The sequence below is a fragment of the Candidatus Methanoperedens sp. BLZ2 genome (assembly GCF_002487355.1).
GTDB lineage: Archaea > Halobacteriota > Methanosarcinia > Methanosarcinales > Methanoperedenaceae > Methanoperedens.
The window spans coordinates 1-57,111 of record NZ_NTMG01000070.1 but is presented as its reverse complement, the minus strand read 5'-3'; the positions used below and the strand labels follow the sequence as shown (position 1 = coordinate 57,111).

The 57,111-nt window shown below is 40.8% G+C and carries 61 protein-coding genes, 1 tRNA gene and 1 pseudogene (1 of these 63 only partly in view); 36 read left to right on the top strand and 27 right to left on the bottom strand.

What is annotated here, in order from left to right; all coding sequences use genetic code 11:
- The 3 genes in view from CL181_RS14965 to CL181_RS14955 are tightly spaced (at most 39 nt apart) and all read right to left on the bottom strand, a layout consistent with a single transcriptional unit that may run on beyond the window.
- Positions 1-126 carry the 5' portion of a type II toxin-antitoxin system RelE/ParE family toxin gene (locus CL181_RS14965; protein ID WP_097300119.1) on the bottom strand. It extends 105 nt beyond the left edge of the window, so the window shows 126 of its 231 coding nt (coding positions 1-126); the start codon lies at positions 124-126; its stop codon lies off the left edge, out of view.
- A gap of 39 nt (positions 127-165) precedes the next feature.
- Positions 166-855 (bottom strand): heme exporter protein CcmB, encoded by a 690-nt coding sequence (locus CL181_RS14960; protein WP_097300118.1) that lies wholly within the window; start codon positions 853-855, stop codon positions 166-168.
- Positions 852-1,517 carry an ABC transporter ATP-binding protein gene (locus CL181_RS14955; RefSeq protein WP_097300117.1) on the bottom strand — a complete coding sequence of 222 codons (666 nt, stop codon included), beginning with the start codon at positions 1,515-1,517 and terminating at the stop codon, positions 852-854. The genes CL181_RS14960 and CL181_RS14955 overlap by 4 nt, the downstream gene beginning before the upstream one ends.
- 167 nt (positions 1,518-1,684) lie before the next feature.
- On the opposite strand from CL181_RS14955, the gene hxlA reads away from it, so the two are divergent.
- The 5 genes from hxlA to CL181_RS20550 all read left to right on the top strand — a co-directional run bounded on the left by hxlA (position 1,685) and on the right by CL181_RS20550 (position 6,734).
- Positions 1,685-2,968, top strand: a complete 1,284-nt coding sequence (gene hxlA / locus CL181_RS14950) for a 3-hexulose-6-phosphate synthase (protein ID WP_320410185.1) — start codon at positions 1,685-1,687, stop codon at positions 2,966-2,968.
- Entirely contained in the window at positions 2,965-3,624 is a 660-nt protein-coding gene (locus CL181_RS14945; protein WP_097300116.1) for a MarC family protein, read from the top strand. Before hxlA ends, CL181_RS14945 begins: the two co-directional genes overlap by 4 nt.
- Positions 3,625-3,631: 7 nt before the next feature.
- Entirely contained in the window at positions 3,632-5,128 is a 1,497-nt protein-coding gene (locus CL181_RS14940) for a dihydropteroate synthase-like protein (RefSeq protein WP_320410184.1), read from the top strand.
- On the top strand, positions 5,115-6,272 hold the full coding sequence (mqnC, locus tag CL181_RS14935; RefSeq protein WP_217993189.1) for a cyclic dehypoxanthinyl futalosine synthase: 1,158 nt from the start codon (positions 5,115-5,117) through the stop codon (positions 6,270-6,272). Before CL181_RS14940 ends, mqnC begins: the two co-directional genes overlap by 14 nt.
- 300 nt (positions 6,273-6,572) lie before the next feature.
- Positions 6,573-6,734 carry a hypothetical protein gene (locus tag CL181_RS20550; RefSeq protein ID WP_176505249.1) on the top strand — a complete coding sequence of 54 codons (162 nt, stop codon included), beginning with the start codon at positions 6,573-6,575 and terminating at the stop codon, positions 6,732-6,734.
- On the opposite strand, the gene CL181_RS14930 is transcribed toward CL181_RS20550, so the two are convergent.
- The 4 genes from CL181_RS14930 to CL181_RS14915 all read right to left on the bottom strand — a co-directional run bounded on the left by CL181_RS14930 (position 6,702) and on the right by CL181_RS14915 (position 11,119).
- A complete protein-coding gene (locus CL181_RS14930) occupies positions 6,702-7,721 on the bottom strand; it encodes an ADP-ribosylglycohydrolase family protein (protein ID WP_097300114.1) in 1,020 nt (339 codons plus the stop codon). The two genes, CL181_RS20550 and CL181_RS14930, sit on opposite strands and share 33 nt — an antisense overlap.
- Positions 7,722-7,830: 109 nt before the next feature.
- The gene (locus CL181_RS14925) at positions 7,831-8,577 is read right to left on the bottom strand and encodes a hypothetical protein (protein ID WP_255251593.1); all 747 of its coding nucleotides are present in this window, start codon (positions 8,575-8,577) and stop codon (positions 7,831-7,833) included.
- The gene (locus tag CL181_RS14920; RefSeq protein ID WP_097300113.1) at positions 8,564-9,574 is read right to left on the bottom strand and encodes a hypothetical protein; all 1,011 of its coding nucleotides are present in this window, start codon (positions 9,572-9,574) and stop codon (positions 8,564-8,566) included. Before CL181_RS14920 ends, CL181_RS14925 begins: the two co-directional genes overlap by 14 nt.
- Positions 9,575-9,763: 189 nt before the next feature.
- The gene (locus tag CL181_RS14915) at positions 9,764-11,119 is read right to left on the bottom strand and encodes a nicotinate phosphoribosyltransferase (RefSeq protein WP_097300112.1); all 1,356 of its coding nucleotides are present in this window, start codon (positions 11,117-11,119) and stop codon (positions 9,764-9,766) included.
- 159 nt (positions 11,120-11,278) lie between these two features.
- On the opposite strand from CL181_RS14915, the gene CL181_RS20545 reads away from it, so the two are divergent.
- From CL181_RS20545 to hdrB, 6 genes are all read left to right on the top strand, one after another.
- Positions 11,279-12,103, top strand: a complete 825-nt coding sequence (locus CL181_RS20545) for a PepSY domain-containing protein (protein ID WP_176505248.1) — start codon at positions 11,279-11,281, stop codon at positions 12,101-12,103.
- Positions 12,104-12,185: 82 nt separating this feature from the next.
- Positions 12,186-12,479 carry a metalloregulator ArsR/SmtB family transcription factor gene (locus tag CL181_RS14905; protein ID WP_217993188.1) on the top strand — a complete coding sequence of 98 codons (294 nt, stop codon included), beginning with the start codon at positions 12,186-12,188 and terminating at the stop codon, positions 12,477-12,479.
- A gap of 4 nt (positions 12,480-12,483) precedes the next feature.
- Positions 12,484-12,663 (top strand): hypothetical protein, encoded by a 180-nt coding sequence (locus tag CL181_RS14900; protein ID WP_097300111.1) that lies wholly within the window; start codon positions 12,484-12,486, stop codon positions 12,661-12,663.
- 4 nt (positions 12,664-12,667) lie between these two features.
- Complete coding sequence (gene pdo / locus CL181_RS14895) at positions 12,668-13,330, top strand: protein disulfide oxidoreductase (RefSeq protein ID WP_097300110.1); 663 nt, start codon at positions 12,668-12,670, stop codon at positions 13,328-13,330.
- A 340-nt stretch (positions 13,331-13,670) separates the two neighbouring features.
- Complete coding sequence (hdrC, locus tag CL181_RS14890; protein WP_097300109.1) at positions 13,671-14,114, top strand: CoB--CoM heterodisulfide reductase subunit C; 444 nt, start codon at positions 13,671-13,673, stop codon at positions 14,112-14,114.
- A complete protein-coding gene (gene hdrB / locus CL181_RS14885) occupies positions 14,111-15,019 on the top strand; it encodes a CoB--CoM heterodisulfide reductase subunit B (RefSeq protein ID WP_097300108.1) in 909 nt (302 codons plus the stop codon). Before hdrC ends, hdrB begins: the two co-directional genes overlap by 4 nt.
- 3 nt (positions 15,020-15,022) lie before the next feature.
- Here the strand turns inward: hdrB and CL181_RS20930 are convergent, their stop codons facing one another.
- Entirely contained in the window at positions 15,023-15,586 is a 564-nt protein-coding gene (locus tag CL181_RS20930) for a DUF6932 family protein (RefSeq protein WP_217993187.1), read from the bottom strand.
- Positions 15,587-15,999: 413 nt separating this feature from the next.
- On the opposite strand from CL181_RS20930, the gene CL181_RS14870 reads away from it, so the two are divergent.
- Both CL181_RS14870 and CL181_RS14865 read left to right on the top strand, forming a co-directional pair.
- A complete protein-coding gene (locus CL181_RS14870) occupies positions 16,000-16,218 on the top strand; it encodes a hypothetical protein (protein WP_097300107.1) in 219 nt (72 codons plus the stop codon).
- 74 nt (positions 16,219-16,292) lie between these two features.
- Entirely contained in the window at positions 16,293-17,501 is a 1,209-nt protein-coding gene (locus CL181_RS14865; RefSeq protein WP_097300106.1) for a radical SAM protein, read from the top strand.
- A 305-nt stretch (positions 17,502-17,806) separates the two neighbouring features.
- On the opposite strand, the gene porB is transcribed toward CL181_RS14865, so the two are convergent.
- Genes porB through CL181_RS14845 form a run of 4 tightly spaced genes read right to left on the bottom strand, consistent with a single transcriptional unit; the run spans position 17,807 to position 20,662 of the window.
- Positions 17,807-18,679 carry a pyruvate synthase subunit PorB gene (gene porB, locus CL181_RS14860; RefSeq protein WP_097300105.1) on the bottom strand — a complete coding sequence of 291 codons (873 nt, stop codon included), beginning with the start codon at positions 18,677-18,679 and terminating at the stop codon, positions 17,807-17,809.
- Complete coding sequence (gene porA / locus CL181_RS14855; RefSeq protein WP_097300104.1) at positions 18,676-19,863, bottom strand: pyruvate synthase subunit PorA; 1,188 nt, start codon at positions 19,861-19,863, stop codon at positions 18,676-18,678. Before porA ends, porB begins: the two co-directional genes overlap by 4 nt.
- Positions 19,860-20,120 (bottom strand): 4Fe-4S binding protein, encoded by a 261-nt coding sequence (locus CL181_RS14850; protein WP_097300103.1) that lies wholly within the window; start codon positions 20,118-20,120, stop codon positions 19,860-19,862. The genes porA and CL181_RS14850 overlap by 4 nt, the downstream gene beginning before the upstream one ends.
- Entirely contained in the window at positions 20,117-20,662 is a 546-nt protein-coding gene (locus CL181_RS14845) for a pyruvate ferredoxin oxidoreductase subunit gamma (protein ID WP_097300102.1), read from the bottom strand. The genes CL181_RS14850 and CL181_RS14845 overlap by 4 nt, the downstream gene beginning before the upstream one ends.
- Before the next feature lie 201 nt (positions 20,663-20,863).
- On the opposite strand from CL181_RS14845, the gene CL181_RS14840 reads away from it, so the two are divergent.
- Together CL181_RS14840 and CL181_RS14835 are read left to right on the top strand one after the other, a co-directional pair.
- Positions 20,864-22,135 carry an ATP-binding protein gene (locus CL181_RS14840; protein WP_097300101.1) on the top strand — a complete coding sequence of 424 codons (1,272 nt, stop codon included), beginning with the start codon at positions 20,864-20,866 and terminating at the stop codon, positions 22,133-22,135.
- Entirely contained in the window at positions 22,132-22,872 is a 741-nt protein-coding gene (locus CL181_RS14835) for an MBL fold metallo-hydrolase (RefSeq protein WP_097300100.1), read from the top strand. Before CL181_RS14840 ends, CL181_RS14835 begins: the two co-directional genes overlap by 4 nt.
- A 241-nt stretch (positions 22,873-23,113) precedes the next feature.
- On the opposite strand, the gene hyfB is transcribed toward CL181_RS14835, so the two are convergent.
- The gene (gene hyfB / locus CL181_RS14830) at positions 23,114-25,138 is read right to left on the bottom strand and encodes a hydrogenase 4 subunit B (RefSeq protein WP_097300099.1); all 2,025 of its coding nucleotides are present in this window, start codon (positions 25,136-25,138) and stop codon (positions 23,114-23,116) included.
- A 110-nt stretch (positions 25,139-25,248) separates the two neighbouring features.
- On the bottom strand, positions 25,249-25,971 hold the full coding sequence (gene hisA, locus CL181_RS14825; RefSeq protein ID WP_097300098.1) for a 1-(5-phosphoribosyl)-5-[(5-phosphoribosylamino)methylideneamino]imidazole-4-carboxamide isomerase: 723 nt from the start codon (positions 25,969-25,971) through the stop codon (positions 25,249-25,251).
- A 123-nt stretch (positions 25,972-26,094) separates the two neighbouring features.
- On the opposite strand from hisA, the gene CL181_RS14820 reads away from it, so the two are divergent.
- The 10 genes and pseudogenes from CL181_RS14820 (at position 26,095) to CL181_RS14785 (ending at position 31,955) form a co-directional block, all read left to right on the top strand.
- Positions 26,095-26,811 (top strand): 30S ribosomal protein S13, encoded by a 717-nt coding sequence (locus CL181_RS14820; protein WP_097300097.1) that lies wholly within the window; start codon positions 26,095-26,097, stop codon positions 26,809-26,811.
- Positions 26,811-27,413, top strand: a complete 603-nt coding sequence (locus tag CL181_RS14815; protein WP_097300096.1) for a 30S ribosomal protein S4 — start codon at positions 26,811-26,813, stop codon at positions 27,411-27,413. The genes CL181_RS14820 and CL181_RS14815 overlap by 1 nt, the downstream gene beginning before the upstream one ends.
- A complete protein-coding gene (locus tag CL181_RS14810) occupies positions 27,413-27,793 on the top strand; it encodes a 30S ribosomal protein S11 (protein WP_097300095.1) in 381 nt (126 codons plus the stop codon). The genes CL181_RS14815 and CL181_RS14810 overlap by 1 nt, the downstream gene beginning before the upstream one ends.
- Positions 27,794-28,579, top strand: coding sequence for a DNA-directed RNA polymerase subunit D (locus CL181_RS14805; RefSeq protein WP_097300094.1), 786 nt, complete (start codon positions 27,794-27,796; stop codon positions 28,577-28,579).
- Between the two features lie 74 nt (positions 28,580-28,653).
- Positions 28,654-28,738, top strand: a tRNA-Leu gene (locus tag CL181_RS14800).
- 351 nt (positions 28,739-29,089) lie between these two features.
- Positions 29,090-29,254 (top strand): hypothetical protein, encoded by a 165-nt coding sequence (locus CL181_RS20540; protein WP_176505247.1) that lies wholly within the window; start codon positions 29,090-29,092, stop codon positions 29,252-29,254.
- A gap of 28 nt (positions 29,255-29,282) precedes the next feature.
- Positions 29,283-30,137 (top strand): DUF1638 domain-containing protein, encoded by an 855-nt coding sequence (locus tag CL181_RS14795; RefSeq protein WP_097300093.1) that lies wholly within the window; start codon positions 29,283-29,285, stop codon positions 30,135-30,137.
- Positions 30,138-30,162: 25 nt separating this feature from the next.
- Positions 30,163-30,492: pseudogene (locus CL181_RS21575) on the top strand (DUF2119 family protein); the annotation flags it as partial.
- 92 nt (positions 30,493-30,584) lie between these two features.
- On the top strand, positions 30,585-30,893 hold the full coding sequence (locus tag CL181_RS14790) for a VOC family protein (protein WP_217993186.1): 309 nt from the start codon (positions 30,585-30,587) through the stop codon (positions 30,891-30,893).
- A gap of 120 nt (positions 30,894-31,013) precedes the next feature.
- Positions 31,014-31,955 (top strand): NADP-dependent oxidoreductase, encoded by a 942-nt coding sequence (locus CL181_RS14785; RefSeq protein WP_097300092.1) that lies wholly within the window; start codon positions 31,014-31,016, stop codon positions 31,953-31,955.
- 30 nt (positions 31,956-31,985) lie between these two features.
- On the opposite strand, the gene CL181_RS14780 is transcribed toward CL181_RS14785, so the two are convergent.
- The 6 genes from CL181_RS14780 to CL181_RS14755 form a co-directional block, all read right to left on the bottom strand.
- Entirely contained in the window at positions 31,986-32,267 is a 282-nt protein-coding gene (locus CL181_RS14780; protein WP_217993185.1) for a chorismate mutase, read from the bottom strand.
- A 12-nt stretch (positions 32,268-32,279) separates the two neighbouring features.
- Positions 32,280-32,960 (bottom strand): class I SAM-dependent methyltransferase, encoded by a 681-nt coding sequence (locus CL181_RS14775; protein WP_217993184.1) that lies wholly within the window; start codon positions 32,958-32,960, stop codon positions 32,280-32,282.
- A gap of 29 nt (positions 32,961-32,989) precedes the next feature.
- Positions 32,990-33,676: a hypothetical protein gene (locus CL181_RS14770; protein WP_097300089.1), complete on the bottom strand. Its 687-nt coding sequence runs from the start codon at positions 33,674-33,676 to the stop codon at positions 32,990-32,992.
- A 32-nt stretch (positions 33,677-33,708) separates the two neighbouring features.
- The gene (gene ilvD / locus CL181_RS14765) at positions 33,709-35,373 is read right to left on the bottom strand and encodes a dihydroxy-acid dehydratase (protein WP_097300088.1); all 1,665 of its coding nucleotides are present in this window, start codon (positions 35,371-35,373) and stop codon (positions 33,709-33,711) included.
- A 218-nt stretch (positions 35,374-35,591) separates the two neighbouring features.
- Positions 35,592-36,746 (bottom strand): cell division protein FtsZ, encoded by a 1,155-nt coding sequence (gene ftsZ / locus CL181_RS14760; protein WP_097300087.1) that lies wholly within the window; start codon positions 36,744-36,746, stop codon positions 35,592-35,594.
- A gap of 10 nt (positions 36,747-36,756) precedes the next feature.
- Complete coding sequence (locus CL181_RS14755) at positions 36,757-37,005, bottom strand: type II toxin-antitoxin system ParD family antitoxin (protein WP_097300086.1); 249 nt, start codon at positions 37,003-37,005, stop codon at positions 36,757-36,759.
- Between the two features lie 341 nt (positions 37,006-37,346).
- Here CL181_RS14755 and CL181_RS14750 point away from each other — a divergent pair, with 341 nt between their 5' ends.
- From CL181_RS14750 to thiC, 5 genes are all read left to right on the top strand, one after another.
- The gene (locus CL181_RS14750; RefSeq protein WP_097300085.1) at positions 37,347-38,177 is read left to right on the top strand and encodes a Bro-N domain-containing protein; all 831 of its coding nucleotides are present in this window, start codon (positions 37,347-37,349) and stop codon (positions 38,175-38,177) included.
- Positions 38,178-38,635: 458 nt separating this feature from the next.
- On the top strand, positions 38,636-39,856 hold the full coding sequence (folP, locus tag CL181_RS14745; RefSeq protein WP_255251592.1) for a dihydropteroate synthase: 1,221 nt from the start codon (positions 38,636-38,638) through the stop codon (positions 39,854-39,856).
- Between the two features lie 2 nt (positions 39,857-39,858).
- Complete coding sequence (locus CL181_RS14740; RefSeq protein WP_097300084.1) at positions 39,859-40,485, top strand: methylenetetrahydrofolate reductase C-terminal domain-containing protein; 627 nt, start codon at positions 39,859-39,861, stop codon at positions 40,483-40,485.
- Positions 40,482-41,357 (top strand): methylenetetrahydrofolate reductase, encoded by an 876-nt coding sequence (locus CL181_RS14735; protein ID WP_097300083.1) that lies wholly within the window; start codon positions 40,482-40,484, stop codon positions 41,355-41,357. Before CL181_RS14740 ends, CL181_RS14735 begins: the two co-directional genes overlap by 4 nt.
- 5 nt (positions 41,358-41,362) lie before the next feature.
- Complete coding sequence (gene thiC / locus CL181_RS14730; protein WP_097300157.1) at positions 41,363-42,625, top strand: phosphomethylpyrimidine synthase ThiC; 1,263 nt, start codon at positions 41,363-41,365, stop codon at positions 42,623-42,625.
- Between the two features lie 5 nt (positions 42,626-42,630).
- Here the strand turns inward: thiC and CL181_RS14725 are convergent, their stop codons facing one another.
- Positions 42,631-43,644 carry a type II glyceraldehyde-3-phosphate dehydrogenase gene (locus tag CL181_RS14725; protein WP_097300082.1) on the bottom strand — a complete coding sequence of 338 codons (1,014 nt, stop codon included), beginning with the start codon at positions 43,642-43,644 and terminating at the stop codon, positions 42,631-42,633.
- 189 nt (positions 43,645-43,833) lie between these two features.
- Between CL181_RS14725 and CL181_RS14720 the strand changes: the two genes are divergently transcribed.
- Positions 43,834-45,852, top strand: a complete 2,019-nt coding sequence (locus CL181_RS14720; RefSeq protein WP_097300081.1) for a hypothetical protein — start codon at positions 43,834-43,836, stop codon at positions 45,850-45,852.
- Between the two features lie 16 nt (positions 45,853-45,868).
- On the opposite strand, the gene CL181_RS14715 is transcribed toward CL181_RS14720, so the two are convergent.
- Together CL181_RS14715 and CL181_RS14710 are read right to left on the bottom strand one after the other, a co-directional pair.
- Positions 45,869-47,212 (bottom strand): AIR synthase-related protein, encoded by a 1,344-nt coding sequence (locus CL181_RS14715; protein ID WP_097300080.1) that lies wholly within the window; start codon positions 47,210-47,212, stop codon positions 45,869-45,871.
- Between the two features lie 49 nt (positions 47,213-47,261).
- Positions 47,262-47,435, bottom strand: coding sequence for a CooT family nickel-binding protein (locus CL181_RS14710; RefSeq protein ID WP_097300079.1), 174 nt, complete (start codon positions 47,433-47,435; stop codon positions 47,262-47,264).
- A gap of 75 nt (positions 47,436-47,510) precedes the next feature.
- On the opposite strand from CL181_RS14710, the gene CL181_RS14705 reads away from it, so the two are divergent.
- The 4 genes from CL181_RS14705 to hisG all read left to right on the top strand — a co-directional run bounded on the left by CL181_RS14705 (position 47,511) and on the right by hisG (position 52,349).
- Positions 47,511-48,401, top strand: coding sequence for an acyltransferase (locus tag CL181_RS14705; RefSeq protein ID WP_097300078.1), 891 nt, complete (start codon positions 47,511-47,513; stop codon positions 48,399-48,401).
- Between the two features lie 115 nt (positions 48,402-48,516).
- A complete protein-coding gene (locus tag CL181_RS14700) occupies positions 48,517-50,985 on the top strand; it encodes a CDC48 family AAA ATPase (protein ID WP_097300077.1) in 2,469 nt (822 codons plus the stop codon).
- Positions 50,986-50,995: 10 nt separating this feature from the next.
- Positions 50,996-51,433, top strand: a complete 438-nt coding sequence (locus CL181_RS14695; protein ID WP_097300076.1) for a hypothetical protein — start codon at positions 50,996-50,998, stop codon at positions 51,431-51,433.
- Between the two features lie 43 nt (positions 51,434-51,476).
- Positions 51,477-52,349 (top strand): ATP phosphoribosyltransferase, encoded by an 873-nt coding sequence (gene hisG / locus CL181_RS14690; RefSeq protein ID WP_097300075.1) that lies wholly within the window; start codon positions 51,477-51,479, stop codon positions 52,347-52,349.
- A gap of 30 nt (positions 52,350-52,379) precedes the next feature.
- On the opposite strand, the gene CL181_RS14685 is transcribed toward hisG, so the two are convergent.
- From CL181_RS14685 to CL181_RS14670, 4 genes are all read right to left on the bottom strand, one after another.
- On the bottom strand, positions 52,380-53,570 hold the full coding sequence (locus tag CL181_RS14685; RefSeq protein ID WP_097300074.1) for a flavodoxin domain-containing protein: 1,191 nt from the start codon (positions 53,568-53,570) through the stop codon (positions 52,380-52,382).
- A 158-nt stretch (positions 53,571-53,728) separates the two neighbouring features.
- Positions 53,729-54,796 carry a branched-chain amino acid aminotransferase gene (locus CL181_RS14680; protein WP_097300073.1) on the bottom strand — a complete coding sequence of 356 codons (1,068 nt, stop codon included), beginning with the start codon at positions 54,794-54,796 and terminating at the stop codon, positions 53,729-53,731.
- Positions 54,797-54,819: 23 nt separating this feature from the next.
- A complete protein-coding gene (locus tag CL181_RS14675; protein ID WP_097300072.1) occupies positions 54,820-55,545 on the bottom strand; it encodes a bifunctional 2-polyprenyl-6-hydroxyphenol methylase/3-demethylubiquinol 3-O-methyltransferase UbiG in 726 nt (241 codons plus the stop codon).
- A 40-nt stretch (positions 55,546-55,585) separates the two neighbouring features.
- Positions 55,586-55,942, bottom strand: coding sequence for a helix-turn-helix transcriptional regulator (locus CL181_RS14670; RefSeq protein WP_176505246.1), 357 nt, complete (start codon positions 55,940-55,942; stop codon positions 55,586-55,588).
- Between the two features lie 109 nt (positions 55,943-56,051).
- Between CL181_RS14670 and CL181_RS14665 the strand changes: the two genes are divergently transcribed.
- Positions 56,052-56,519 carry a hypothetical protein gene (locus CL181_RS14665; protein ID WP_097300070.1) on the top strand — a complete coding sequence of 156 codons (468 nt, stop codon included), beginning with the start codon at positions 56,052-56,054 and terminating at the stop codon, positions 56,517-56,519.
- Positions 56,520-57,111 lie beyond the last annotated feature (592 nt).

Genomic DNA, 57,111 nt, shown 5'->3' with positions numbered 1-57,111 from the left:
TTTTACATAAGAATATGGATCGATTTTAATACTATTTATTGACAGGATTATGCTCTGCGTAATATCTAAGGGTAGCTTTTTGAGATCTTTTCTTGCTTTTGAGGTATATTCAACCTGATAGCTCATTTCAGGCCAAACTCTTTCATAAAATCGATCATTCGGTTTTCAATCTTCGATCGTATATTCAAATACCATTTGTGCTACTACAAAAAAAATGATGTCATATACTACAAGTATCTGCATCTCTCCTGAAACATCAGAAAAATCCCCATTTGCAAGCATCGTTCCTGTCGCAGTTACTGCGGATAGTATCACAGGGATAAGAACCGGAAATAAAATAACCGGAAGAAGGATCTCGCGGGTTCGTGTGTTTACGGTGAGCGCCGAGAGAAGAGTTCCTACAAAAATGAATCCTAAAGTACCCAGGATTATCACAACAATCAGGCCCGGAAGGTTTTTAATATCATAAGTGAAAAGCACAACAAAGATCGGTAACGTTGCCATCTCCATAAGGAACATCAAAACCGCATTGGACAGGACTTTCCCATTATATATTGCGCTCCTGTCGGCCGGGCAAAGTTTCAGTCCTTCAAGGCATCCCTCTTCTTTTTCTCCTGCAAATGATCGTGACAGCCCGAGCATTCCTGCAAACGTGAACGCTATCCAGAGCATACCAGGGGCAAGCAGGTCAACTATCTTTTTATTAAGATTTGACACAAATATTGTGGCTTCATTCCCGAATGCAAAGCTAAAGATCACAATCACAAGAAGCGCAAAGATCACCATGGAATTCAGCATCTGCTTGGTGCGAAACTCTGCTTTCAGGTCTTTTTTTGCGATCTGGAGGAATTTCATTTTCGCTCCTCCACGTGCTTTTCATAAATCGCCCTGCACTGGAGCAAGTCGCTGATCTCGTTCCCGGTCATCTCATGGGCAATATGCCCGCCTGTGAGAATTATTGCCCTGTCACATAATGAAATGCCATGCTCAATATCATGCGAAATAAGGACTCTTGTTTTATCCATAGCATTCATGCCTCCGAGTATTCTGTCAAATGTTGCTATGGCATGCTGGTCCAGTCCGGTATAGGGTTCATCAAGAAAAAGAATCGGAGGATCATGTATAAGTGCTCTTGCTATCGAGAGACGCTGTTTCATCCCGCGGGAAAAAGTCCTGACGCGGTCATTTTTCCTGTAGGTCAGGCCCACCTGCTTTATTAGTTCATCGATTCTTTCTTCAAGCCCGGGTGTGTCATACATCTTCCCGAAGAACCTGAGATTTTCAGCTGCTGTCAATTCGGTGTAAAGATAGGTTTCATGCGAGATGACACCGATTTTCTTCCTGATCTCAATCGGATTCTCCTTGATGTCAAGACCTTCGATAAGCACTTTCCCGGAAGTAGGAGTGACGAGTGTTGCCATTATCTTGATGAGCGTTGTTTTTCCTGCGCCGTTTGGGCCAAATATTGTGAGGAACTCACCTTTTTCTATCTTAAGATCGATATTTCGAAGGACAATATTAGTGCCGAATACTTTTGAAAGCTTTTCAATTGAGATTATATTGATTTCTCCTGTTCGATACTAGATAATCTCATACAGGCTTTATATTTTCTCCTGGTGTATTAAAGAATTAATCTTCCAGCAGACCATTAAATCTTTATTCACATACGCTAACTTATGAAAAGGTGATTTATATCAAACCGGTACTACAGGTGGCCCTTGATGTTTTAGAGACTGAACGTGCCATTCAGATCGCCAGAGAAGCGATAACTGGCGGCGCTGACTGGGTAGAAGCAGGAACCCCATTGATCAAAAGCGAAGGCATGGATGCTTTAAGGAAACTAAAAGCAGCATTCCCTGACCGGGTTATCCTGGCTGATATGAAAACGGTAGACACGGGGGCAATGGAAGTGGAAATGGCAGCCAAAGCCGGTGCTGATATCGTTATTCTTCTCGGGAGCGCTGATGATTCCACGATACAGGACGCTATAAGATCAGCGCGCAAATATGGCGTGAAAATAATGGCCGACCTGATTTCTGCGAAAAGCCCGGTAAAAAGAGCTAAAGAACTTGCAGAACTCGGTATCGATTATATAAATATTCATGTTGGGATCGACCAGCAGATGATGGGCGAAGATCCTCTTTCGATCCTCAAGTCGCTTAAGATAAATGTACCCATTGCGGTCGCAGGTGGGATTGACGCAAAGAGCGCAGCAGCAGCAGTATTATCCGGTGCAAGTATCATCATCGTCGGCGGAAATATTGTCCGGTCATCCAATGTTACAGCATCTGCAAGAGCGATCCGCGAAAGTCTGGATATGCCGCAGTTATCAATTGAACCGGAAAAATCGATCGATGAGAAAATCATCGAACTTCTAAAACAGGTCTCCACCCCCAATATCTCGGATGCCATGCACAGGAAAGGCGCTATGAAAGATATCCATTCGATTTGTAAAGGGACAAAAGCAGTGGGTAAAGCAGTCACAGTACAGACATTTCCCGGAGATTGGGCAAAACCCGTAGAAGCAATAAATGCTGCGCTTCCTGGTGATATTATCGTTATCAATAACAACAGCACTCATGTCGCCCCCTGGGGAGAACTTGCAACGTTGAGCAGCATCAATAAAGGCGTGGCAGGCGTTGTAATAGATGGCGCGGTAAGAGATGTTGATGATATCAGGCGGCTTAATTTTCCTGTTTTTGCGACATCAATTGTCCCGAATGCAGGCGAGCCGAAAGGTTTCGGGGAGATAAATACCGAAATACAGTGCGGGGGGCAGACCGTAAAACCAGGGGATTTCATCGTTGGAGATGATAATGGTGTTGTCGTAATACCACGGGAACGGGCATATGAGATAGCAAGGCGGGCTGTGGAGGTTGAAAAGAATGAGAGGCGAATACGTGATGAAATAACAAGGGGAAAAACGCTTTCTGAAGTATTATATCTTGAGAAATGGGAGAAGAAATGACCTCTGAGATCACATTCTTTATTTCTGTTTTCACTGCATTATTTTCGATCATAAACCCTGTCAGCGGAGTGATGGCATTTATTTCCATGACGTCCAATATGAAAGAAGAGGATAAGAATTATGTGGCACAGCGTTCTGCAGTTATTGGTTGTATTATTGCGATAATATTTACGATATCAGGGAATTATATAATGGAATTTTTCGGAATTACTGTGGATTCCCTGAGAGTAGCAGGTGGAATTTTACTTTTCCTTGTTGCCATGGATATGCTTTTTGCAAGGACCTCAAGAGAAAGTATTACATCCGAAGAATTATCTGATGCTGTACACAGGGAAAATATCTCAATTTTTCCAATGGCCATGCCCATGCTGACAGGACCAGGGGCCATAACTACAATAATCCTGTATTTAACGAAAGGGATTGAGGATTATTCTCTCAATCTGCGAACAGTGATATTAATTGAAGTTGGTGCAATACTACTTATATTTATTATTACGTTCCTCATTTTCAGATATTCGGATTATTTTAGAAAGGTCGTAGGAATGACAGGCATGCTTGTGATGACACGGCTTATGGGTCTTTTCCTCGGGGCAATAGCAGTCGGATTTATCGCAGATGGGATATGGAATATTTATACGTTTAAACTGGCGGGTTAAAGGCTAAATGAGAAAAATGAATATTCTGGTAGTTACAGGAAAGCTTGCAAGCAATACAGTAAAAGCTTCTGTTAATGGTGGGGCTGATGTCCTTGTTCTTGATATCGAGGTCGCGGCATTTACAACCCCGGCTCTGCTGAGGCGTTCCCTCCCTCCAAAAAAATATGACCTTATACTTATTCCCGGCCTGGCAAACGGTGATTTTCCAGGACTTGAAAAGGAGGTTGGTATCCCGATAAGACTTGGACCAAAGCATGCGGTGGATCTTGGTTTTGTACTCTCGTTTTCAGAAGGGCTGGATTTTTCATCAAGTATACCTGCATGCGAGCTATTGACCGAAAAAAAGCGTTCCAGCGCATTCCAGAAAGTGTTTGAACTGGAACAAACAGCAGATTCATCTTTATCGTTAAAATCGGTGAAGATCGGGGGGAATTCCCGCATGAAGGTGATGGCTGAAATTGTGGATGCCGGTTCAATGAATAAGAACGAGCTTACTAAAAAAATAATTTATTTTGTAGAACGCGGGGCGGATATTATTGACCTCGGGATTTCATTGGACACATCGATCGGTATGGTCAGGACTGCTGTTGAAACTGCAAGATCCGTAACTGATATTCCCCTCTCCATCGATACGCTTGATCCCGATTCAATAAATGAAGCGGTTGATGCAGGGATAGACATTGTTCTGAGCCTTAATTCAAAAAATATTGATGAAGTAAAGGATAAAATAATCCGGCATCACACCGCTTCGGTCTTAATTCCTGATCAAACAGGTGATATTGAAAGTCTTTTCCAGAACATACGATCAGCGCAGGATTCCGGGATCAGGAATATTATCGCTGACCCCGTGCTTGAACCTGCAGGTCATGGTCTTACACAGTCGATCAACAGGTATTATGAATTCAGGAAACGCGACAGGTCTACGCCTTTATTCTTCGGTCTGGGTAATATGACTGAGCTTGTTGATGCAGATTCTATAGGGATACATGCAATTCTTTCAAGCATTGCAATGGAGCTTGATGCAAATATCTTATTTACACCGGAATTCAGCCATAAGGCACATGACAGTGTCAATGAATTAAAGACTGCTTCAATGATGATGATGCTTTCCAGGGACAGGAAAAGTGCGCCAAAGGATCTTGGAGTTGACATGCTGGTAATAAAGGAAAAGCGCAGGAGGGAATTTGGGTTGATGCCCGGATCTATTATAGAAGCAAAAGGCAGTGAAAAATGGCAGCTTGACCCGGCTGGATGTTTTAAGATAGAGTTGACAGATGATATGATCCATAACAATAAGGTAATACCTGGAAAAATAATCGTGCGAAATGTTATTGACAAAGATAATCCAATAGCCGGATCGGCCGCAAAGGAAATACTGGATACTATTATCGAACGCGGACTTATTTCACGTCTTGACCATGCTGCTTATCTGGGGAGAGAACTTATGAAAGCTGAAATTGCATTGAAATTCAAGAGGAGCTATTCCCAGGATGACAAATTTTGATATAATAAAACAATTATCCGATGACACTGAAATTACAGAAATTCTTGATCGTGCAGTGAATCATGGATCACTTGATATAAATAATAATAATATGCAAAATAATATATATGATAGTATTGATCCAATTGATATAGGTGATGGAAAAAAACTGCTTGAATGTAATGATCTTAATCTTTTAGGGGCAGCCGCAGATGCTTTGCGAAAAAAAAGTACAGGGGATCTTGTCACATTTGTTATTGACCGCAACATAAATTATACGAATATCTGCACGTCTAAATGCAAATTCTGTGCTTTTTACCGTGAACCCGATGCAAAAGACGCCTATGTGCTAAGCATTGAGAAGATACTTGAAAAGGTTGACGAAGCTGTCAGGTTGGGAGCGACCCAGATACTCATACAGGGTGGATTGAATCCTGATATTCCCATTGAATATTATGAAAAAATGTTAAAAGAGGTTAAGAAAAAGTTCGATGTCCAGATGCATGCATTCTCCCCTCCTGAGATCGTGCATATATCAAAGTTATATGGAGCCGGGATAAAAGAAACGATCTCGCGCCTGCATGAGGCGGGACTTGATTCAATACCAGGTGGTGGAGCAGAGATACTTGATGACAGGGTAAGGGATTCTGTTTCGCCAAAAAAGATCGGGTGGAAGAAATGGCAGGAAGTAATGCTGGCAGCGCACTCACTGGGTATCCCGACAACTGCTACAATGGTCTTCGGGCATGAGGAAACACTTGAAGAAAGGATAAAACACATAATCAGGGTGCGGGATATGCAGAAAAAGTACCATGGTTTTACGGCATTCATACCCTGGACTTTCCAATCCGAGAATACAGGATTGATCGGGACTTCAACCGGGATAGATTACCTCAAAATGGTTGCTGTATCAAGAATTCTTCTTGATGGTCATATTCGGAACATCCAGGCTTCCTGGGTGACCCAGGGCATCGATGTTGCACAAATGGCATTGGATTTTGGCGCAAATGACCTTGGCGGGACAATGATCGAGGAAAATGTTGTTCGCGCTGCAGGTGTGCCTTTTCACAGTAAGAGCATTGACGAATTTATCCATGCTGCCAGGAAATTAGGGCGTCCTGTGGCAAAAAGAGATACATTGTATAATATAATTGAACGATATTGAAACAATTTTCTTTATTTATGGACAATAAGCTTTATTACTATGTCAAAACAGACTTAGTATGAGGTTGGGGTTAGTGGCAAAAGACCTATCCTATCCAAAATTTGTTTTTTTACCCAACCTCTAAATTTTCTCTTTAGAGATTGCTGGATTGTTCAAATTATATCGAAATATTTATCTTTAAGCATAGTATTGTAATATATAACAAAAACAGGCAAAAGGTTGGCAAAATAAGGGTGTGTGAAGTCAAGCTTTGTAGCATACGGTTAGTTAGCATTCTTAGAGAATTGGGAGTGAGTCAATATGCTTGAAACTCGTAAAGAAAGAGTAGAATTATTAAAAGCTGGTATTATTGGAAAGAAAATTGAAGATCTTTATATTTCAGGTAACCATATCAAAATTCTGAAGCATCCGGTTCTTTTTGAGTTAGAATCACCTGAAACGGGAAAATATCTTAAAAAGTGAGATAGCGATATTCTCCACCAGGTCCTTATTTTCAAGGCTATTGATCCATTTTTTAGAAAAACACTCAATACCATGAAAAGCTCCGCACAAAGCGCCTGTTATACATCCAATAGAATCCGCATCCCCACCAGCGTTCACAGCTTCGATTATCGCCATTTCAGGTTCTTCAAAATACCTGAAAAAACAATAAAAGGCGCAAGGGACGGTATCGTACACGTAATATGATGTTCCAAGTCTTGCAAAAACAATATCCGGTAATTCGTTTCGCGATTCATAAGCCAGTCCTATCTTCGCTGCAAGGCCAATGTCATGGTTTGATGCTCTTTCACAGGTTTTTCTAATGATTTCAGAGCGATCATCTCCCTCAATTGCAGATCGGACGGCTACCGCAACTGCTACTGCGCCTGCAATTGCGCCTTTACTTTTATGCGTCGGTATTGAGGAAAGGACTGCATTGGATTCCACGTTTTCCAGGCGATCATAAAAAAGCCCGATCGGGGCAACTCTCATTGCACTACCGCAGGATGGTATATCACTCCCTGATTCTTTCCAGGAAATACCTGAATTTAATTTCTCAATAGCATAAGAACTTGAAGGCCCGATAAATGGACTTCTTGCAGGATCATTTCGGACTTCCTCTCCCCATTTTGCTATCCTGCTGGCAAAATCAGCAGCATCAAAACCATTGCAAGCGATCAAAGATTGAGCAAGGACAAGCATTTGTTCAGTATCATCCGTATATTGTCCTGCCCTTAATTTCTCCCCAGGGCTCCCTTTTGGCGCCCTCCCGTGATCTTTTATGTACCCCATTTTGAGGATTTCTTCTCTTCGTACTCCTTCATTTTGTTTACCCAGGGCATCACCTATTGCAGCCCCAAGCATACAGCCAGTGTATTTGTTTTTTAATTTATCAGTGATCAAAAATTTGGAATTTCCCCTATCTTTATTAGTATGTAATTCCTGCTTATAAAATATTTTGGCTATCATTCTATGTTCTTCATAAATGGCTTTCTTCAGCCGGTTTTTTATGTATCATATGAGAAACCATTTCCAATACCTGAAATTCTTTATTCTGACTAACTCAGTGCTATCCCTCTTATTCAGTTAATTGTAATAATCGTTCAATTGTCTCTCTTACCGCTCTTTGATCCATTCGTCCATATTTTCCTATAGCGTCAAGATTTTCTGGGATTATCCTTAAACATCCTCTGAGAAAATCGAATTCAGTAAGCTTTTCTCCGAGAAAATCAAAATCAAGCTCCCTTCCTCCATGCATGGGGTCAATAAGTGCAATAATATCAGCATAATCTTTAATGAGTTTTCCATGTTCCCATTCTGGATCAGTACTTGTTTCCGAGTTTAGCCTGTACGCTCTATCCCAAGAAGCCTTTAATTTGAATAACATCAGTAAAGATCGAGTTGGGACCGCTGCAAAGATCTGGTTCCTTACATTTTGAATTATCGTTTGTCCATTAGGGATATCAAAATTTAATTCTTCAACTCTTCCTTCAAATGGATAATGTTCATCCCTACTGGCAAAATCGATGATTATCGGGCCGTAATCCGTTTGTTTATAGACTGTATGAACTCCTATGCGGTAGTGATCGTATTCGCGCTCATCATGCAAAATATGCATAAGGCTATGTTTTGTTCTATTGTTTGTTACCAGATCGATATCTATAGAGCCATACCACGGATTATAGGCATCTATAGCCCACCCACCTATAAGAACAGTTGTTGGATTATTTGCTGTATCCTCTCGCTGCTTGATCCAGTTTAAAATATATTCAAGTTCTTCAAGAGACTTTTCAATTATCTGCTGATTTGGTTCATATGGAGGCATATTTCTCTACCATCGCTTTTGTGATATCTCGTCCACTATACCCTAAACCAGCAAGATCCAGTAATGTCTGAGACGGGGAAACGACCCGAACTCCCTCTTTTTCTCTAATATTATTGAAGACATCTCTATCTGGAATATATATTCGTACCTTGATGCCTTGCTTTTCCTCCTCTTTGAATGTATTTATGAAGAAATTTAGTTCATTTTTTTCTAAATATAAATATACAGTATCATGCCGGATAGCATATCCGGTATATAATCCTCCAGATGTATAGCTGGTAAAAGCAAACTTGACCCCTTTGTTTTTTAATATATTGGATAGTTCCTGGGCAGCTTCAAAGGCATCATTATATTCGATGGTGATTTCACTCGCATATAGATTTTCAAAGGGTCTCTCCCATGCAACACCATTCAGCAATTTATTGGTATCAGAGACCCTGACATAATTTCCTTTTTTTGTCACAATTCCATGGTTTATCAGGCTTTTTACTGTCGCATGTGCCCATCCATAAGAGACCTTCTCTATGATCGATAATTGCCGGATGGATGTCATTTTCTCTTTCAAGAGCCTGGAAATTACTTTCCATGATTTTTCTGAGGTGACTTTGATATTATCTGGAATATTATCATATTTCTGTGTTGGATGCTCAATATTACGAGGTATTGTCACTAATTTTATATTTGTCTGGTATGCGATTTTTTCTACGTCTGGTGGAAAGACTTTACCTGCAATTACAAAAAAGATGTTGGACAAATCTGCAACTTGATTTCTAAAAAGTTCTTTTAATAGAACTAATCTTGCGATCGTATCAATACTCGCTTTGGATTTTACTTCAACAAAAAATCTTTTATTGCCATCTTCAATTACCAGATCGACTCTTATATTGCTCAGTGCATCGTTAAAAACAAATTCTTCTTTAACAATGGCGCTGTTGCTCAAGTTCAATTTTGCGCATAATATTTCAAACAGTTCTGAGTTATTTTTTAATATAGCCATATATAGGTATCAGTAATTACTGATAAGTATATATATTTATCAGTGATACATATCATCAAATTATGGTATGTATATAAATGTATCAGTGATATATCGTTTTTCAGATTGCGCATCTGAGTTTTTCATACCAGAACGCAAAGACGTGAAAATCGTACCAGCATGTAATATAACAATCACATTTTATTATCATTACTGCCTTATCTCTTCCCGTTTTATCCTCTCAACACTATCAGCTCGAAGCTGTATCAATCCCCTGCTGAACTCAACCGGATACGCAGGCGCTCCTTCAAGTTTTTTATAAATATCAGGTAACTTTGAGAAATTCATGGCCGCATTTTGCCGTATCTCAGTCAATGATGGCCTGTCACATACAATTTTTCCTTTCCTCACAACAGTTTCCAATAAAGGCGCCCCCTCATTAACGATCTCATTCTCAAGCGTTATGACATCTTTTTTAAACTTACCATTTTCCATTATGCGCCAGACTATTTTTTTTCCGGGAAGAGTTGTTTTTACGATCTCTTCAGAGAGTTTCATCTTGGGAACATGCTTCCCGTTCTCTACAATATCCGAAAGTTTGTATATTCCATCAAGCGCGGGATTGGGACGTCCAGTTATAAGTTCTGTTCCAACCCCGAATATATCGATCCTGGCGCCATTATTCATAAGCTCGTCAATTTTCCACTCATTGAGGTCCCCGCTTGCAACTATTTTTGCATATTCAAGGCCGCCATCGTCCAGGATTTTGCGGACGTGCTTTGAAAGCTCGCACAGATTTCCGCTGTCGAGCCTTACACCAAGAAGCTTCTCACCTCTTTTTTCAAGCTCCCTTCCTACAATCACGGCTTTTTTTGCGCCTTCAATGGTATTATAGGTGTCAATGAGCAGGAAACATCGTTTAGGGAAGGCATCGGCATAGGCGCGGTAAGAGTCGATCTCATGGTCAAAACTCGTCACAAATGAATGTGCCATTGTTCCTGATACCGGGATGCCGAGTTCTTTTCCTGCAAGCACATTGGATGTGGAAGCACAGCCTCCGATGTACGTTGCGCGGGTTGCTTCAAGATGCCCGTCCCCCTGGGCGCGGCGCAATCCGAACTCTGCTATCGCTCTTCCTTTTGCAGCATAGGCCACACGCGAGGCTTTAGTGGCGATCAGTGTTGAGAAGTTCATTTTATTGAGCAGGAACGTTTCCACAAGCTGGGCCTCGATTATGGGAGCTGTTACTCTTATTATCGGTTCGATCGCAAATGCAATGCTTCCTTCTGGCATTGCAAGTATGTCACCTGTGAATTTAAAATCCTGCAAGGTCTTGAGGAACTCTTCATCAAAGTCCTGGGTCCTCAAATATTCGATCTCATCATTCTCAAAATGCAGATTTTCAATGTAATCAAGAAGATAGCTTAATCCCGCGGTTATCAGATAAGAGCCTGAGGGAATTTTACGTACAAAATAATCAAATGTAGATTCCGGATTATGCCCGGATTTCCAGTATGCCTGCATCATGGTCAACTGGTACAGGTCGGTTCTCAAGGCATCGCTCATAATGATCAGATTGGGACGATGATGAATTAAAAGTTTCTAAAAGACAGGATTTTCAAAATTTAAACGGCGAAATCTTTATATCATAGTAATTTAAATTATAGTATGTAAGAAAAACTTACACATGAAATAAATAATAAAATATCAAAAGGTGACAAAAATATGAACACTAAAATGATCCTGGTTATAGCAGCAATCATTGTAGTCCTGGGAGCAGGTTATGCCGTGGCAAGACCTGGTAATTTCTGGAATGGCATGATGGGCTATGGAACTGGTAATGGCATGATGGGCGGAAATGGAATCGGCATGATGGGCGGCGGCATGATGAGTGGTTACGGACCTGGTATTGGCATGATGGGAGGAGGCATGATGAACGGTTCCGGAACGGCCAATGGCATGATGGGCAGAAATGGAATCGGCATGATGGGCGGCAGTGGAATGATGACCGGTGATGGATCCGTTTATGGAAATCACTGCGGCGCAAATGCCGCGACCTATGGGGAAAATTCAACCCCCATAAACATCGATGAAGCAAAAGCATCAGTGGAGCAATATCTTACAAAGACTGGAAATAATGACCTTAAGATCGCTGAGATACTGCAATTCGAAAACAACTTCTATGCAGGGATAAAAGAGAAGAGCACAGGCAAATATGCTTTTGAACTCCTCATTAACAAATATACAGGTGCAGTAGTTCCTGAAATGGGGCCGAATATGATGTGGAATTCAAAATATGGATATATGAACACACAAGAAACAGAAACGAAAGTGACAGAAGAACAGGCCCTGAAGAATGCACAGGAATATCTTGACAGTACCCTGCCAGGAACGAAAGTGAACGGTGCGGATGATTTCTATGGTTACTACACAATGGAAGTAACAAAAGACGGAAATATTTACGGCATGCTCAGCGTTAACAGCTACACAGGCGCTGTCTGGTATCACGGCTGGCATGGTACATTTGAAAAAGTGCTGGAAGTAGAATAATCTTCCAGTATATTTACTTTCAAAAATAATAAATTACTTTATTTTAAATATGTTAAGATTCTTTTAGTTAATCGGTGAAAAGGTGGATAAGAAATCCCTTGCGGAAATGCTAAATGCGCTTGGTAACGAGCATAGCTTAAAGATCCTGGCAACACTTGCCGAATGTGAATGTTATGTATCTGAGCTTGCCAAGGAAGTGGGAATTTCACGTCCGCTCCTGTATCTTCACCTTAAGAAACTTGAAAATGCCGGTCTTGTGGAAAATGAGATAAGGCATTTTGAAGAGCCTCCATATACAAAGAAATACTATAAAGCAAAGAATTTTGAATTAGTACTTTCATTAAGTAGAATCAAGGAGATAGTAAAAAAGGAGTAAAATCATGTCGATGATGGATACAATGTTCGGTTCAACCTCTCAAGTGTCTATAAACACACTTATAATAGTTGTCATTATTTTTGGTCTTATATTGATTTATTTAGCTTATATGATATTAACGGAACTCAAGGAATCAAAAAAATCCCTTGAGAGAATGGAAAAACTCTTAAAATCGGTAGAGTGATCTTATGGTGCTCCAGGAGAGCGATAAGCAAACTATCCAGAGAAAATTTGTGGACCTTGCAGACGATGTGGAACTTATTGTTTTTTCACAGGAGTCTGAGTGCCAGTTCTGCAAGGAAACAAGAGAGTGGGTGCTTGAATTGGGGACATTATCAGAAAAAATAAAAGTAAAAGTATATGACTTTGTATTGAATGGCGATGAAGCCATGAATTATAAGATTAAAAATATCCCTGCCATAGCGATTGTGGGGAAAACTGATTATGGCGTCAGGTATTATGGCGTACCTGCGGGATATGAACTGGCGTCTTTGATCGATACGATAGTTGATGTTTCCAGGGGAAAAACATCATTATCCGATGCATTAAAGACAAAACTTTCAGAAATAAAAAAACCCGTGCATTTGCAGGTATTTGTTTCACCAACGTGCCCTTATTGCCCTAAAGCTGCAAGGATAGCGCACCAGTTTGCAATTGAAAATGAAAATATTCGTTCTGATGTAATAGAAATGATTGAGTTCCCTTACCTTGCCCAGAGGTACAGAGTTATGAGCGTTCCTCACATTGTGATCAACAATGATACCTCATTCTTAGGTGCACAACCTCCGGAAGTATTTATTGAACAGATATTACTGGCGCTACGCTCTGCCTACAATCCAATGTACTCTTAACTTTGCTTTTGCTTTTTTGCCAGTTTACAAAAAACACAAACGGGCGGTCAGAGGTATGGGGGTGGTAGGTTATTAAAAAAATCCGACCGCTCGTTATACATAACTATAATACGTATCATATTTAACCTTTTTCCTCACACGTGATGATAATATGATCATACCGGTCTGATATTTTGGGGAAAATATTGAAAAACATTGACGAGCGGACGGGGAGTGGGAGTGGTGGGTTATTTAAAAAAATCCGACCGCTCGTCATATATAATAATGATCATTATGATATTTATACTTTATTATCTTTTCTCTTAAAGTCTTAAATACAAGCATTCACATAATTCCCGCAATGAAAAATTCCGAGATTCTCTCCTGTTTCCAGTGCGGTACATGTACGGGAAGCTGCCCCTCTGGAAAGTACACAAGCCTGAATGTGAGACGGATCGTTAAAGATTCCATAAAAAAAGACATCTCAGATCAGCCGGACCTCTGGATGTGTACGACCTGCTATAACTGCCAGGAAAGATGCCCGCGCGGAATAAAAGTCACAGATGCCATCCTTTCCCTTCGTGCCGAAGCTGTGAGAAAAGGCAGGATACTGCCTGCCCACAGGGCTGTATGCAAATTTCTTATTGAGGTGGGGCATGCAGTCCCAATTGATGATATTCATATAGCAATCAGGGAAAGAATCGGGCTTTCGCAGCCTGAGACAGTAAGTAAATACCCGAAAGCGCTAAATGATGTAAAAATACTTCTTGAATCATGCGGTTTTAATGAGCTGGTAAAAGAATGAAGGACTTATCTCTTTTCCTGGGATGCGTGATCCCTAACCGTTATCCTGGCATCGAAAAGGCCACAAGGTTAATCCTTGACAGGCTGGGGTTAAAATGGAGTGAGCTAAAGGAAGCTTCATGCTGTCCCGCGCCCGGGATATTCCGTTCGTTTGATAAAGTAACATGGCTCACGATCGCTTCAAGGAACATAGTGCTGGCCGAAGAAAATAACCGGGATTTGCTGACGGTCTGCAATGGCTGCTTCAGTTCCCTCCTGGATGCCAATAATATCTTAAAGAACGATGCAGCCCTTCGAGATAAAGTGAATTTACATCTTAAAAAGATCAATAAGGAGTATAAAGGTACTATCGAGGTCAGGCATATAATTGAATTCCTCAGTAAAGAAATCGGTGCAAAAAACCTGAATAAATTAATTGAAAGACCCCTTGAACTGAGAGTTGCTGTGCATTATGGCTGTCATCTACTGAAACCAACAAAAGAAAGAAAACTCGGGGGCGCAGAATGCCCTGTGTTTTTTGATGAACTTGTTGAAGCAACAGGCGCTGTAAGTGTCCCGTATGAAGGAAAAACAAGCTGCTGCGGCGCTGGTGGGGGTGTCCGTTCAGCAATGCTTGAGACTTCATTTAAGATGACAGAATATAAACTTGACCGGATCAAAAAAGCTGGCGTTGACTGCATTGTAGAAGCATGTCCGTTTTGTCATCTGCAGTACGATGGCGGGCAGGCAGAACTTGCAAAATCAGGAAAAACCTACAATATCCCGGTTGTTCATTACAGCCAGCTGCTCGGCCTTGCATTCGGCTATACGCCCGAAGAAGTCGGGCTGCACCTCAATGCTGTCAGGAGCCATGAATTTGAAGATAAGATCGCCAGAATACAGAAAAAAGATACATCAGTTAAATGATCTCTAAATCTTTACCATTCCGATTTTCTTTTCAACCAGATCAATAACTTCATTGCATATCGAAAGTGCCCTTTGTGCATCCTCTTTTAGATATGCTTCCGATGGTATGCCACCGGGGAGGCCATCGGGATAACGCGTCGGGATATAATAAATATCAAGCGTTGCAGCGCGTTTTTTAATGTTTCTAAAATCGCTGTCTTTCAGGGATGCCATCTCACAGAGCTCAGCGATTGAATCGTTCGCCTTCTGAAGAAAAATTTGCATCATCAAGATCATGTTTTGCCTGGAGAAGCCATCATCTCGCAATTCCAAAGGTGTATAAACAAGAAGATCAAGGGCATATCGAGGGTTAATTACCTCATAAAGTTCCGAAAGCCTATCCATGAACCTTTTTTTAGTTTCCTGCACCACAAGCAAATCAATATCACTTTCTGGACCGATATCGTCCTTGGCAAGTGATCCGAATAATATGATCCTCTCGACTCCGGCTTTCTTCAGCTCATTAACCACTCTTTTAAGTTCACTCTTAAGCGCTCTTCGGCGAGATGATATATCACTTTTCTGCATATTATCAGATCAACTCATCATGTTCTGTATCTGCATATAAGTTTGCAATGGCATCGATCGAGCGGTTGAAGGATTTCCGATCGAGACTATGCCGTGGGGGCTTGTAGAGAACTTTGTTGAAGCTCGCCCGGATACAGAAAAAAGATACATCTGGCAGATGATCGTTAAATATTTACTTTTCAGATTTTCTTTTCAATGTGAGTTATTAGATCACATTCATAACTTAAATCAAAATCTATTGACACTTTATTTATATGATCATGAATAACTACCGAAAAGATTATATATACTTAAAAGCAATACTCAATTAGCGGGAAAGCGGTTAATAACTGATGATGCGGGGTTAATAATTACATCCGTAATCTGCAACTCTGAATCTCAGGTTAATAACAAAATAATTAGGAGGTAAAAATATGGGAGAGATGACACCAGAAGATATCAGGAATATAACAGATGCAGTTGCGAAAAAGATGGGTGAGGCACTGATGGCCGGATCTGCTGAATCCCGGCTTTTAGCAAGAGGTTGCTTCAGATGTGGTTTTATGGGCTCTTACTCTTGTGATCAAGACCCATTCGAGTGCACAACCACATTCAGATGCGGAGGCGGCTTCACCAGGGTGATATTAGAATAGATCTAGATAGCAAGAAAATAAGTTGTAAATTGTAAAGCCTTTAGTGAATCGAGCAAAATCCACAAAATATATAAATGCAGGACAATTTAGTTGAGGAGATTAGCACAGCTCTCTTATTAGAGCCTGTTAATCTTCATCAACTTTGCAAGCGCCTGGAAAAAGAGCTTAATTTATCTTCAGGCGAAGCACATAACCTTATTTATCAAATTGTAGCACAATTGAATGCAAAGTTCTTCCCTCCTGTGGCCTTCATGGAGCTGATCTTAACTGAGGGATGCAATCTGAAATGCTCTTATTGTTTTGAGAATGAAATGATTAAGCACAAGAAGATGACTGAGAAAGTAGCCCAGGCTGCTATCGATCTTCTTTTCGATTATTCGCAGAATGAGACTAAGTTAAGCATAACTCATTTTGGTGGGGAACCTCTTCTGAATTTTCCCATGGTCCAGTTTGTCACAGAGTACGCAGAGGATAAAGCCAGACTCACAGGAAAATCTGTTGATTTCAATATGACGAGCAACGGAATCTTGTTAAATGAATCCATGGCAGAATACCTCGATGAGCATAAAATAAATGTGCTTCTGAGCATTGATGGATGCGAGTCTACGCATGATCGCCATCGACTGGATAAAAAAGGCCGGGGCACATTCTCACGAGTTATGAAGAGTATGAGAATATTGAAGAGAACTCAGCCCTGGATAGGGACCAAGATGACCGTCATGCCCGATAATGTCGCCAGCCTCTTTGAAGATATTTTGGGGCTTTACAGTATGGGCGTAAACCAATTTATGATCGGTCATGCTACAGGTGTGGAGTGGTCCAAGGAAAAAAGGGAAACTTACGGCCGAGAGCTAAGGAAAATCGCTAAGTGGTACAGGAAAGAACGTCGTAGAGACCTTCGTATTGCGGAGTTGGACGCAGAAGATAAAGGCTCCAGCTTCTTCGGTTGCAGAGCGGGTCGCAACAGCATATCCGTATCCGTTGATGGAGAGATATCATCCTGTTCAAAGGTACTGTCCTTAAATAATAGGCAGCTCCTCGCAAAGTTAGGTGATGTAGAATACGGGTTAACCAACTTCTCCAACAGGTTTGAACTGATAACCTGCATGAAGCTGCGCTCGGCTTGTGAAGCTCTGGGCATCGCCGAAGATTTCCAGGGAGGTTGCTTCGCCGCGAACTACAATGAGACAGGAGCTCTCTTCCAACCCGGCCTTCAGGAGCATGAATTTTCATTGCTGGAGCGTTCGATCCGCTTAGAATTCGCCCCTGCATTAGAGAGGTAGTTTGCTGGATTCCCTCATCATCTTGCTTAATAAATCTTCAGGAAGACTTATATATAAAAAATTATTATATTTACATAGACTTTTCAAGGTCAGGAGGCAAAAACTTATGGCAAAGAAAGTAACAAAAGGAAAGCCAAAACCCAAAAAGTAACAAACTGATTAAATTTCTTTTTTTTTTGGCAGGATTCTAATCAAAATCCCTGTCAGGGCCAACTCAGGTGGATATAAAAGGGGATAAAGCAGGCAGCAAAATTATAGCGTTAAAAAAAATCACCCTTGACCAAGGACGATTTATGCTAAAGTTCCTACTCCAGCCCGAAATGTTTCGCATTCCAGTCAGCTATCGCCTGTACCTTCTTGATACCTTCATTTTTTCCGTCCATAGTGAAAAGATGTTTGAAGCGTCCCTGGACTTTCAGGTATTCTTCCACAGGTTTCCTGTTCTTGATCTTCCTGACGTTTGTGATCTCGCCGTTTTCCATCTCATATAAAGGCCACATTGCGGTCTCAACTGCCAGCCGGCCTATCTCTATGGTCTTTGAGCTGTCAAATTTCCAGCCCGTGCAGCAAGGCGCATGAACATGAACATAGGTTGGGCCTTTTACCTGGGCTGCCTTTTTCACTTTTTTAATCATATCGGGCGCATATCCGATCGAAGCTGTTGCCACATAAGGCGATCCGTGGGCTGCAATTATCGCAGGCATATTCTTTTTATGCTGGGGATTCCCGATCGAGACTTTGCCGTGGGGGCTTGTAGTTGTGCTTGCATATAATGGTGTGGCACCGCTGCGCTGGATACCAGTATTCATATAAGCCTCATTATCAACACAGATATATGTTATATCATGCCCGCGCTCAAATGCGCCTGATATTGCCTGCAAGCCAATATCAAAGGTGGCGCCATCTCCTCCGATTATCACTATTTTTGTGTTGTTCTTTTTACCAAGCGCATTCATCGCTGCTTCAACGCCTGAAGCAACAGCTGCTGCATTCTCAAAAAGAGAATGTATCCATGGTACGCCCCATGCAGATTCAGGATATGGTGTAGTAAATACTTCAAGACATCCTGTCGGGCTGACGATTACAACATCCTCACCAAGCGCATCAAGAACGAATTTTCCTGCAAAAGCATCTCCGCAGCCTGCGCATCCGCGATGACCGGGTTTTAGAAGGCTCATGCCAGATCCTCCCTGAGGTCAGCAAATTCACTTTCTATAAATATACCTTTTTCAACTAACTTTGCCTTATTGATGATTTTTTTGATCATGTTTATGGGAATATCGCGCCCCCCGTGACCAAGCATGAAACCGATAACCGGCACTCTATTATCCGTATTATGGAGACATGCCTTGACTTCAGTGCAAAGCGCCCCTTCATTCTTTCCGATAGAAATATTCTTATCAAGAGTTATGACGACCTTTGCGTTCTTCAGGGCTTTCCTTATAGCCTCTGTCGGGAATGGCCTGAAAGACCGGACCTTCAGAAGTCCGACACTTTCTCCTTGTATTCGAAGTTCATCAATAGTATCTTTTACAGTTCCAATGATCGAACCCATTGCCATGATGACTATTTCAGCGTCATCAAGTACATAACCATCTATAAGGCCGCCATAATATCTTCCATAGATATCTTTGAATTCGTTTGCGATCTCTTCAATCTTCTCTAAGGCTACACCCATTGCTTTTTCCTGTTTGTACCGAAATTCCGTGTACGTGCCAGGATCAGCAAAAGCACCAAATGACATCGGATTTTTTGGGTCAAGTGTGAACTCGGGATCATAAGCAGGAAGGAATTCATCAGTGAGGCTCTGTTCAAGTAAGATCACAGGTTCATATACATGGGAAAGAATAAACCCGTCCATGCAGGACATTGCAGGAAGCAAAACATCTTCGTCCTCAGCAAGCTTGTAAATCTGCGGGGTCATGTCTGCTGATTCCTGCACGTCTTCAGCATAAAGCTGTATCCAGCCCGTATCTCTCTGTGAGATGGAGTCCTGCTGGTCATTCCATATATTGATTGGGGCAGAAAGCGCACGGTTCACAACAGTCATGACAATGGGTAATCTCATTCCTGAGGCATTGAACAATGCTTCATGCATAAGCGCCAACCCCTGCGAAGTGGTCGATGAATATGTCCTTGCTCCTGCTGCGCTTGCTCCTATTAATGCTGAAATGGCTGAAAATTCCGATTCCACATTCATATATTCACAATTCATCTCACCATCTGCAGCAAATTGCGCCAGGTCTTCAACAATATGCGTCTGGGGAGTGATCGGATATGCTGATATTACATTTGGCCTGCATACCTTGACCGCATGAGCCACAGCATACGAACCTTCTACAACTACCATATTTTTTCTCATTTTCCCTCCAGCACCATTACGATGGCTTTCTTTGGACACTCGTTAGCACAGACGCCGCATCCTTTACAGTATTCATAATCCGGCTCAAAATAACCATTCTCCAATTTAGAGACAACTCCTTCAGGGCAATAAATCCCGCAAATTCCGCATTTACTGCACAGTTTATGATCAAAAACGGGCATAAATGAACGCCAGGCTCCGGTCTTATTAGCTCGCGTGCTTCCTGGTTTTGTCACTGTCTTGATTATAAGTTTCATCGCTGGGCCTCCATAAGATCATATGCAGTTTGTATTGCCAGGCAATTTTTCTCACCGACTTTTCCAGGGAATCTTTCCATGACGGCATTTTTAATGGATTCAGGATTGATAAGACCGGAGACACCTGCAAAAGCGCCTGCAAGGATCGTATTAACAATGGGTTTTCCTATGATGTCCATTGCAAGTTTAGTGGCATCCAGGGTTTTGACAGTCGCTTTTGTATTAAAATTAAAAGAATCCGGGCTTTTTTCAGTGTTTATTAAGATAAATCCATCAGGTTTGGCCCCTGCAGCGATATTTACTACATCAACGAGAGTTGCATCCTGTACAACAACATAATCAGGCTCATATATCTGGCTCCTTAATCGTATGGGTTTGTCATCAATACGCACAAATGCAGTTACCGGGGCGCCTCTTCTTTCAACGCCAAACGCAGGAAAGGCCTGGCTGTATTTCCCGTCCTCAAATGCGGCAACGGCCAGTAGTTCTGCTGCGGTCACAGAACCCTGTCCACCGCGACCATGTATTCGAATTTCCTTCATTTCATTTCTCCAAGAATATTAGATAATGTATATATTTTTAATTATTTAACAATCAATCGTGATAAATGTTCAAACAATTGCATTATGGTATTTATTCTTTGCGGGGTGAGAGCGTGGAAATCCTGAAAGAGTATATTGAATAAATGTTGAATATTTGAGTAAACTATATCTTATTTCAAGACGTAACAATGAAGTTTAAATATGACAGATGAGAAATTTTTAATAACAGAACTGGTATTGACAGCACATCTGTATAATCAGTCAGATAAGCTTACCGTAGATGACCTTCCCCAGAAAATAAGGAAACATTACTGGGATGAGAAAGAAAAAACCGTAAAGCGTCCCATGTACGTCACTGAAGGAGACATAAAATCCATTTATGGAATTGAAAACGTAAAAAATAGTACTAAATTACTACCTTTCCTTGAATTTGAAGATTTCGGTTCCCAGATCAAACTCAACATCTTTGATCTTGCCATAAAATGGGTAACAAAACATCCTGAAGCGGTTGAGAACATAAATAAAAATCCTGTTCTTGCTTCTTTCTTTGAGAATTATGATTCACTTCCGGTGAGCTATAAGAAAGCAAAAGCTTCGATCCTGCCCAAAGAAAGCGGCAGGGAATGGATTAACTCCCTGATCAAGACCATTGAATCTGAAAAAGGTTCAGAGGATATGCTTAAACTTGCCCATATTGTAGCGCCGGAAGATATCCAGCAGAACATTTCTGACCTTGTCCTTACCAAGGCACAGGAAGATGAGATCGAAAAAATGACTAAAGCGATACAATATCGTGATTACCTGAAGCGGATAGGTCTTAGGGAGATCGGGAAATTATTGTTCGTTGGCCCGCCGGGAACAGGCAAGACCTCAGTTGCCAGGGCTATTTCAGGACAGCTTAAGATCCCTATAGTGGAGGTAAAACTCTCACAAATTGCAGACCAGTATCTTGGTGAGACTGCAAAGAATATAGACCGGGTATTTGAACTTGCAAGGCGCCTCAGTCCTTGTATCCTCTTTATCGACGAATTCGACTTTGTGGCAAAAGCAAGGGCAACGGATGAGCATGCAGCATTGAAAAGGGCAGTAAATACACTTCTTAAAGCCATTGATGAGATAAGCCTTGTTGAACATGGTGTCCTGGTCATAGGAGCAACAAACCACCCCAACATACTTGACCATGCCGCATGGAGGCGGTTTGATGAGATTGTTGAGTTCTCGCTACCTGATAAGGACATGAGGAAAAAAATACTTGACCTTATTTTGAGGAACATCGAAGGCACCTTTGATACTGAAGAAATTGCAAAAATCACAGACGGATACTCAGGTTCAGACCTTCGCCTCATAGCACGGGAAGCTGTTCTTAATGGTCTTATTACTGAAAGAACCGTCCTGACACAGCAGGATTTAATTCGTGGAGTTGCCGAATTCAATAAACGGACTCACCTGAAAAAGCTTGATGAAAGCGCATGAAAATAACACTCCTTGGAACAGGTGATGCTATAGGAACACCTAAAATAGGGTGTTCCTGCCCGACCTGTCTTGATGCAATAGCGGGCGGCAAAAGCAGGAGGCTTCGTTTTTCAGTTCTCATTGAATCAGAATCCGGCAAAGTACTTATTGATACAAGCCCGGATTTGCGGTGGCAGCTTTTGAAAAAAGGTATAAGCCGTATTGATGGGGTGATCTGGACTCATGCCCATTATGACCATTATGCCGGTTTTGGGGATTTCCATCGTATCCAGAATGGAGTTAATGTGTATGGCCTGAAGAATACGCTGGATTATGTATTGAACTATCTTTATTTCATGAAACCTGTAAGGCACGATGTAATTATTTATGAGCCTTTTTCACTTATTGGTCTTAATTTTACGCTCCTTGAAGTCACACACCCGCCCCTTGAAGAGTCGGCAGCTGTATTAATAACAGACGGCAGCAAGAAAGTCGTTATCACAGGCGATACTTCAAAGAACATTCCGGAAAAAACCCTTAAGGCAATGTTTGAACCTGACCTTCTGATAGCGGATGCTATAATTCCACCTCGAGCGATTATTGCCAAACACATGAATTCAAAAGAAGCGATGGAACTTGGAAGAGAATTGAATGCAAGAAATGTTATACTGACCCATTTGAGTCATAAATTCCCCCCTCATAATGAATCAATAAAAGAGTGGCCTCTTGGATATGATGGCATGGAATTTGAATATTAATGTTCCGGGAAAATGCATATTTCAGATGGATTCTGTATTTCAATAATTTCGCCGGGCGGGTCATAAGGTTGAGACTGATCTACCTTTTGCAGTAACCGCATCCATATTTCATATCCCAGATCAATAAACCCGTTTTTGATTATAACACACCTGTCCATTTTTCAAAGAGGCTGTGCAAGTATATTAATTTACTGAATGATTTTTTGAGTTTGTAAGATGTGATAATTAAAACTTGCAGATTTCATCCGCCGCTACCCACATATATCAATGCAATCACAAGCGTGATGAGTATATATAACAGGTAAGTCTGTATATATCCGGTCTGTATTATCCTCATAAATCTTGATAATGTTACTACTACCCAGGTCACCGGATTATAAAGATATTTCTCGAATACCGGCTCTATATCGGATTCAAAAATCACTTTCTCTTTAAAAAAGGGTGAGTCCGAATACGTTGTCTGTATCTCCCTGTGGGGTCTGAAGATGCCTCCGAACCACATGCGTATCGGCTTTGAAAATGCAGTTGCGGTATATTCATTTCTTCCTGTTGAAACAGGCTGCCCGCAACCCCATGTTTCATATTTTGCTGCCGGGGTCCGACTCAATAGAAGATACATGATGATAGGAAGCGGCAAAACCACAAATACCAGAATTGCGATCCATATAGTCGATATGGTCGCAGGTGTTGAAGAGGAAATCGCAGCTATTGAATAGTCAAAATTCATCCTGGAAATGATACTTACGCCTGCAAGCGGCGCGGATATTGAATCAATAATTTTTATGAAATAAAATGGCATTACGCCAAGGATAATGCACATAGATGAAAGAAGAAACATCCCGATCAACATGGAAACAGGTACTTCCTTTGAATGTTCGGCATGACTGCTTCTCGGAAGAGCAAGGAAACTGACGCCGAAAGCTTTTACAAAACAGGCCGCTGCGAGAGCGCTTGTAAGAGCAAGACCCGCGCCGCTAAAAAGCACAAGTATTTTTGTAATATTATCTGAAAGGTTAATACTTAGCAATTGAGCCTGGAATGTCAGCCATTCACTCACAAAGCCATTAAATGGAGGAAGGGCAGAGATGGATATTGCCCCGATCAGGAAAAAGAGCGCTGTCCAGGGCATTTTCTTGATAAGTCCCCCGTATTCTTCTATGTTCCTTGTGTGGGTTGAAAATATTATGGAACCTGCTCCCATGAAAAGTAATGATTTAAAAACTGCATGGTTTATCGTATGATATAGTCCTGCTATTAACCCGAATGCTGCAAGGTCAGGATGCCCCGAAGCCATAAAGATCATTGAGACTCCTACGCCTATCAGGATAATTCCTATGTTTTCAACACTGTGATACGCAAGCAAGCGTTTCATATCATGTTCCATGAGGGCATACATTACACCAAGAAGTGCTGAAATTGAAGCTATTATCAGCAATATAATACCCCACCAGGCAACGCCTGCGCCCAGGAAATCAAAAAAGACACGGATGAGCATGAAAATAGCAGTTTTTATCATTACTCCGGACATGAGTGCGGATACATTGCTTGGAGCTGCAGGATGTGCATATGGTAGCCATATATGGAGAGGAACAATTCCTGCCTTTGTGCCAAAACCGATAAGTGCAAAAATGAAAGCCAGGTCCTTAAGGTACGGGGGCAGAGCACTTCCACCTGCGCGGAAAGTTTCAAAATTAAAGCTGCCTGTTGAACTTGCAAGAATAAGGAACGATAAAATGATGAAACCTGTCCCAATATGGGTCATGACGATATAGATAAAACCGGCTTTTCTTGTTTCCTTTTTTTCATGTTCATACATAACAAGCAGATAGGATATTATAGACATCAATTCCCAGACAATCAGGAACATGACTGCATTATTTGCAGAAACGACAAGGACCATTGAAAGGATGAATATATTATACAGGAATCCCAGGTAACCGATATTCTTTTTCCCGAAATATTCGGTAACATATCCTGTTGAATAGACCGAAACCGCAAATCCTGTAATTGATATGATAAGAATAAAGAATGCAGACAATTTATCAACGTAAAAGCCATAACTGAGGAGCGTTGAACCTTGCGACACATAATTAAAGGTATTACCGGATAGTACGGAAAATGAAAAAATAATTCCTAAAATCGATGCGATGGATGCGCTTAAAAATGAGGCATCTGTACATAAGCGATTTTTTTTATTGAATATCAGGGCAGATACAGCCCCGATCAAGTATATTGCAATACTTCCTAAAAATAAATAGGAGTTCATATTGTTCGTCCTGACATATTTCTGTATCAAGATGGAAACATTTCCATTTTTCCTGATGTTTAAGACTAATTATAATCTCATATTCTCTATTTAAAGATTGTTAATTCATTTTAATTTTCATCAAATTCCAGCGCTTCACCCAGAGTGAAATTCCCTACATAAAGGGCAGCTCCGATAACGATGCCTTTTGCTCCTGTCCCTTTAATTATTTCGATATCTGATAATTTGGTTATTCCGCCCGATGCTATTACCGGTATTTCCAGGGCATCTACAAGTTCCCGTGTGGGCTCAGGGTTTACTCCCTGCAATAATCCTTCTGTATTAATATCTGTAAAAAGTATGCTTCCTGCTCCGAGTTCTTCAAATTTCCTGCCCAGCTCAACAGCTGAGAAAGCGGATTGTTCAGCCCAGCCATGTGTGGTAACCTTGCCATTTTTTGAATCCAGAGCAACCATGATCCTGTTGCCTCCGAATTCGTTTGCGAGTTCTTTAACCAGGGAAGGTTGCCTTATTGCAGCTGTACCAAGGATAATCCTGTCTATGCCCAATGAAAGAAGATCCTGTGCATCCTTTTTGGACCTTATCCCGCCGCCTACCTGCGTTTCAATCCTGGAAAATTTTATTATTGATTCGATTATTGAACTATTTAAACGGAGTCCTTCGATGGCGCCGTCAAGATCAATGAGATGGATTATTTTAGCTCCGCCCCTTATCCAGCGCAAAGCGACATCTAAAGGATTGTCAATTGATACTCTCTCCGTACCTGGAATACCCTGGACAAGGGAAACGCATTTCCTATTTTTCAGGTCGATCGCCGGGATTATTCTGAACATTTTTATCACATTTTTTCGACAATAGTGATACATAAGATATAAATGCTATGCAAAAGTATTAGGGCTGCCCAAATGTGAGGGCTGCGCCGGATAATTCCGGGGCTAAAGCCACAGGAGGAAAATATGGCTAAAAAAGAAGAAACAAAAGAAGTAAAAGAACCCAGGAAAGAAGCTCCTAAGAAAGAGGCTCCCAAGCAGGAAGCAGCTCCTCAGGAAGCAAAGAAAGAGAAGAAGCAGGAAAAGAAACACGAGGGGAAAGGGGAAGGAAAAGAACACGAAAAGAAAGATCGTAAAGGGGCCCCGAAAGAAGGAAAGAAAGAAGCTCCTAAAGGCAAAGAAGCAGGCCCTGAGATCAAACATTTTGTGCGTATTGCAAATACTGACCTTGATGGCAAAAAAAGCGTCCAGTATGGACTGATAGGAATAAAAGGCATAGGCAGGCGTGCGGCAAAAATCATAACCCTTAATTCAGCTGTTGATCCGAAAGCAATATTGGGTTATGTTTCCGATGCGGATACAGAGAGATTACAATCATCAGTAGATAACATATCAACTATTCTCCCGTCATGGATGGTTAATAAACAAAACGATATCATGTCAGGTGAAGACAAGCATCTTATCGGGACAGATGTATTATTGGGTCTTAATGAAGATTTGAACACAATGAAAAAAATGCGTTCATATAAAGGATTAAGACATGAACGAGGTCTAAGAGTACGCGGCCAGCGTTCAAGATCAACAGGTAGAAGAGGAAGAACAGTTGGTGTTTCACGTGCAACTCTCCAGGCAAAACCTAAAGAAGCCGAAAAGAAAGAAGAGACAAAAGGAGCTGGTAAATAATGGGCTACCCGGGAAAAAACAGGAAATCATATAACACGCCCAAGCATCCCTGGCAGGCAACAAGGATCGAGCCTGAGGTTGAACTTGTAAAAAGATATGGTCTCAGGAACAAAAGGGAAGTCTGGAAAGCTCACAGCGAACTTAAGAAATACAGGGAAATTGCCAGGAAATTGCTTGCTGAAAGTATAAAAGGAGAACTTAAGGGGCATGTGAAAACAGATGGAGAAAATATTCTTAACCGTTTGAAAAGGTATGGGCTCTTAAAGACCGATTCCGTACTTGACGACATCCTGTCGCTTGATGTAAATAATTTCCTTGAGAGAAGGCTTCAGACCCAGGTGCATAAGCAGGGACTTGCCAATACCCCGAAACAGGCAAGGCAATTTATTGTCCATGGACACATTTCCGTTGCAGGACGAAAGATCACCGTACCTGGCTATCTTGTTCCAGCTAATGAGGAATTGTCACTGGGTTATTATACAGGTTCCGAATTATCGAATGAATCTCATCCATCAAGACCCGGGCAGGTAGTAAAGAATATTGTCCAGGAAACAACAAAACCGGAAGAACCAAGAAATATCCCCATGAGGGAGGCTAAATAATGGCAACTGAGAAATGGGCTGTAGCCCATATATATTCCTCGTTCAACAATACCCTGATAACAATCACTGATTTAACAGGGGCTGAAACGATAGCAAAAACAAGCGGCGGTATGGTTACAAAGGCTGCAAGGGAAGAGAGTTCCCCTTACACTGCCATGCAGATGGCTAACCAGATTGCTGATAAGATAAGAGACAAAGGAATAATGGGTATTCACATAAAAGTAAGAGCACCAGGCGGCAACATGCAGAGAAGTCCCGGAGGAGGAGCGCAGGCTGCCATCAGGGCATTTGCACGTGCCGGAATAAAAATTGGCAGGATCGAGGATGTTACCCCGATACCTCATGACGGCACAAAACCTAAGAAGGGCAGGCGTGTGTAAATGGATATTGACATAATCGAATTATCAGAGCGCAAGGCAAGATTCGTCCTATCTGATGTTTCTGCATCATTTGCAAATGCTTTAAGAAGAAGCATCCTTGCAGAAGTTCCGGTAATGGCTATTGATGATGTTAATATCTATGAAAATACTTCTGTATTGTTTGATGAACAGTTTGCCTTGAGATTAGGATTGATCCCGTTAAAAACAGATAATAAATCCTATGTGCTTCCTGAAGAATGCAACTGCAAAGGCGCAGGATGCCCTTTATGCAAATTATCATTGACCCTAAGCGCAGAAGGCCCGAAGGTCGTATATTCAGGCGACCTGGTTTCTGCTGATCCGCAGGTGGAACCGGCTGATAAAACCATACCAATTGTGGAACTCAAGGATAAGCACAAAGTCGTAGTAGAAGCAATAGCGAGGCTTGGAACAGGCAGGAAACACAGTAAATGGCAGGCCGGAGTCGCAGCAGGATTCAAGAATATGCCCGTTGTGACCATCGGAGAATGCGATTATTGCGGAAGCTGCGTTGAAGTCTGTCCGCGCAATATCCTGAAAATGGAAGGCGATAAGGTCAGGGTCATTAATGTAATTGAATGCTCCATGTGCGGGTTATGCGAAGAAAAATGCGACATGGATTCAATTAAGGTGACCAGTAAACCTGACTCCTTTGTTATGACATTTGAAACAACAGGCGCCCTGACCGCTAAAGAAATCGCTCTTGAAGCGGCAGGTAGTATTAAGAAGAGAGCCGAACAATTAAGTGAAATAGTTGATGCCCTCTGATAAAAGAGAATACGATCTCTTTTATCTAATCAATTCGATAATGCTTTGAAATAAAAAAATAAAAGCATTCATTTGCGGAGGTTGCCCAGACAGGTCAAAGGCGCCAGCTTGAGGGGCTGGTTTCGAAGGAATTCGTGGGTTCAAATCCCATCCTCCGCATCAAATTACATGTTCAATTCATCTTTTTACCGATAAATGTACTTATTACAAGGACAATGCTTACGATAATGCCAAGTGTAATAATATAATACAATGATATATTTCGGAGAATGACAGAATTAATGTAGCCATATAGCATTCCAATGACGAAAATTAAGATTTCTCCAAGTCCAAAATTCATATTTATTCACCTTGATAGCTATAATTTTATCGATAGCGGTTTCAGGTAACGGCGCTGGAATACCTCCTCCAGACGACTCTCTGATAAATGGCTGGGACAAGCTCAGGGTCAAGGATTGATTTTTCCAACTCTGCCCAGGCTGAAGACCTACTTTATGGAAGAATGAATTGTTGGAAAATATCAAGGAACTCCGCAATAAGCTTGGGATAGTGAAAAAACCAGAAATAATGGCTGAGACCCTGTGTAGCCTGCTGAGGTTCGTAATTGGGAATAAACAGGAGAAGGCTGCTGCGGACTCCCCCAAAGCCACCGATTGGGATTCAGTAAAAGACTAAGATGTGATAACTAACGGAAATATTTTAAATGCCAGTATTAAGCATAATTGCATGTGGTATGCTTGAAGATGAACTCACATATGTTCTCTCAGGCGATAGGGAGCTTGCCCAGTTGATACTGGTAGAGAACAGTGAACATTTCGGGCTGCAAAGAAAGCTAAAATCCCTGGGATGCCATCCCATGCTTGTTCCCCTGGATAGGGTTCCGGAAATCCTGATACGTGAAAACAATCAATCTCTTCTGGCAATCCTGAAACCCCTCAACTGCTTTCATTTTATCAAAAAAATTCGACACAAACTGGAAAAACAGCATAAACCAAAAGTAAAAGTAACAGTTATCGCCAATATCTTGAAACGGGGATTACATGCCGATGTTGAAAAGGTAAGAGTAGAAGTTTACAGGAAAATCATGGAAATGTCCCGGTTTTCAGACAGGATTCTTATTTTCTACGGCACATGCGGTCATTCGCTTGCGAACCTGGAAAAAGATTTTGAAAGTCTTGGCTGCCAGCTTTACTTTCTGAAAGACAAAAAAGGTGGGACTGTTGAGGACTGCATCAGCGCAGCGCTTGGCGGGAACGATGTTTATGCCAGAACCCTGGTCAATGGCGAGGGTGCAGGTACTTTTTATCTTACCCCGATGTGGGCTTCAAACTGGGAGGAGAAGCCGAAGGATAACGCGATTATCTCATCGGAGTTTGATAAAAAGTTTCTGAAGCTCTACGGAAGAGCTGCAAAGATCAATACAGGGCTTTCATATGAGCCTGACTTCGATAAAAATGTCAGGGATTTTGCGCGGTTTTTCAATTTGAAGATCGTGGAACTTCAGGGCAGTAAAAAGATAGCGGAGCAAAGTTATCAGAACGCTAAAAAGTTTCCTTGAAAAGAGATGAAATGTTTTTCAGGAATATAGACCAGGAATCTATGTTGAGCTGCATACCTATAAAAGGTATAACCATTCGAATTTAATCGACCCCGATAGGAGAAAAAAGATAGGTGTCCCACCTTTTACCGAGCTTGAAGAAAAAGTTCTCATTGGTTCTGTTTCACCTTTAATACGAACTTCCGAATTCAGTAGAGATGATTTTTGCTTTACCCTTGAAATGCCTGATCCTTATTCTGAAAAGGCGTTAAAGATGCCAACACCTCTTATATCGCTTTCATCAGCGACAGGACAAACAATGGACAATATTCACTCTGCACAAGTTGAAAATTATGTCGTCCGTGTTCCCATATGATTTTTTCCACACTCTGCTGATTTCTTTTTGGAACTTTTTTGAGACTGCCTTCGGTTGGCAGACTGAACAGCTTGGAAAAGAGATGGGCGAGTATGTTCTGGTCACCACAACCGAACGCAATGACGGGTATTCCCAGGAAACCCGGCGCCATCAACGGCGGCTTTTACCAGAGCAACGATGATCCTCTGTCACAGTGCCCGTCAGTCGTCATTGCAGTTGACGATATTAAGGCTGCGATGAAAAAGGTGGAAGAAGCAGGCGGAAAAGTGCTGGAAGGACAAGTACCAGGAAAACCTGATGAAATTCCAGGTGTCGGACTTTATGCGTCATTCATAGACACAGAAGGCATCCGCGTGAGAATGCTTGAGCCATTGCCCATGCAATCGGAATCGGATGACTAAAATTAAGGAGAAACGATTATGAGAAAACTTCCAATCCATATACAGTCGTTCACAACAAGGTCCGTAGAAAGTTATAAGTTGATTAGATATAGAATATATGATTCAGAGAAGGGGTAAAACATGAAAGCAGCACAAATTAAAAATTATGGAGGGAGTGAAGTTGTTAAAATTAATAATGCGCCAAAACCCAGTGTGTCCCGGGGGCGGCTTCTCATAGAGGTACATGCATCTGGGGTAAATCCTGTTGATTGGAAGATCAGGGAAGGGTATATGAAGCAAATGGCACCCTTGCAGTTCCCGGCAACTTTGGGGGGAGATTTTTCAGGCATTGTGGCAGAATTGGGAGAAGATGTTTCAGGTTTCGAAAAGGGCGATGAAATTTATGGGCAGGCTAGCATCACAAGGGGCGGGTCAGGATCGTTTGCAGAATTCGCTACGGCTGATGTAAATACCGCGGCACATAAACCAAAGAATTTGAGCCATGTTGAAGCAGCTGCACTGCCGCTTACAGGGGTAAGCGCATGGCAGGCACTTGTGGATCATATAGGTCTTTCCAGAGGCAAAAAGATCCTGATCCATGGCGGAGCTGGTGGTATAGGGACAATTGCAATCCAGCTCGCAAGGCATCTGGGAGCATATGTGGCGGCTACTGCTGGTGCGAAAGATTTGCAGTATGTCAAAGAACTGGGTGCGGATGAAGCTATAGATTACAAAAATCAATCCTTCGAAAATATGTTGCACAACTATGATGCAGTCTACGATACAGTTGGTGGCGAGACCTACGTAAAATCTTTCAGGGTTCTCAAGAAAGGCGGGATAATTGTTTCTATGCTGGAGCAGCCTCGCTCAGAACTCATGGAACAATATGGCGTGAATGCTATAGGGCAATTCACTCAGATAAACAGTGAACGATTGTCTAAAGTGGCTGAACTCGCGGATAAACGCGTTATCAAAGTGCATGTGGATAAGACATTTCCTCTTGAACAGGCAGGAGAAGCACTCGAATATCTGCAAAGTGGACACCCCAGGGGTAAGGTTGTCTTGAAAATGAAGAAAAACTAGATCAGAATCACTTCAACAAATTTTAATTTTTCATCTCTTGTGTATCTTCATTTCATAATCTATGAAGCACGAGATCATCATGCGATATATCTTCTCCACAATATCAGGGTCAAGATCATGTTCAACTGCAATGCCCCTCACTTTTGATATTACTTCTTCCACACGTGACGGAGCTTTCACATCTTGCGTTGTTTTCTTGAATTTTGCAGCCTGCTCTACATAGCGGCTTCTTTGTGATATCAATTCAACCATTTCCCGGTCGATCCTGTTAATGTTCTCGCGCACTTCTTCTATGCTTTTACATTCTGACAAATTCATTTCTCCCTAGTGCACTTCTTTAGTGCATAAATAAACAGCAATAAAACCTTCAGAATATTGTTTCTTATCGATTGTAAATCCAGCTCTCAGAAGCAGCGCTTCCATGATCCAGCCAGGAGTTGAATATTCGTCCCTGATCCCAATTTCCAGATCATTAGCAATCTGTATCCCTCCAGCTTTCCTGATCATATCAATTAGATTATCAAAAAAAGCCTCATAAGTATTTTCATCAAAAGAGTAAACAGTATCTTTTAAGAAGAATTTCCCGCCATTTTTTAGCAATCCAAAAACACGTTTCAGGGCTATCAATTTCCAGAAATCAGGAAGATGGTGAAGCGCAAGTTGTGAAACGACTGCATCTGCTTTTGCTCCTGAATGGTCATAAGTTAAAAATCCTGCATTATGAAATTCAATGTTTAAAATCCTCTTCCGGTCAGCTTTTTTTTGAGCAAATTCAAGCATCCGGGGAGAAACATCTATGGCATATACTTTTTTACAATGCCTTGCAGCAGCAATTGCAAAGTTTCCCGTGCCTGTCCCGAATTCAATAAGAGTCTGGTTATTGGTGAGATCAAGGGTCTTGATAATTTCTTCATTCTCTTTTTTTATGTCTCTTAACGTTCCCATTTGCGAATCATATACCTCAACCTGGGCAGGATCATTGTAGTCTGTCCCTACTTGCTTCATTTCATTATATTGCCAGTCCGGATATGATTTCATTTTCTTATTACCATCATCTCATTTGCGTTTTTCATAAATTCATAACCAACTCTCTTAATTGATATCTTCAAATTCCTGAAATCCTCATCATGCACAAATTCAATATATCTTGATCTGATTCCTTTAAAATTCACGATTGGAAAAATACGAATTTCCCTGGAACTTATTCTTAAAAGTTCCAGTATTGTTTTCTTGTGGAAATCATAATCCAGTTTGTCTTCATAAAGAAATAATAAATGGGATACAAGAGACATAGTAAATTCTTCGTCTCTGAAATCCGTTATAGGGTATTCGACGGGTTTATACCTTATTATCCCATATTTTTTGAAATCTTCCAGAAATGATCTATATGCTTTTTCCCTATTGGCTTTTAGTGATTGGATATCCTTAAAAAAATCCCATAGATAAATATCGGCAATAGCTGGCATCTGTTCCATAACCGAATCAAGGTCTTTTGCACATTTAGTCTCGATTTCATCAGGATGAAGGCAATATATTTTATCAGAAGCGGTGACATTGAATCCTTTTGCATTTGCTTCTGCACAGAAAGAACTCACGCCCGATGCTGCATCAAGCAAGATTTCATTTTTCAGCAATTCATTATCAAAGTCGAACATCTTATAATATTCTTCAAATGTTCTTCCCATAAGGACGACAGTTTTCAAATCCAGGTGCTTATTCATCTAAGAATTCTCCTGATCTTTTGATTTTACTGCTACTCTATCACAGCGCCTTTATCCGCCGACCCTACCATTTTCTGATAGCGTGCAAGATAGCCTTTTGTGACTTTTGGCGCGGGTGGTTTCCATGATCTTTGCCTTTTCTCAAACTCTTCTTTTGAGATCTTAAGGTTCAACATACGCCCTGGTATGTCTATTTCGATAGTATCTCCTTCCCGGACATGTGCTATCGGGCCAGCAACCGCTGCTTCGGGTGATACATGACCGATACAGGGTCCCCGCGTTCCGCCCGAGAATCGGCCATCCGTGATGAGAGCCACGGACTCAATAAGTCCCATACCGGCTATTGCTGCTGTCGGGGAAAGCATCTCGCGCATTCCCGGACCGCCTTTTGGTCCCTCGTACCTGATCACAAGACAATCACCTGATTTGATCTTCTTTGCCATTATGGCTGCCATTGCCTGTTCTTCACTGTCAAAAACACGGGCGGGTCCGGAATGTTTTAACATTTTCTGGCTGACTGCGGTCTGTTTTATTACAGAGCCATCGGGAGCAAGGCTTCCCCGCAATACGGCTATCCCGCCTTCTGCATGGACAGGAGAATCAAGGCTTGCAATGATCTCCTTATTTGCGCGCGGATTTATGATAACATATTCTTTCAGGTTTTCATCGAGATTTTTTCCTGTAACTGTCAATGCATCCAGATAAAGTTTTGATCGCAGGCGCTCCTGTATTGCAGGAACTCCTCCCGCGCGTTCAAAGTCGATAAGGAACTTATTACCTCCGGGCCGCAGATTGATAAGGTGAGGTGTCTCCTTGCTGATTTCATCGAATCTCGAAAGCGGGAGGGTAAGGCCGTATTCAAGAGCTATTGCAGGTAAATGCAGCGCAGTATTTGTGCTTCCCCCGATTGCCATATCAATGCGTATTGCATTGTCAAGTGCTCCTTCTGTTACTATGGATCGTGCTGTTATTCCTTTTTTAACAAGTTCAAGAATCTTCATGCCTGAATGCTTTGCGATCCTTGTTTTTTTTGCATCCACCGCATGCGCTGTCCCGCATCCGGGAAGACTCAGGCCAAGCGCCTCAGTCACACAGGCCATTGTATTGGCAGTGAAAAGCCCTGCGCATGAACCTGCTCCGCAGCAGGAACAGTCCTCAAGGATCTTTAATTCCTGGTCTGATATCTTATTATTCTGGCGCGCTCCAACGGCTTCGAACAGTGATATTACATCGCGGGGTTCATCACCAACGATACCTGGCATCATAGGCCCGCCTGTTACAACTATAGTGGGTATATCAAGACGCCCGGCAGCCATAAGATGTCCGGGAACGATCTTATCGCATGTTGGTATCATGACCATCCCGTCGAACTGGTGCGCTTCCACCATCATTTCGATGCTGTCAGCTATTATTTCCCTGCTGGGGAGTGAGTTCTTCATACCCGTATGCCCCATTGCTATGCCGTCGCATACTCCGATTGTGTTAAATTCAAATGGAACCCCGCCCGCCATTCGGATTCCGGCTTTTACCGCCTCTGCAAGCTTATCAAGATGAATATGACCGGGTATAACTTCATTCCAGGAATTCACAACCCCGATAAAAGGCAAAGACATTTCTTCATCTGTCAGCCCAACTGCTTTTAGTAAAGACCTGTGGGGGGCACGCTCAAGTCCTTTTTTGATATTGTCGCTTCTCATGATACCCGTTTGTAGATGAGTTCAAATATTTTAAATATACCGCTGGCAAAACATCGCCAAAAAAAGAAATCCGACAAGGATATTGCCGGATTTATGCCTCTGTTACCCTCTTGTCTAAATTGCAGGATACGCCGTGCTCGCACGCACGTATCTCTTCCCAGGCGGCAGTGATAATGCGCACAACACAATTTTCATTTGAGTGCTTGCATTTCATGTTATCACAGGATCTGATCTATTATTGAGCCCCTGTTCCTGCTATTGTTCCTTGTAGATGCTACAGCCACTTTGATCTTCTCTTCGACCGAAGAAGCGCTGTTTCTCATTGGCATGCTGTCTCCCTTGGGTCCCATGATCTGGGCTGAGTGGATACCGGTCATGATCGCCATGCAGCGTACCTTGCCTTCATACTCCTTCTTTACTCTTGCGCCCCAGATAACGTTTGCATGGGAGTCAAGTTCATAAGTAAGGGATGAAGCGATCTGTTCCGCCTCGTGGAGTGACATATCAGTTCCGCCGGTTATGTGGAGCAGGCAGCCTGTTGCGCCCTTTGTATCCACATCAAGCAGCGGGTGATTCAAGGCAGCTCTTACTACTTCCTTTGCCTTATCCTGTCCCTTTGCCTCACCGACAAGCATTACTGCAAGTCCTCCGCCCTTCATTATAGCCCTGACATCTGCGTAGTCAAGGTTTATCAATGATGGCTGGGTGATGGTTTCTGTAATACCTTTCACGGTCTCTGATATCAACTGGTCCATTACTGAAAATGCCTGGTCTATTGGCAGGTTCGGGACATAATCAAGCAGCCTGTTATTATCAAGGACTATTACGGTGTCTGCTGCTTTTCTTAGTTCATCCAGACCTTCCTCAGCCTTGAACATCCTTGAGCGCTCTACCTTGAACGGGCTTGTGACCATTCCAATTACAATTGCGCCCTGGTCTTTTGCTACCTGTGCAACTACCGGTGCAACGCCTGTTCCTGTTCCTCCACCCATTCCTGCTGTGACGAATACGAGGTTTGCATCCTTAAGTACATCCTCAAGTGTTCCTCTTGCAAGTTCCGCGGCTCTTCTTCCGACTTCCGGGAACCCGCCTGCACCCAATCCCCTTGTTATTGATTTGCCGATCAGGATCTTTTTATCTGCCTGGATTATATCCAGGTGGATCTTATCTGTGTTTATTGCGATAGTATCTGCGCCTGCAACGCCGATATTATAAAGACGATTTACTGTATTATTACCGCCCCCACCGCATCCGACTACTACGATCTTTGGTGTTCCAAATTCATCCATTTCCTCAGACGAGCCGCATGCTGCCTGCTTGAAATTTGTTTCCTTTTCCTTGAATTTTAATGCGTCCTGTACAAATGATTCCATATTCATCCCCTCAGATGATTTTTTTGTATTCCTTCTCTTGTTGTTCTTTTAAGAGCAAGAATGACTCTGCATTCTTTGACTGCTCTTTTGCTTTATCGAACAATTGCATCCTGCCAACCAATTTTTCACTTCTCTGATCGATTAGATCTCTTATAGCCGTCCTGATTGCTTCGCTGGCGGACGGAAATTCACCAAACTCAACTAACATGTCGATCATTTTTAATTGCTGTTCCGGGAGCCTTAGTGTTACTCTTTGCATTTTTTTGGTTACTCCCTGTGGGAGGTTTGACGAACCCTGAGATTTTCCATAATTTTAGACGAGTTCATCAAAACGCATACAAGTGTACGCCTTTTGTACGCCACTTGTATGACATTTGTCTGACACATTGTCTGACGCAAAGATATATAAAAGTATCGATATGACAATGTCATAATTATCATACAATGATGATCTTATTTCGAGTTCAAATGATATATACGCAAACTGAGGATTTTGAGGTAATTTTGAATATTTCACTTTCACTGCGCTCTCCCAACCCTTTTAAATACTGATGACATCTTAATTATACAGGGACTACCTCCTTAAAAGGAGAAATAAATATGGATTCTAGAGACGCGCTGGTTGTTTTTGAGGGAACAGAAATAAGAAGAATATGGCACGATGATCAGTGGTATTTCTCAGTTGTGGATATCATCAAGATCTTAACCGATAGCCCTACTCCTCGTCAGTATTGGGGCAAAATCAAAGATCGTGAGTTCACTCAGCTTGAACTGTCCCCAATTTGGGTACAGTTGAAACTGCCAGCAGAAGATGGAAAACTCAGGTTTACAGATTGTGTTAACACTAAGAATGCATTCAGGCTCATCCAGTCCATTCCTTCAAAAAAGGCTGAGCCGTTCAAACAGTGGCTTGCGAAAGTCGGCTATGAGCGTGTACAGGAGATTGAGGATCCTGAATTAGCGCAAGGCAGGATGAAACAACTGTATGAACAAAAAGGGTATTCTAAGGAATGGATCGAGAAACGAGTGAGAGGCATAGCAATACGCCAGGAATTGACTGACGAATGGAAGGGAAGAGGTATAGACCAGAATTTGGAATATGCAATACTCACCAATGAAATATCAAAAGCCACATTTGGAAAGACCATTGAGGAATATAAATATCACAAGAACATTAAGAAAGAGAACCTGAGGGACCACATGAACGATCTTGAGCTTATTTTCACAATGCTTGGAGAAAAAGTAACAACAGAGATCACGAGAAGCAAAAATGCAGAGAATTTCCCAGAATGCAAAACCGCAGCAAAAGAAGGCGGCAAAGTTGCAGGGAATGCAAGACGTGATGCTGAAAAGAAGATCGGGAAGCCGATATTATCTAAAGAAAATTATCTCATTGAACCTGAAAAAGAGAAAAGAAAGCGGTTACAATAATGCATGGCCAGAATTGAAAAAATAGTTAGCTTTGTGGTTAAAAAAATTACGCCTAGGGCATGCCAAATTTTGTTCTCCCACATCTCTGGCACGTCGATACATGTGTAAACATATTATAGTTCCATATAAGATTATGGTCACCATGCTCGAATGGAGGTGGGATGGGACCCCTTAGCGGAGTTCCACAATAAGGGCAATTAATTGCATATTCGGGGCATGAACTTTGGCAGTTCGGATTAGGGCAACATCTTCTCATATTCTACAATATCATCAGTATTGGTGTATATATATTTATGTTTCTCTATTATGCTCATGGCTTTAGTCAAAATATTGCTACCAAATAGCATCATCATGTTTAATCTGCATAAATGAATATCTATTTTGTGTGTTTTGAATTTTTTAAAAATAAATACATAAAGGTTACATTTTTATAACTGTAAAAAGTATTAGGTTAAAACGTGATAGAAAAAACCATTGCAGGATTGAAAGTAGGGGATGATCAACCTGTAAGGATAATGGGAGTAATAAACCTCAGTAAAGAGTCTTTTTATAAGAATTCCGTGGTTTCAGCCGTTCATGTCCGTGATGCTGCCCTCAAAATGATAAATGAAGGTGCGGATCTTATCGACGTTGGCGCACGTTCAACATGGCCTCTTGCTGCCAGAATATCAAAAGATGAAGAACGCTCCCGCCTGATACCTGCTGTTCGTGCCCTTGCGGATATTCCTGTACCCATTTCAGTTGACACGATGTTTTCAGACCTTGCAGAAGAAGCGCTTGTTGCCGGTGCAAAAATAATAAACGATGTGAGCGGCTTCACAAATGATGAAAAAATGATGGAGGTGGCTGGAAAATACTCCTGCCCTGTGATTTTAATGGCAAGCAATAATATTCCGGGTGACCCTGTGGGAATGGATGCGATAATGGAGTCACTGGAAAGAATAATTGAACGGGCGCAAAATTGTGGAATTTCACCGGATTCGATTATCATCGACCCGGCTGTTGGAAAATGGACTCCTGAAAAACTCCCGATATATGATTATGAAACAATTGATAATATCGAAAGACTCAGGATTTTTAAAAAACCAATATTGGCAGCAATATCCAGAAAATCCTTCATTGGAGATGTATTGAATAAACCTGCAACAGAGAGGCTTTATGGAAGCCTTGCAGCAACTGCAATTGCAGTAAGGAACGGGGCGCACATAATTCGAACCCATGATGTAGCGCCAACTGTAGATGCAGTCAGGGTTGCCCGGGCTGCAAGAGCAAGGATTCCCGCAGCCAGGTCAGGAAGTATTGAAGCTGAATTACTTGAAATTAAAAATATCAACGATTGCCAGAAAGCGATGTTATCGATAGGTGCGACCTCAACCGGAAGTCATGTAATGAAGAAAAAGACCTTGATCCTGAACATTCTGATCAATAATATAAGCACGACCGAAGCATTAATAATCAAGCAGGAGATGCTTGCCAGAGGCGGGGATGCAGCCCTTCCGCGCGAAGCTGTTTCTCATGAAACCCAGACGGTGAGCCTCATCATTTCAGGAACCCAGCTCCAGGTTGAACGTCTTATAAATAAAATACGCCACCAGGTAAGAGAGCTTCCCACAATTGCAGATATGCTGACAGAATTGATGAATAAGAATAACGATACTGTTTTTAGATACTCAAGATAAAAATGATAATTTCAAGGCAAAAAGAATTCAATGACATCCTGCAAATGCTCAGTGAAAAAAATATTTTCATAATCGGCTGCGGTAAATGCGCGAAAAAACAGCGCGTTGGCGGGGAACCTGAAGTGCAGGATATGAAAAAAAAACTTGAAGCTTCAGGAAAAAATATTACCGGATGGACGGTTTTAAGTTCTGCTTGCAGTATCGCTTCATGGAATGATGTATTGTCACAGAATCCGGGTATTAATAAATCTGATGCACTTTTAGTAATGTCATGCGGGGGAGGCGTTTCTGTGATCTCAGGATTTGCGGGGTTGCAGGTTTATCCTGCTCTTGATACCGGATCCCTTGGAGGAGTATGTTGTAATGAAGTGGTAACAGAACAATGCGGCATGTGCGGAGATTGCACTATATGGCTATACGGTGGGATATGTCCTGTTATCCAATGCGCGAAAAGTCTATTAAATGGACCATGCGGCGGCGCAGTTGAGGGAAAATGTGAGGTGGATGAACGCTTATGCGCCTGGGATAAGATATTTGAAAGATTAAAAAAGCTCGGGAAACTTGAAAATATTGAAAATATCCATGAGCCAAAAGACCACATGAAAAAAACCAGGGTGAAAAAAACGTGAGCTTCATTTCAAAATTACGATCGGGAAAATTCATAATCACAGCAGAGATCAGCCCTCCGAAAGGGACAGATACATCACGGATGTTAGGGGATGCTGCGTTACTAAAAGGTATAGCTGATGCTGTAAATGTGACTGATAACCAGAGGGCTGCTATGAGAATGAGTCCTATTGCAGCATGCAGTATCCTCCAGGAAAAAGGCCTTGAAACCATTATGCATATCACTTGCAGGGACAGGAACAGGCTTGCGCTCCAGTCTGAACTTATCGGGGCCTTTGCTCTTGGAATAAGAAATGTGCTCGTGATGTCAGGAGACCATCCTTCAAAAGGCGACCATGAAGGAGCTAAACCTGTTTATGATCTTGACTCTGTGCAGCTTCTTGGAATGATACAGGAACTTAACAGGGGAGTTGATCTTTCAGGAAATAAACTGGATGGAAAGACGGATTTTTGCATGGGTGCCGTGACAAATACCGAATTGAATGAAGCAGGACTTTTAAAACTTAAGAAAAAAATAAAGATAGCAAGCTTTCTGCAAACACAGGCTGTATTTGATGTAAAAAGATTTTCCGAATTTATTGAAAAAAAAAGTGAAATTGAATTGAAACAATCAAAACAAATAAAAATAATTGCCGGGATAATACCTTTAAGATCAGAAAGAAGCGCGCTTTTTCTCAACAAGGTTCCCGGCATAAGAGTTCCTGATGATATGATCAAACAGATAAAAGATGCAAAATATCCTGAAGTTGAAGGCATGAGAATTACCTCTGATATAATAAAAGAATTAAGAACATTGTGCGACGGCGTGCATATTATGCCGGTCGGAAACCACGAACATACGAAAAAGTTGCTCGAAATGGCGGGTTTAATATGAAGAATATGAAGACTCAGATTGAACATGCAAGGGATGGAATAGCAACACAACAAATGGAAGCGGTCGCAAGGACTGAAAATATCAATATCGATACCCTTATTTCGCGTATTTCAAATGGAAGTATCGTAATAATGACCAGAGGGAATAATAGAGGGAATAATAAAAACAAAAAAGGGAATATATCCGTTGGCATTGGTAAAGGCCTGTCAACAAAAGTCAATGTGAATTTAGGCACATCTACCTTAAAAATCGATCCGGCTGAAGAGATTAAAAAAGCACGCATTGCCCAGATGTATGGCACTGACACGATAACTGATCTTTCCATGGGCGGGAATATTTCCCATATTCGAAAGTCGGTAATGGAGAATACAACTCTTCCCATAACAACTGTCCCGATTTACCAGGCAGCGGCAGAAAAAGGTCTTGGGAACATTAATTGTGATGATTTCATCAGGAACTTAAAACAGCAGGCTGGTGAAGGTATCAGTTCTTTTGTGCTTCACTGTATCGATAGAAAGACACTCGGCATAATGAAAAAAGAAAAACGCATAATGGGTGTTGTATCAAAAGGCGGATCGATAACAAGCGCCTACATGATGCTTAATGATTGTGAAAACCCTTTTGTTTCGAATTTTGAGGAGGTCCTGGAGATCCTCAGGCAACATGATATTGTGCTCTCACTTGGCAATACCATGCGAAGCGGATGCATTCACGATAAAAGGGATAAAGCACAGATCGCAGAGATCAAACAGAATGTAAAACTTGCAAAAATTGCAAATGATGCAGGTATCCAGGTAATAATAGAAGGAATGGGCGGGCATGTCAGTGCTGACATGATAGCCGAGTATGTCAGGTTCCATAAAAAACAATCTGATCATCCTCTCTTTGTTGCAGGGCCGCTTCCTACTGATGTTGCTGTCGGGTATGATCATATTGCAGGAAGCATTGGAGCAAGCCTGGCAAGCGGTGCTGGTGCTGATTACCTCTGTTATATAACTCCATCCGAGCACCTTGGTCTTCCATGCCCGGAACAGGTTCGGGAAGGTCTCATTGCTTTTAAGATAGCAGCACATATTGGCGACTCCATCAAATACGGGCCTGATGAAAGGGACAGGAGCCTTGCTAAAAAACGGGCAAATCTGGACTGGGAAGGACAGATGAAATATGCTATTGACAGCGGCAGGGCAAGAGAATTATCCCCAAAAGAGGGACCATGTACCATGTGCGGGGATTTTTGTGCGATAAAAATAATGAGGGAGTTCAGATAGTAATCTTAAATCCCAAGGGATTTATTTGTTTTCTTTATAGATTTTTCGCCATCCGTTTCAATTTTCATCATTGCACGAATAGCATCTATATTTTCAGGCACAGTAACACATTCTTGATGAATTGCCTGGAAGAAATATGCTTCATCGTCGTAGATACTGATTGAATCTTTCCAAATATTATTCTCCCACATGTCATTTCGTGGTCTTCCCAAGTCTCTTCCTAACTCAAAAATCTGGGCTGTAGATTTAATTCCTGACTTCCCATTTATCAATCTCATTCTGGATGAATTATTCAAAACATCGATTATATCATTTACTGAACATTTATTATTCAATTTCAGGTTTACTGCATGGACGTGCATTAACGTTGTCGGCACTTTTAAAGCTACAGTTGCAATATTTATATGCGGTAATATTGTTTGTACATCAGGCCCATGATGTGAAGGCATTTCTATATCTGGCACGATGGCATTTATTGGCCCTGTTTTTATATCATTGGGATCAGCAGCTCTACGAATTAATGTAACTCTTGCTTTCTCAACTTCAAAGGCTTTATCCAATAAATAAAGAACCCGTGTCAAACCAGTAGTATTACATGAAACTACCCTTGTAAACTCTCTTCCAAGTGCCTCATCATAATTAGCGAACGCATTAAATGAAAAATCTGCAATTTCATGATCTTCTCCACCCTGCCATATAGCTTTTATTCCAGCTTTTTCATACAAAGGTTTATTTTTTTCTCCAATGCCATCAGGAGTGCAATCCACAACAATATCCGCTTCATTGATCATCTCGCCCAACCCGCCACTTACTTCGAGAGATGTTTCATTTGATTTCTTTTTCTGTTCGGTTTCGGATAGATATATTTTATAACCCTTATTGGAAGCAATTTGGGCTTGAAAATCCAAACGTGTTTTCCCTATTCCAATTAATTCCATGTCATCCTGTAAACTTACAGCGTCAGCTACACGTTTTCCAACCGTGCCATAACCATTAACTGCAACTTTTGCTTTCTTCATTTATGCTTTTCTCCTTGACCTCTGTTAGGTTTAATAATATTAAATCTTTTCAGTAATTAATTGGTTTTCCTATAGTTTTATGAAAATCATTGTTGTTAAATCTTTTTAATCCAATTAAAATTAAAAGATAAGATTAATATTTAACTTAAACATCAAACATTGCAAAGACGGACGATTAAGGAAAAGAAAATGGGAATAGATTTATCTACAAATAAGAAAGGGTTGTTGTGTGTCGTTAGTGGAATTGTCTTATTTTTTAACGATATAAATTTAGAACATTTTTTACTCGAACCACTTTCGGTATCATTTGTAAATGTAAAATTGTTCGAAAAACTGGGAATAGCATTAACCGTTTCAGGATTAGTGATTATTTTTGATAAGTTGCCTTATGTTTCATTATGGAAAAAAATTATTGAGGTGTCAGAACAAATAAAAGATGGATTTAGTGTTATCAAAAGTGCAAATGATATAGGTATTAATGATATTTTTGTGCGACATGTCAATAACATTCAAACTAAACGCTTTGAAGATAAACGCTTTGAAGATAAGATTATCAAGGAAATTAAAAGAGAATGTTCACGTAAAAATAATGATGGGGAAATTCTTATTTCTTGTGTTGCAGCAATGGATTTTTTTTCCAAGAACGGCCCAATGATTGGAGAAACGATATTTTCATTATTTGGAAATTTGAAAAATAAATGTAAATTAAAGGTTCTTATATTATCTCCTGACTCAGAAGGAGCGAAACTTAGAGAAAAACTAGAACCACAACATCCACTTATTCATAATATTAAGAGTTCAATAGAAAATCTAAAAAATTTAAGAATTTTATTTAATTGGAACGAAATTCTAGACAGGGATTATAGCAGACTCAAAAACCTTTTAGAACAGTCCCTGAAATATAAATTAAATATACAAAATATTAAAGTGGAAAACGATAAGCGTATAAAATTAGATAATAATTCTGATTTAACATTTTTTGGAACAAACTTAATAAAATTAGTAATCAATACAGAAAATTTTGACTTAAATGCAGAAAATGAAAATGGGATAATAAATGCGACCAATCCGAATGTTGAATTTAGATTATATGACTTTCTTCCGCCGGTATTTCTTATCATTACTCATGATTTTGCATTTATTGAAACATATCCAATGTATAAAGTTGAAAATCAAGGTGAATCGATTGGCGGACGATGTCCAATGTTAATGGTGCGAAATAAAACCAACAAAGGGGAGACGGAAACATATAGAAGATGGAAAAAACATTTTTATTATATTTGGGAAAATATGTCCCATAATTTAAATGAAAAAAAAGAAAAACTTCTGATGAATTCTGTAGAATTGTTTTGTTGGGATGATATTATAAGAAAAAATAATTTAAAACTCTTAGACTTTCTGAAACAGAACTATGGTGAAGGTTTGGCAAAAAAAGCTGAAATTGAAATGAAGAACGACAATAAGACTATAAGAATAACTACTGGGAAAAATATTATTTTATTAAATCTTAAAGATGAAAATAGTCGAGTAGAGCTATTAATTGATGACGGTATAAATGATGAATTAATGGTAAGGACTGAGAATGGTCGCCGAAATATATACCAATCCTATGTATATCCTGCTAACATTCGAAATGTTATTGAATCAATACAAAATAATGTATGTTCAAATTGTTATAGAACCCCAACAATTCACTTTTCAAAAGGATTTGAAACTCATGATCTATATAAAACCATTTTAGAACTATCTCAACATAGATTATGGATTTTTGGGAGAAAAAATAGAAAATTATTCGATAGAGAAAATTATCCTTTCATAGACAAGATTCTTGAAAAAAAATCACGTCAACAGTTTGATTGGAGAGTTCTATTCATATCACCAAATGCACCAAAAAACATTATCGATAAAGCACATATTAATAAAAATTTTAAGGAAGAATTAATATTATGTATTAATGTGGCGAAAGAATATTTTGAAGAACGAGGAAGGAAAAATAATATAAAGTTTAATGATATATGTAAATGTTATTCTAAAGAAAGATGTAATGCTATGATTATTATTGATGATGCAGTTATTTTTTCAAGAATAAAAAAGGATGAAAATGGAGTAACAAAAAAATTAACTAATGAATCCTTTGAAATCGTTTCAACAGATTCCACAATTGGAAAAAATCTTGTAAGTCGATTCGAGGAAACTTGGATAAATTAAATATGAACTATCATATTCAATTCTTATAGCTTGATATTTTATCCCTTATCTGCTCTATCACACGTTCTCTTTTTTCAATAGACATCTTCGCAGCATAATTAATTTGGCTTTTCATATAATCAAAGTCCTCAGGCGTATTTTCACCAATTACTTTTTTTATGGGAGTATACGCAGATTCTCTAAACCGTGGTGTCAAGTCATGAACATCATCATTAATAATAATTTCCACTCCTTTGCCTTCCTCAACTCTTCCAACGATATCAATTTCTACATCCTGCTTTCTAATGCATTCTATAATTTCATTGGCATACTCCGGTCTTGCGATGATTAAAAGTGCATCCAAAGAAACACCAAGATAATCAATTTCAAGTTTTTCGAGCATCTCCAGTACTCGATCATTGACAAGTCGGCGCAATTTATTATCATCAAAGACAAGTTTCACTCCGGCAATTTTTGATATTTCACTTGCGTCTCCGCGTATTCCACCATTGGTAATATCGGTCATTGCGTGAATTTTTGATATCAAATTAGAATTGATTAAGGATCTGCATGCATCGAAGAACTTAACATTAAGAGTTTCGTTTACCACTTCATGCATTCCATTATAAAGAGCCGTTGTCGAAATTGTAGCACCTCCTGATCCTTCCGTCATTAAAATGACATCTCCTTCTTGCGCAAACTTGCGAGGAGTCAAATTTGCCGCGACCCCCAATGCGCCAACACATCCGCTCATTCTTGTACCAATTACAACATCTCCTCCTATACGAAGTGTACTACCAGTAATCAACGGCACACCTGTTAACTTTGATATCGCTGTAATTCCAGCAATGTGATCGAAAATCTTGGCGACATCCCCATCATCTGCAACATGGATATCTGAAAATAGAGCAATCGGATGCGAACCCATAACATAAATATCTCGAAGGGCTGCTCGTGCGTCATGAAAACCAGCTAAAAACGGAAAGTCACTGAGTCTTGAGTGCATTCCATCGACTGTCATAAGTATATATTTTCCATCATCCAATTTCATGACTCCTGCATCATCTAAATGAGATGAATCGATAACTGCGTTAGTTTTTCCAATTATTTCAGCAATCTGCTCATGAACGTGAAAATCACCTTTTCCACGAGATCCCACTCCAAATTCACCCATGCAGACACCAGATAGAGTTGAAGTCAACACATCACCTTCCACATTGAGAGTAGTTTTTGCTTCAATTAAAATGGCTTCAGCAATTTGTTTAGCTTTTACTCTTGATATAGTTTTAATTTCGAGGATTCTATCAACAAGTTTATTCTTGGTATCAATTTCATTCTCACCTTTTTTTAAAAACTCTTTTGCATACCCTTCTAAATCCATAAAAACATCCGTTTGCTCCAATTATTTTAAATATTACTAGCTGTATTTTTTAACATTCTATTATAGCTTCCTGTTTTGTCAGATTGACATCCTTGATCCTGCCACGAACGGTCTTACTCTCCCCAAGCAGGCTCTGGAGTATGATATTTTCCTTTTCCTGTGTGATTCGCACCACATCTTCCATGATCGTTTTTCCTTTGAGGATTACTTTTAGTTCACACATAGATGTTAAATCGGTCTATTTGATATTAATATTTATCATACCCTGCAACTATACAGAGTGTAGAGGCTCTGGCTTTTGGCTGAACAGAAAGGACTCATAATACCCGATCATACTGTCATGGAAGAGCACTCTATCGTTGTCCAGGGAGATATTCTTGTGGGAAATTATGCAGAATTGGGCTATGGCCTGATCGCTAACCTGATTGTCGCTGGTGAGCACGTCAAGATCAATGGAAATATCATTTCCAGGGATGACGTCCGCATCGATATGTGGTCAGAAATACAGGGGGAAGTCAGGACAAAGTCTGATGCATATCTGGGAGAATTTGTCAAAATATCAGGAAAACTCTTTGCGACAGGAAATCTTGATGTTGGGAATAATGTAAAGATCGATGGTGGGTACGATGTAAAAGGATGGCTGGTAGTACGCCAGCCTCTTCCCGTTGTAATGTTCATTTTCTTTTATTTGATGGCGCTGCTGCAACTTGGCAGTGAAGAAGAAGTGGAAAAAGCGCTCGAAGAGCTTTTCTCGGATAATACCCCGGAGAATAAAATATTGTCAATCCCGAACAGGGCAAAAATTGACCTTAATACAATAAGGGCCAACACACGCGCAATAGTCGGAAGCCATTGCCGCCTGCTCGGTAATTTCAGATCAAGATCAATGTCTATGGGAAACCATGATACATTGTTCGGAAGCATCCGCACTTCGGGCGATATCAGTATAGGTAAAGGCTGTACAATCCATGGGAATCTTATTTCAACAAAAGGAAAAGTCAGGATAGGACGAAACAGCCGTATCCTGGGTAAAATAACTGCGGATACTATTCAACTTCATGAAACCTCAAAAACTGAGGGGGCACTGGCAGCGTTAAACGGTGTTACGATAGAACAGGATGATCTGGAAGGCTTTGGTGAGATGGAGACAAAGTTGTTCTATGGATTTTTGATGCTTGATGATGTTTGATTTGACCGGAGTGCGGCTCTCAAGACTAAATGAAGTGAAAATCAATTCATAAAAATGACATGCTGATGATATGAATTTAAATATTATCACGACAAAAATATAATCTGGAATAAACATGAACGATAGAATAATGCTGAGGGTTGCCGAAGCCCATCACAGGGACGTAGGCAGGGATATTGCGCGAATAGATCGGGATATCATGGAACAAATAGGTATCTTAAGCGGGGATGTGGTAATGGTGGTCGGTAAAGAAAAAGCGTGTGTTATCGCAGCACCCGGATATCCTGAGGACCAGGGGATGGATCTGATAAGGATAGATGGGAGTATAAGAGCAAATGCCCGCGTGGGAATAGATGATAAAATATATCTCCAGAAATCAACCCCGCAGGTGGCAAAAAGAGTGGTCCTTGCCCCGACCGAGCAAATACGCCTCGTTGGGGGTCCACAATATCTGATCCGGCTTCTTGAAGGACGGCCCGTCACAAAAGGACAGCGCCTGCGCGTAGAAACAGTAAGCAATCCTTTATCATTCATTGTCATATCAACACAGCCCCAGAGCCCTGTTATCGTGTCAAGGACAACAAGCCTTGTTGTAAAAGAAGAGGTCATAGAAGATATCGAAGTGCGACAAACCCATCTCACCTATGAAGATATCGGGGGCCTGCGGCGTGAGATCGGTCTTATCAGGGAAATGATAGAACTTCCGCTCCGGCACCCTGAACTCTTCGAAAAACTCGGTATCGAGCCGCCAAAAGGTGTTATGCTTCACGGTCCACCAGGCACAGGGAAGACAATGATCGCAAAAGCTGTAGCAAATGAGACCGATGCGAATTTTGTTTCGATAAGCGGTCCTGAGATAATGAGTAAATTCTATGGTGAATCCGAGAAGCACATCCGTGAGATCTTCGAAGAAGCAGAAAAGAGCGCTCCTACAATCATTTTCATAGATGAAATTGACAGTATCGCACCTAAGAGAGAAGAAGTCACAGGTGAAGTGGAAAGACGTGTTGTTGCGCAGCTTCTGTCTTTGATGGACGGCCTGAAAAAACGAGGCCAGGTAATTGTAATTGCAGCAACGAACAGGCCAAATGCCGTGGATGCTGCCCTTCGGCGCGGGGGGCGTTTTGACCGCGAGATAGAAATCGGTATCCCTGACAGGCTTGGACGCTTTGATGTACTCCAGATACACACAAGGGGTATGCCTCTTGCTGAGGATATGTCAGAAGAAAAAGGCTTACGCGAGATCGCAGATATGACGCATGGTTTTGTGGGCGCTGATCTCTCTTCGCTTTGCAAGGAAGCTGCCATGCATGCTATCCGGAATATTCTTCCCCGGATCAACATTGAAGAAGAGATCCCGGCTGAAATAATGGAAAAAATTTGTGTGACAAAAGAAGATTTCCAGAATGCACTCCAGAATATCGAGCCGTCCGCACTTCGTGAAGTATTCATCGAAGTTCCAGCTGTGCGGTGGACAGAGATCGGGGGCCTGGAATCGGTCAAACAGGAGCTCATCGAGGCAGTTGAATGGCCCCTGAAATATCCCGAAGCTTTTGAAGCTATACACATAAAACCTCCTAAAGGCGTTTTGCTTTATGGGCCTCCCGGAACTGGAAAAACACTGCTTGCAAAAGCTATTGCTACTGAAAGTGAGGCAAATTTCATAAGTATCAAGGGGCCTGAACTCCTTAGTAAGTATGTGGGGGAATCTGAGAAAGCAATAAGAGAAACATTCAGGAAAGCAAGACAAGCTGCACCCACGATTATTTTCTTCGATGAGATCGATTCGATAGTCCCTGCACGTATAAGTGGATTTGACTCAGGCGTTACGGAAAGAGTGGTAAGTCAGTTCCTAACTGAAATAGATGGGTTAGAAGAATTAAAAAATGTTGTTATTATAGCTGCAACTAACCGCCCGGAAATGGTAGATCCTGCACTGCTTCGGCCAGGGCGGTTTGACAGACTTATATATATAAGGCCTCCTGACTTGAAAGACAAAGAAAAGATCTTCAAGATTCATCTTACTGATATGCCATTATCCCCTGATGTCAATATAAGAAAACTTCTACGAAGATATTTATTTTGTTGGGATAACATTCCTGGAAGCGATAACGAGAAACTTATAGAATTTCTCAGTGAAAAATATGGGATTGAATGGAAAAAAATAACCATTGAAAAAATTGATGAAAATAAAACAATAAGAGTATTTGATGAGAATAATTCTATTTCGCTAACTCTTGACGATGAAAAATCGAAAGTGACTGTTATAATCGATAATGATAGAATTGGTGAACTCATTACACAAAAGGAAAACGGTATGCTAAGCATATATACAGAGAAGTTAGAAAACTATGTAGGAGCTGATATTGAAGCAGTATGCCGCCATGCTGCAATACTTGCCCTCCGGGAGGTTATTAAACCTGGGATGGATAGAGAAAATGTTAGGAAAGAAGCTGAGAAGATACAGATAAGAATGGAACATTTTGAGAAAGCTTTTACTATGGTAAGACCCACACAATGGGATCAAAAAGAATATGAGACGATGGCTGACATCACAAAAGCTATCAACAAGAACACGAAATGAAGATATAAACATGAAAAAAATAAATGATTTCGAGGAATTCATTGAAAAATTGGAAGAAACATTGAATGATATCATGGATGATATGAATATTCCGGATAAAAAACCGGTAAACATCTCCATATCTGTTAACATTATACCGGTAATGGCTGCAAATCCGGGAGATATTTTTATAACGAGAAAAGACAAAACGCCAGTGGATGTACTTGAAACTGAAAAAAACATATATGTTTTAATAGGACTTGCGGAAATTGAACCAAAAGACATTATGTTAACATGTTCGGGAAAAACTCTTGGAATTTATGCAAATAATCCGCAAAATTTAGTGAATGAAATGGTAGAATTGCCTGCAAGGATCAATAAAACCGGAATCAAAACCACATACAAGAACGGAATTCTTGAGGTCATATTCAATAAGACCAAACTTGTTAAGAGAAGCAGGAATAGTTAGCAAAGCTTTTAATCCGTGAATCCATTTAGGAATCCGAATTATTATGTTAGACCTCGCTCTCCCCAAGGGAAGTCTTGAAGAACAGACTCTCCTTTTATTCAAACAAGCAGACCTTGAGATCAGAAAAACCGATCGTGAGTACAATCCAACAGTAAAAGACCCACGAATAAGGAAAGTCAAGATACTGCGGCCCCAGGAAATCCCAAAATATGTTGAAGAGGGTTATTTTGACCTGGGTATCTCCGGAAAGGACTGGGTCATGGAATCCGATTCTGATATTGTGGAAGTCGCAGATATGTTCTATAGCAAGATGGGTGAAGGTATTGTCAAAATCGTGATCGCAGTTCCGAATGAGAAGGACATCAAGAGCGCAAAGGACATTAAACCTGGAAGCAGGGTTTCGACTGAATACCCGAACCTCACGAAGAAATTTTTTGATAAGCTTGGAATACCGGTGGATCTTCGTTATTCCTATGGCGCGACTGAAGCAAAAGTCCCTGAACTTGTGGATGTAATCGTGGATTTGACCGAAACAGGATCGACCCTGCGGAAAAATGGGTTAAAGATCGTGGATATCATTCTTGAATCAAATACAAAACTCATCGCCAATAAGAAATCAATGAAAGACCCTGTGAAACGAAAAGAGATCGAAGAGATAAGGATCCTTTTGCAGGCAGTACTTGAAGCGCGCGGCAAAGTTTTCATAGTAATGAATGTCCCTGAAGACAAACTTGATGCTGTAGTAAGCGGTCTACCAGCAATGAAAAGGCCAACGGTCTCAAAACTCTATAAATCTGATTATTATGCGGTTGAAACCGTGGTAAGTAAGAGTGAGATCAATATCCTGATACCAAGGCTCAAGGCACTTGGAGCAGAGGATATACTTGAAATAGATATTACGAAGATCGTTCATTAACGTTAAACGTTAATGTCCGGTAATATAGAATTATGCAGCTTTCATTTTTTGTGCGAACTGCCTTCCGAATTCCACGCATTTATCAAGTTCCTCTTTTGAGGGCTGCCATTTGAATTTTATACCTTCCTGGAGGACCTTTATCTTTGCCTTTTCGAGCGTTTCCTCAATATGCTTGACATTTTCACCGCTCCATCCATATGATCCGAAAGCTGCGCCAACTTTATTCTTGAACTTCAATCCCTTAAGGTCTTCAAGTATTGGCTTTATAGTTGGCAAAAGACCACTATTCAATGCCGGTGAACCGATAATGATGCCTTTTGTCTTAAAAACCTCTGTAAGTACATCGTTCCTGTCGCATACTGCCATATTAAAAAATTTATATTTCACGCCTTCTTTTTCAAGTCCCTGCGCGATGGCTTCCCCCATTTTTTCCGTGGCTTTCCACATTGTATCATATATGATCACAACCGAGCCGTCATTTTTTCCCTGTGCCCATTCATAATATTTATTTACTATCTGAAGGGGGTCTTTCCTCCAGATTATTCCGTGGCTGGGCGCAATAATATCCACCGGAATGTTCAATTTCTTGAATTCATCTATTTTCCTGATGACAAGATCACTAAAAGGCGTGAGGATATTTGCATAGAATTTAATTGCTTCCTGGTACACCTCTATCTCATCGACTTCATCATTGAAACGGGAAGAGGATGCAAAATGCATGCCGAAAGCATCGTTTGGCATCAGTATATTTTTACCTGTAAGATATGTGAACATGCTGTCCGGCCAGTGAAGCATTGGCGCAGCTACGAAAACAAGGCTGTTTTTCCCGAGGCTTATGCTATCACCGGTCTTTACGACCTTGAAATTCCAGTCTTCATGATAATGCTTTGGAATACTCTCTCTTCCTTTTTCCGAAACGACTACAGTAGCATTCGGGATAAGCTTCATCAATTCAGGAAGCCCCCCTGAATGGTCAACCTCGGCATGGTTTGCGATCACGTAATCGATCTTCTTTACATCGATGATCTTTTCAATGTTCTTTATCATCTCTTGCGAATAAGGGCCCCAGACCGTGTCAACGAGAGCGATTTTTTCATCAATTATAAGGTATGCATTATAGGTCGTTCCACGGTGTGTCGAATATTCGTGGCCGTGAAACTGTTTGATATTCCAGTCAACAACTCCAACCCAGTAAACGCCTTCTTTTAATTCCACTGTCATATATTTCACTCCGGTTTTTTTATAATAGATTGCTATATTAGCATTTTAGAGTTTATTCTATTAAATACTATCTTATGTCCCAATTCTTCAACTTCAGCTATTTTATAAGTTGATTGTTAATCCAGTTCAGCAAACTCAATACGTCACCCGCAGTGTTTTCATGTGATCCAGTGACGCCAGCCGAAATCATTATCATTCTCTTTATCCCCGTAATGGATGCTGGTTATATCATCATATAACTTCCGCGCTAATGCGCCGGTTTTTCCACCGTTTATGGATATAAGAATATCGTTATGCCGGATCGTGCCGACAGGCGAGATAACAGCGGCTGTTCCTGTCCCGAAAACCTCTTTCAACCTGCCCTCCTTTGATGCTGACAGTATTTCATCTATTGATATTCTTCTCTCTTGCACGCGAACCCCTGATTCTCTTGCTAAATGTATCACTGTATTTCGTGTAACTCCTTCAAGTATGCAGCTTTCCAGGGAAGGGGTGACCAGTTCATCATCCATGAAGAAAAATACGTTCATGGCTCCGCTTTCCTCAATATATTTTTTCTCGATACCGTCAAGCCATAAAACCTGCGAGAATCCATTGTGTTTTGCCTCTTCGGCAGGCAGCAGGCTTGCAGCGTAGTTTGCAGGTGTTTTGGCAGCGCCCAGCCCGCCTTTAGCTGCACGGACATACTTACCTGATGTTACCAGCCTGATGGGATTAAAACCCTCTGCATAATAAGCTCCGACAGGCGAGGTTATGATCATAAACCTGTAGGTTTTTGATATTTTAACGCCGAGGAAATTGTCTGTGGCAAATATAAATGGACGTATGTACAGTGAGTTGCCCTTTTTTCCACTGACCCATTTCCGGTCAAGTTTCAGGAGTTCTGTTAATCCTTCAATAAATGCTCCATATTCGATCTCAGGGATACATAGCCTATGGCATGACTTATTCAGCCGCTCATGATATTTCTCCGGGCGGAATACATGTATCCCTTTTTTCGTGTTAAACGCCTTTAAGCCTTCAAAGACTACCTGTCCGTAATGCAGTGAACATAACGAAGGAAATATCCCGATCTTGCCATAAGGGATAATTTGCGGTGATGCCCACTCATTATTCTTGTATTCCATACTGAACATGTGATCTGAAAAAACTTCCCCAAATCCAAGATTCTCAAAATCTGTTTCACCAACTCTACTGTGCTGTGTTTTTATAACCTGTATATCCATTCTTCCACCCTTTTTGATTTTTTTTATTTACCTGCAATTATAGTTATAATGCCTTTATTATTTTCACATAACTCTATCTTAAAACCGGATTCCGGAAGTTCCCTTTTTACCCATTCCAGCGGAATGCGAAGCTTCCTGTAACTGCTAACATCCAGCTTCCATAGCACCTGGTTTTTTGTATATATCATGTCACTTACTATTACATGTTCTTTTTCATATTCAAGGATGCAGGTAAATATAGTTTCTGAATCACTTTTTACCGGAATAAATCTTTCTTTGCCTTTTAGCTCGAAAACAAGGTCCCTGAAAGTGAGAACGAATTTCCCACCTGTCTTGAGAGAACGATAAACACCTGCAAACAGGCTTTTAACATTTTCAAAAGAATCAAGATGCGTCAATGTATCGCCCATACATACGCATAAACCTACGCTTTCAGGACAATGTGCAGTAAAGTTCAATAAATCATCTTTTATCGGAGTAATATCAAGGCTTCCACTGTGGCATTTTAATTCATCCAGCAGTGCCTGGCACAGGTCAATAGCAATAACGCTATAACCTATTTTTGCCAGGGCTATTGAAGCAAAGCCGGACCCGGCGCCAAGGTCTATTGCTATCTTTGAATCTCCCGGTACGAGCTTATGGACAATAAAGAACTGGCGGTTTGCCTCCACTATATTATTAAAATCCCCGAACAGCCAAGAATAATACTTTGCCAGATGATCCTCGTAATGTTCCTCTACAGTTACCATGAATTTCCGCCTGAATCATTGAATAAAGAAATCATTCAATTTACATCATATTCTCTTTGATATATTTTATAATTTTAAGTCCTCTTTCATCAAGTTTGTAATATTTATGTTTGGAACGATAATACGAATCTATTATTTTACTTCTTTTGAGTATTCCCAGATTATGTGATATAAGATTCTGTTTTTCATCCAGCTGGTATATTATTTCACATACGCAGTGGTCCCTGTTAAGAAGCATCATCACAATTTTAAGCCTCAAAGGAGAACCCAGGAGTTTTAATAGTGTACTTGCTTCTTTGAAATTTGTTCCATCCAAAAAATCCTTTTCTTCTTTGAGTTCTTTTTCCCAATCACTCCTGATAGCACAATCAGCCGGGCAGCACCTGCGTATTTGCATGGGCAGGGTGAAAGTCGTTCTCGGATAAATATTTTCCTTAATTTCGAGACCGTTACATATAGAATCGTTCACTTCAAATAGCATGTAGTTAAAAATTTAAGGGGACAAAATGATTATTAAATTAAGAATGTTAATGTTATTGGGATTATTGATAAGTGGATTTGTTTTTATTAGCGGCTGTGTGCAGGAAAAAGCTTTGACAGTATCGAATGATACTCCAGCTGTGCAACCAACAATACTTACGAAGAAAAACCCTGTTGTAGAAATAACAACATACATAGAGAAGACCCCAATTGTGCAACCAACAACATCTACGGATATATATTGCGTTAGCAATGAAACTGGTAAAAAGATGAGTCTTTCAGAAGCCAGGGAAATAGCTAAAAATAGTGTTATAGGTGATCAAGGAACGCTAAAAGACACTTATTCATGTAATGAAAGCACAAGCATCTGGTGGATTGATATGAAGCCGACAATTGAACAATACGCATGTAACCCTGCGTATGTTGTTAACATAAATACTAAAGAAGTAGAAATAAACTGGAGATGTACGGAGGCAGTAATACGGTGGCCATAATGAGAATTACTCCTGTAAGAGATATAAATTCATATAAATAATAGAATTATCATCTTGAAGTATCCTCCTTAAAAAAGTGTTGCACATTTACATGGCTATGTTGGCACGTATTAGAGCTTGTCTGAATATTTATTCTGGACAGGATTTACAGGATGGACAGGATTAATTACCATCCTGTAAATCCTGTAAATCCGGTCCAAAAATGCATCTGAATACTCACTCATAACCAATTATGTGCATCGAATCGGTGTAAATTTCTTTTGCGTGAACGAAAGGGCGGTAGTAGTTTTTCGCATTCTTTAAATGCTTGATAATAATTAAAATTATATAATAATTACCTATTGTATGATACATTGATTGCTATTGAATCTGAAGAAATGAAACCGCAGATGAACGCAGATGAACGCAGATTTGCTGCATCGTATACGAGTTATTTTGACTCTTAAACTTAAAGATATATCATACTGAATTCGAGACTTATTATCTTCTGGTTTGAAAAACCACAGAGGGCACGGAGTACACAGAGAAAAATATCACGACTGTCGAGTAGAGCCCATAGCCCACCTTTTATTGAGGTAATAGCCCCAGGGTT

Coding starts and splice junctions, on each gene's coding strand:
- CL181_RS14960 (WP_097300118.1), bottom strand. CDS start 855: ATGAAATTCCTCCAGATCGCAAAAAAAGACCTGAAAGCAGAGTTTCGC.
- CL181_RS14945 (WP_097300116.1), top strand. CDS start 2,965: ATGACCTCTGAGATCACATTCTTTATTTCTGTTTTCACTGCATTATTT.
- CL181_RS14940 (WP_320410184.1), top strand. CDS start 3,632: ATGAGAAAAATGAATATTCTGGTAGTTACAGGAAAGCTTGCAAGCAAT.
- mqnC (WP_217993189.1), top strand. CDS start 5,115: ATGACAAATTTTGATATAATAAAACAATTATCCGATGACACTGAAATT.
- CL181_RS20550 (WP_176505249.1), top strand. CDS start 6,573: ATGCTTGAAACTCGTAAAGAAAGAGTAGAATTATTAAAAGCTGGTATT.
- CL181_RS14930 (WP_097300114.1), bottom strand. CDS start 7,721: ATGATAGCCAAAATATTTTATAAGCAGGAATTACATACTAATAAAGAT.
- CL181_RS14925 (WP_255251593.1), bottom strand. CDS start 8,577: ATGCCTCCATATGAACCAAATCAGCAGATAATTGAAAAGTCTCTTGAA.
- CL181_RS14920 (WP_097300113.1), bottom strand. CDS start 9,574: ATGGCTATATTAAAAAATAACTCAGAACTGTTTGAAATATTATGCGCA.
- CL181_RS14915 (WP_097300112.1), bottom strand. CDS start 11,119: ATGAGCGATGCCTTGAGAACCGACCTGTACCAGTTGACCATGATGCAG.
- CL181_RS20545 (WP_176505248.1), top strand. CDS start 11,279: ATGAACACTAAAATGATCCTGGTTATAGCAGCAATCATTGTAGTCCTG.
- CL181_RS14900 (WP_097300111.1), top strand. CDS start 12,484: ATGTCGATGATGGATACAATGTTCGGTTCAACCTCTCAAGTGTCTATA.
- pdo (WP_097300110.1), top strand. CDS start 12,668: ATGGTGCTCCAGGAGAGCGATAAGCAAACTATCCAGAGAAAATTTGTG.
- hdrC (WP_097300109.1), top strand. CDS start 13,671: ATGAAAAATTCCGAGATTCTCTCCTGTTTCCAGTGCGGTACATGTACG.
- hdrB (WP_097300108.1), top strand. CDS start 14,111: ATGAAGGACTTATCTCTTTTCCTGGGATGCGTGATCCCTAACCGTTAT.
- CL181_RS20930 (WP_217993187.1), bottom strand. CDS start 15,586: ATGCAGAAAAGTGATATATCATCTCGCCGAAGAGCGCTTAAGAGTGAA.
- CL181_RS14870 (WP_097300107.1), top strand. CDS start 16,000: ATGGGAGAGATGACACCAGAAGATATCAGGAATATAACAGATGCAGTT.
- CL181_RS14865 (WP_097300106.1), top strand. CDS start 16,293: ATGCAGGACAATTTAGTTGAGGAGATTAGCACAGCTCTCTTATTAGAG.
- porB (WP_097300105.1), bottom strand. CDS start 18,679: ATGAGCCTTCTAAAACCCGGTCATCGCGGATGCGCAGGCTGCGGAGAT.
- porA (WP_097300104.1), bottom strand. CDS start 19,863: ATGAGAAAAAATATGGTAGTTGTAGAAGGTTCGTATGCTGTGGCTCAT.
- CL181_RS14850 (WP_097300103.1), bottom strand. CDS start 20,120: ATGAAACTTATAATCAAGACAGTGACAAAACCAGGAAGCACGCGAGCT.
- CL181_RS14845 (WP_097300102.1), bottom strand. CDS start 20,662: ATGAAGGAAATTCGAATACATGGTCGCGGTGGACAGGGTTCTGTGACC.
- CL181_RS14840 (WP_097300101.1), top strand. CDS start 20,864: ATGACAGATGAGAAATTTTTAATAACAGAACTGGTATTGACAGCACAT.
- CL181_RS14835 (WP_097300100.1), top strand. CDS start 22,132: ATGAAAATAACACTCCTTGGAACAGGTGATGCTATAGGAACACCTAAA.
- hyfB (WP_097300099.1), bottom strand. CDS start 25,138: ATGAACTCCTATTTATTTTTAGGAAGTATTGCAATATACTTGATCGGG.
- hisA (WP_097300098.1), bottom strand. CDS start 25,971: ATGTTCAGAATAATCCCGGCGATCGACCTGAAAAATAGGAAATGCGTT.
- CL181_RS14820 (WP_097300097.1), top strand. CDS start 26,095: ATGGCTAAAAAAGAAGAAACAAAAGAAGTAAAAGAACCCAGGAAAGAA.
- CL181_RS14815 (WP_097300096.1), top strand. CDS start 26,811: ATGGGCTACCCGGGAAAAAACAGGAAATCATATAACACGCCCAAGCAT.
- CL181_RS14810 (WP_097300095.1), top strand. CDS start 27,413: ATGGCAACTGAGAAATGGGCTGTAGCCCATATATATTCCTCGTTCAAC.
- CL181_RS14805 (WP_097300094.1), top strand. CDS start 27,794: ATGGATATTGACATAATCGAATTATCAGAGCGCAAGGCAAGATTCGTC.
- CL181_RS14795 (WP_097300093.1), top strand. CDS start 29,283: ATGCCAGTATTAAGCATAATTGCATGTGGTATGCTTGAAGATGAACTC.
- CL181_RS14790 (WP_217993186.1), top strand. CDS start 30,585: ATGTTCTGGTCACCACAACCGAACGCAATGACGGGTATTCCCAGGAAA.
- CL181_RS14785 (WP_097300092.1), top strand. CDS start 31,014: ATGAAAGCAGCACAAATTAAAAATTATGGAGGGAGTGAAGTTGTTAAA.
- CL181_RS14775 (WP_217993184.1), bottom strand. CDS start 32,960: ATGAAGCAAGTAGGGACAGACTACAATGATCCTGCCCAGGTTGAGGTA.
- CL181_RS14770 (WP_097300089.1), bottom strand. CDS start 33,676: ATGAATAAGCACCTGGATTTGAAAACTGTCGTCCTTATGGGAAGAACA.
- ilvD (WP_097300088.1), bottom strand. CDS start 35,373: ATGAGAAGCGACAATATCAAAAAAGGACTTGAGCGTGCCCCCCACAGG.
- ftsZ (WP_097300087.1), bottom strand. CDS start 36,746: ATGGAATCATTTGTACAGGACGCATTAAAATTCAAGGAAAAGGAAACA.
- CL181_RS14755 (WP_097300086.1), bottom strand. CDS start 37,005: ATGCAAAGAGTAACACTAAGGCTCCCGGAACAGCAATTAAAAATGATC.
- CL181_RS14750 (WP_097300085.1), top strand. CDS start 37,347: ATGGATTCTAGAGACGCGCTGGTTGTTTTTGAGGGAACAGAAATAAGA.
- CL181_RS14740 (WP_097300084.1), top strand. CDS start 39,859: ATGATAATTTCAAGGCAAAAAGAATTCAATGACATCCTGCAAATGCTC.
- thiC (WP_097300157.1), top strand. CDS start 41,363: ATGAAGACTCAGATTGAACATGCAAGGGATGGAATAGCAACACAACAA.
- CL181_RS14725 (WP_097300082.1), bottom strand. CDS start 43,644: ATGAAGAAAGCAAAAGTTGCAGTTAATGGTTATGGCACGGTTGGAAAA.
- CL181_RS14720 (WP_097300081.1), top strand. CDS start 43,834: ATGGGAATAGATTTATCTACAAATAAGAAAGGGTTGTTGTGTGTCGTT.
- CL181_RS14715 (WP_097300080.1), bottom strand. CDS start 47,212: ATGGATTTAGAAGGGTATGCAAAAGAGTTTTTAAAAAAAGGTGAGAAT.
- CL181_RS14710 (WP_097300079.1), bottom strand. CDS start 47,435: ATGTGTGAACTAAAAGTAATCCTCAAAGGAAAAACGATCATGGAAGAT.
- CL181_RS14700 (WP_097300077.1), top strand. CDS start 48,517: ATGAACGATAGAATAATGCTGAGGGTTGCCGAAGCCCATCACAGGGAC.
- CL181_RS14695 (WP_097300076.1), top strand. CDS start 50,996: ATGAAAAAAATAAATGATTTCGAGGAATTCATTGAAAAATTGGAAGAA.
- hisG (WP_097300075.1), top strand. CDS start 51,477: ATGTTAGACCTCGCTCTCCCCAAGGGAAGTCTTGAAGAACAGACTCTC.
- CL181_RS14685 (WP_097300074.1), bottom strand. CDS start 53,570: ATGACAGTGGAATTAAAAGAAGGCGTTTACTGGGTTGGAGTTGTTGAC.
- CL181_RS14680 (WP_097300073.1), bottom strand. CDS start 54,796: ATGGATATACAGGTTATAAAAACACAGCACAGTAGAGTTGGTGAAACA.
- CL181_RS14675 (WP_097300072.1), bottom strand. CDS start 55,545: ATGGTAACTGTAGAGGAACATTACGAGGATCATCTGGCAAAGTATTAT.
- CL181_RS14670 (WP_176505246.1), bottom strand. CDS start 55,942: ATGCAAATACGCAGGTGCTGCCCGGCTGATTGTGCTATCAGGAGTGAT.
- CL181_RS14665 (WP_097300070.1), top strand. CDS start 56,052: ATGATTATTAAATTAAGAATGTTAATGTTATTGGGATTATTGATAAGT.